Source organism: Micromonospora chaiyaphumensis, from assembly GCF_900091435.1.
Classification (GTDB): domain Bacteria; phylum Actinomycetota; class Actinomycetes; order Mycobacteriales; family Micromonosporaceae; genus Micromonospora; species Micromonospora chaiyaphumensis.
Genome location: NZ_FMCS01000006.1, coordinates 373676 through 428870 on the forward strand (window position 1 = coordinate 373676; position 55195 = coordinate 428870).

The window sequence follows — 55195 nt, forward strand, 5'->3', positions numbered from 1 at the left end:
GGCGTCGTCGCGCCCGAGCATCCAGTAGGCCCCCGCGCCGCCGAGCAGCAGCACCGCCAGCACGACCAGGACCACGAGCAGCGGCCCCCGGCCGCGCTTCGGCGGCGCCGGCTCGGCGTACGGCTGCTGGTGGCCGTAGCCGGGATCGGCGGGGTAGCCCTGGTAGGGAGGGGCGGCCGGCGGTGGGCCGGCGTTCCAGGCGGGACCCGGCTCGTAGCGCTGGGTCGACTGGTCGTAGCGCTGGGCGGGCGGCTCGTAGTGGGGGGCCGCCGGCTCGTAGTGCCGGGTCGGCGCCTCGCCCCAGCCGCCCTGCTGGCCGCCGTACCCCGGGTCGTAGCGGGGATCGGCCGGCGGAGCGTAGCCGTCGTCGGGGCGCCGTCCACCCCACGGCTCGGGGGAGCCGCCGCCCGGTGGTCCGAAGTTCGACATGAACGCCCTCCTGCGTACGCCAGTGCTGAGAGGCCGGCCACCAACAGGGGACGCCGACGCCGTGGTCACCGTAGCGTGGTCCACCGATGAGCTCACGCCCCACGAGTGCGACGCCCGCCGTCGACCACGCCGCCGCCCCGGCCCGTCCCGCCCTGATCTGGACCGCGCTGGTCCTGGTCTACGTGCTCTGGGGCTCGACCTACCTGGGCATCCGGGTCGCGGTCGAGTCCCTGCCGCCGCTCACCTCCGCGGCGATGCGCTTCGCCGCAGCCGCGGCGGTGCTCGCCCTCGTGCTGCGGCTGCGCCGGGGCCCGGGTGCGCTGCGCGTCGACCGGCGGCAGCTCGGCTCGGCCGCGCTGGTCGGGGTGCTGCTGCTGGCCGGCGGCAACGGTCTCGTGGTGCTCGCGGAGTCCGGCCCGGAGGGAACCGCGCTGCCCTCCGGCATCGCCGCGCTGCTGGTGGCCACGGTCCCGCTCCTGGTGGTGCTGCTGCGGACGGTCGGCGGCGACCGGCCCCGGCCGTGGACCTTCGCCGGGGTGGCCGTCGGCTTCGTCGGTCTCGTGCTGCTCGTGCTGCCGAGCGGCGGGTCGGGGAGCGTGCCGCTGGTCGGCGCGCTGACCGTCGTGGCGGGCGCCGTCAGCTGGTCGGTCGGCTCGTACCTGTCGGGCCGGATCCGGATGCCGGCCGACCCGTTCGTGGCCACCGTCTACGAGATGATCGCCGGCGCGGCGGCGCTCGCCGTGGTCGCCGCCGTCCGGGGCGAGATGGACGGCTTCTCCCCCGCCGAGGTGACCGGCCGTTCCTGGGCCGCGCTGGCCTACCTCATGGTGGCCGGCTCGCTGGTCGCCTTCACGGCGTACGTCTGGCTGCTGGCCCACGCGCCGATCTCCCTGGTCTCCACCTACGCGTACGTGAACCCGGCGGTCGCCGTGGCGCTCGGCGCGCTGTTCGTCGCCGAACCGGTCACCGCGCAGGTGCTGCTCGGCGGCGCGGTGATCGTGGCCGGCGTCGCCGTGGTGGTCAGCACCGAACGCCCGCGCCGGTCAGCGGCACGACCCGTCGACGGGGCCGCCCCGGAGCCGGCCCGCCGGTAACGTCCCGGCCCGTGTCGGTGGGGCTGGTGACGGGTGTCGCGCTCCTCGGCGCGCTGGCCGGCGGGGCGGCCGTCCCGTTCGCCGGGGTCTCCACCCGCTCGCCGTGTCCGGCCGCCCGGTCCGGCGGGTCGACGGGTCCGGTCGTTCCCACGCCTGACCCTGGCTGGTCGGGTCCCGCGCCGCACGGTGCCGGAGCGGGCCGCCGGGCTCACCGGCTCGGCGCGGTGGCACCGGCCGGGGCGCTGGTTTTCGGCGGGCTCGCCGCCGCGCGGGCTGGGGACCCGGCATTGCCGGCGTTCCTGGCCGTGGCGGCGGTGGGGCTGGCGCTCGCCCTCGCCGACCTCGCCTGCCTGCGGCTGCCCGACCCGCTGGTGGCCGCCGCGGCGGCAGCCGGCGGTCTCGGTCTCGTCGGAGCCGCGCTGATCACCGGCACGCCGGGCCGGCTGCTCGCCGCGCTCGCCGGCGCGACCGTCTCCTTCGCCGGGTACGTGCTGCTCGCCCTGCTACCCGGCGCCCGGCTCGGCTTCGGCGACGTCAAGCTCGCCGCCGCGCTCGGCCTGCCGCTCGGCTGGCTGGGCTGGCCGACCCTGGGTCTCGGGCTGCTCCTCCCGCACCTGCTGAACGGCGTGGTCGTCCTCGCTCTGCTCGCCGCCCGCCGGGTCCGCCGCGACACGCCGCTCCCGTTCGGCCCGGCGCTCCTCACCGGCGCCTGGCTGGCGGTCCTGCTCGCCTGACGCGGAACCTCCGATCAGATCAGGCGGAGCTGGCGATCCTTCGGGCGGCGGGGTTCGGTGTCGCCGAAGCGCTCGAACAGGCCCGGGTCGATCACCTCGAGGAACGGGGACGGACGGCACTCGCGCTCCGACCCGTGCCGAGTACGCCGGGCCGCGTGGCTCACGTAGAGCCGGTCCTGGGCCCGGGTCAGCCCGACGAAGAAGAGCCGCCGCTCCTCGGCCACCGCGTCGTCGTCCGGCTCCTGGCCGGGCCAGCGCAGCGGCAGCAGCCCGTCCTCGGCGCCGACCAGGAAGACCACGGGGAACTCCAGCCCCTTCGCCGCGTGCAGGGTGAGCAGGGTGACCGCCTCGGCGCGCGGGTCGAGGGCGTCCACCTCCGCCCCGGTCGCGAGCTGGGCGAGGAACTGCCCGAGGTCGTCGCCGCAGCGCCGGGCCAGCGGGGTGAGCAGGTCGACGGCGGTGCGGACGTCCTCGGGGCGTACCGCGCCGGAGCCGTCGAGGGTCGGCACCGCGAAGCGTTCCGCCAGGATCTGGCCGGCCAGCCGTACCCGGGCGGTCAGCGAACCGTCGAGCCCGGCGTGCCGCAGCTCGCGGGCGATGGCCGTCACCCCCGGCCGGTCGCGCAGCCGGTCGTGTGAGCGCTTCTGCACCGGGATGTTCGCCCGGGCCAGCGCGTCCACGAGGGGCGCGGCCTGCGAGTCGGTGCGGTAGAGCACCGCGATGTCGGAGAACGACAGCGAGGTGGTCCGGCCGTCGATCCGGCCCGAGTCCAGCGAGCGGTGGGAGAGGCCGCCGACCAGGTCGTCGATGGTGCGTACCAGGAAATCGGCCTCGTCCGCGACGGAGGTCGCGGCGTAGCGACCGACCAGCGGCGCCTCCGGGTCGAGCCGGGCCGGGTCGAGGCGGCGGCCGCGGACCAGCGACGACGGCGCGATGGCCTGCACGGCGGCGGCCAGGATCGGTGCCGACGAGCGGTAGTTGCGGTTGAGCCGGACCAGCCGGGCGTCGGTGAAGTCCTGGGAGAAGCGCAGGAAGTAGCCGACGTCCGCGCCCCGGAACGAGTAGATCGCCTGGTCGGGGTCGCCGATCGCGCAGAGGTTGCCGTCGGGCGGGCTGAGCAGCCGCAGCAGCTCGTACTGGACGGCGTCGACGTCCTGGTACTCGTCGACGAAGATCCACTTCCAGCGCTCGCGGTACTCCCGGACCAGCTTCTTGTCGCCCCGCAGCAGCGCCACCGGCAGGGTGAGCAGCTCGTCCAGGTCGACCAGGTCCCGCTTGCGCAGCAGCGTCGCGTACCGATCGTCGTCCTCGCCGGCCTCCGCGCGGGCGGCGGCCCGGTCGGCGTCGTCGGCGATCCGGAAGTCCCCCGGCAGCCCCGCGGCCGGCGCGTTCTCCCGCAGGATGGTCAGGCCCAGCGAGTGGAACGTGCCGACGGTGACGTCCTCGGCCACCGGGCCGAGCAGCCCGTCCAGCCGGTGCCGAAGCTCCTCCGCCGCCCGCCGGGTGAAGGTGATGGCCAGGCACTGCTCCGGGAAGACGTTCAGCTCCGCGCAGAGGTACGCGATCCGGTGGGTCAGCGTCCGCGTCTTGCCGGTGCCGGGGCCGGCCACGATGAGCAGCGGGCCGCCGGGCGCCGAGGCCGCCACCCGCTGCATGGCGTCGAGCCGGTCCAGCAGCCCGGTGCCGACCTCCTCCATCCCGGCGAGCATCGGCTCGAAGGGCTCGTGCGGGGAGGGCGGGGGCGCGATCGGTGGTGGGGGCGGCGGGGTCGGCTTGCGCTTCGGCTCCGCCTTGGCCGCCGCCGGGCGCCGGGCCCTGGGCTTCGGCGCCGGCTCCGCGGGCTTCCGCTGCAGGGGCACGGGTACGTCGAAGAGCGTGTCCTGGCCGGTGCCCCCACCCGGCGAGCCCAGCTCGGCCGGATCGAAGAGGGTGATCACGCCGTACTCGCCGTCGTAGCCGGGGACCCGCCGCACCTCGCCGCGGCGCAGCCGGCCGATGCCCTCGGCGAGCAGCTCACCGCCGACCCGGCCGATCTCGTCCAGCGGGGTACGGAGGAGGATGTCCAGCTCCGGCCCGAGCGCGGCGATCAGCTCGTGGAGCTTGCCCTCCACCTTCTTCGAGCGGGCGCCCACCCGGTTCAGCTCACCGAGGATCTCGGCCAGCGGCACCAGGTGGGTCACCTCCCGGGCGTGCGCCGGGCGGTGCCCCTCGGGCCGGTCGGCCAACTCCTCGACGCGGCTCAGCACGCCCACCGTCAGCGGCTTCCCGCACTCCGGGCAGCGCCCGCCGGCCTCCCGCGTGCACTCCGGGGACCAGTTCACCCCGCAGAGCCGGTGCCCGTCGGCGTGGTACTTGCCCTCTTCCGGGAAGAACTCGATGGTCCCGGCCAGCCCGTCGCCCGTGCGCAGCGCCTCCCGGATCGCGAAGTAGTCGCGGGCCGAGTCGAGGACGGTCGCCTCCCGGGCCAGGGCCGGCGGCGAGTGCGCGTCCGAGTTCGACACCAGCTGGTAGCGGTCCAGGCTGCCGACCCGCCAGTTCATCGCCGGATCGGAGGAGAGACCGGTCTCCACGGCGAAGATGTGCTCGGCAAGGTCGGCGTAGCAGTCGGCGATGGCGTCGAAGCCGGACTTCGAGCCGAGCGCCGAGAACCAGGGCGTCCAGATGTGCGCCGGCACCAGGTAGCCGTCGGGGCTGGCCTCCAGGGTGATCTCCAGCAGGTCGCGGGAGTCCAGCCCGAGGATCGGCCGGCCGTCGGAACCCAGGTTGCCGATCCGCCCCAGCGCGGTGTTGAACCGGGCCACCGCGTCCAGGTCCGGCAGGTAGATGAGGTGGTGCACCTTCCGGGTCCGGTCGTCCCGCTTGTAGATCGTGGAGACCTCCACGCTGAGCATGAACCGGACCGGGTCCGCCTCCGCCTCGCTCGCCAGCCGGGGCGGCAGCCGCCGGGCGATGTCCCGCTCCGCCTCGGGGCTCAGCCGGTAGAGCCCGGGCTCGGCCGGCTGCAGGGTCTCGCGCAGGTGGTCGTACCAGGAGGGGTGGGTGAAGTCGCCGGTGCCGAGCACGCCGATGCCCTTGCGTCGGGCCCACCAGCCGAGGTTCGGCAGGGTCAGGTCACGGCTGCACGCGCGCGAGTACTTCGAGTGGATGTGCAGATCCGCGACGAACGGCGGGAGGCCACCGGAGGGTACGGCGCTGAACGGAGGCACGCCGCATCCTGTCACGCCCGGTCCCCCGGCCGCCCGCCGCCACGCGTACGCGTGACCTGAGCAATGCGGTGCTGGACCGGGCGGCCGGAAAGCGCTATGGGGCGCGCAGCTCGACCAGGCTCACCTGCGGCGGTGCGCCCACCCGGACCGGCGGGCCCCAGAAGCCGGCCCCGTTGGTCACGTAGACCTTCGTGCCGTCCACCTCGCCCAGGCCGGAGACCACCGGCTGCTGGAGCTTGACCAGCAGGTTGAACGGCACCATCTGGCCGCCGTGGGTGTGCCCGGAGAGCTGGAGGTCCACACCGAACTTCGCCGCCTCGTGCGCGGCCACCGGCTGGTGGGCCAGCAGCACCACGGGGCGGGCCGGATCGCGGTCGCCGAGGGCGGCGGCGTAGTCGGCGGGCGCTGCCAGCCCGGTGCCCGCGGCCGTGACGTCGTTGACCCCGGCCAGGTCGAGCACGCCGCCGCCGGCCCGGATCTCCTGGCGCTCGTTCTGGAGCACCCGCAGGCCCAGCCGGTCCACCTCGCGCACCCACTCCTCGACCCCGGAGTAGTACTCGTGGTTGCCGGTGACGAAGAAGCTGCCGTAGCGGGAGCGCAGGTCGCGCAGCGGTTCCGCGGCCCGGCCCAGCTCGGCCACCGAGCCGTCGACCAGGTCACCGACCACCGCCACCAGGTCGGCGTCGAGCCGGTTGATCATCGCGACGATCCGCTCGGTGTGCGACCGGCCGCGCAGCGGCCCGAGGTGGATGTCCGAGACGGTGGCGATGCGCAGCCGGTCCATGCCGCGGGGCAGCTTGGCCAGGGGGATCTGCACCCGGTCCAGCCGGGGCGGTCCCATCGCCGTGCGGACGCCGTACCCGGTGGCGCCCGCGGCGGTGAGCCCGGCGAAGATGGCGGCCCCCCGGGCGAGCAGCAACCGGCGGGACGGGTCGTGATCCGGCCTGCCGCCAGCCGGCCCGTCGCCGTTCGGCGGCGTGCCTGCCGCTGCCTCGTCGCCCGGCGGCTCGGCGGACCCCGCCTCGGCCGGCGCGGCGGGTGGCTCCGCGAGCGCGACGGGCGACGTGGCGGCGGGGCCGGCCGCCGCCGGTTCGGGGACGTGGCCGGCCGGGACGGTGGCCGTCCGGCCGGTGCCGCCCGCCGGCACCGTCGACGGGTCGGCGTCCGCAGCGGTCGCGGCCCGCCCCCGGCGGCGCAGCACCAGCTTGGCCACGGCCATGGGCACTTCCAGCACCACCAGCAGCACCAACAGGTAGAACATCAGGGCCAGCCAGAGGTAGCCCGGCCAGGCCAGCCAGTTCGAGCCGCTGCGGGTGCCCACCATGGTCGCCGGCACCAGCAGCGCCAGCAGCAGCGCGACCATCCCACCGGCCCGGCGCAGCCGGCCCGGGCGGGTGGTGTCCCGCACCAGCCGCTTCCACAGGTAGAGGTGGATCAGGGCGGTGACGAGCACAGCGAAGCCCACGAACGTCGCCTGCGCCAACACGGGTGCCTCCCTCAGCCGCCCGCGAAGGGCGGCAGCACGTCGACCGTCGCCCCGGCCGGCAGCGGTGCCTGACGATCATGGCAGGCCACACCGTCGACCAGGAAGCTCGCCGCCTTCAGCACCACGGCCAGCCGCTCGCCGTGCCGCCCGGTCAGCTCGTCGAGGAGTTCCTCGAGCGACCCACCGGCGGGCACGGTCTCCTCGGCACGGCCGGCCGCGGCCCGCGCGCCGGCGAAATACCGGACGGTGAGCTGCACCGGTCAGCCTCCGATCGCCGACATGGGGCGGGCGGGTTGCAGGAAGGTCGGATCGTCGATGCCGTGCCCGGCCCGCTTGCCCCACATCGCGGCACGCCAGCGCCGGGCCAGCTCCTCGTCGTCGGCCCCGGCGCGCAGCGCGGCGCGCAGGTCGGACTCCTCGGTGGCGAAGAGGCAGTTGCGGACCTGACCGTCGGCGGTGAGCCGGGTGCGGTCGCAGTCGCCGCAGAACGGGCGGGTCACGCTGGCGATCACGCCGACGCGGGCCGGGCCGCCGTCGACCAGCCAGGTCTCGGCCGGCGCCGCGCCCCGCTCGCCGGGGTCGGCGGTCAACGTGAACTCGGCGCGCAGGGCGGCGAGGATCTCGTCGGCGACGACCATGGTCGACCGGTCCCAGCCGTGCTGCGCGTCCAGCGGCATCTGCTCGATGAACCGCAGCTCGTAGCCGTGCGCCAGGGCGAACCGGAGCAGCGCGGGCGCCTCGTCGTCGTTGACCCCGCGCATCAGCACGGCGTTGAGCTTCACCGGGGCCAACCCGGCCGCCGCGGCACCGGCCATCCCGGCCAGCACGTCGGCGTGCCGGTCCCGCCGGGTCAGCGCGGCGAACCGGGCCGGGTCCAGGGTGTCCAGCGAGACGTTCACCCGGTCCAGCCCGGCGGCGCGCAGGGTGGGCGCGAGGCGGTCGAGGCCGATGCCGTTGGTGGTCAGCGAGATGCGCGGGCGGGGCTCCAGCGCGGCCACCGCCCCCACGATGCGGGCCAGGCCGGGCCGGATCAGCGGCTCGCCGCCGGTGAAGCGGACCTCGGTGACGCCGAGCCGGTGCACCGCCACCCGGATCAGCCGGACGATCTCGTCGTCGTCGAGCAGCTGCGGCCCGGCCAGCCAGGGCAGCCCTTCGGCCGGCATGCAGTAGGTGCAGCGCAGGTTGCACTTGTCGGTCAGCGAGACCCGCAGGTCCCGGGCGACGCGGCCGTACCGGTCGACGAGGACCCCGTCGGTCGTCGTCGGGGCGGCGGTCACCCGTCGACCGTAGCGCGTCCGGTGCCGCTGAGCGCGGCGCGGGCGACGGAGTCCACCGCCGCCCGGTACGCGGCCCCGAACAGCGCGGTGTGCACCAGCAGCAGGTGGAGCTGGTGCAGCGGCACCCGCTCCCGCCAGCCGTCGGCCAGCGGCCACGCCTCCCGGTAGGCGGCCGTGATCCGGTCGAGGTGCGGCGGGCCGCCGAAGAGGGCGAGCTGGGCCAGGTCGGTCTCTCGGTGACCGCCGTGCGCGGCCGGGTCCACGAGCCAGACCCGGTCGTCGTGGCCCCAGAGCAGGTTGCCGGGCCAGAGGTCGCCGTGGAGCCGGGCCGGCGGCTCGTCGCCGCCGAACTCGGCGAGCCGGTCGATCAGCTCCTCGACCGGGCCGGCCTCCGCGCCGGTGAGCGCGCCGTTGTCGACCGACATCCGCAGGTAGGGCAGCAGCCGCCGCTGCGCGAACCACTCCGGCCACGGGCCCGGGTCGGGGGTGTTGTCCTGCGGCAGCGCGCCGATGAAGCCGGGCCACTCGGCGCCGAAGGCGGGGGCGCCGGCCCGGTGCAGCCCGGCCAGCTCCCGCCCGAACAGCTCGGCGGCCTCCGGCGTCGGCTCGCCGGGCTCGATCCAGTCGAGCGCCAGCAGCTCCGGCAGCGCCACCACCACCTCCGGTACGGCGACCGTGCCGGCCTCACGCAGCCAGCGCAGCCCGGCCGCCTCGGCGGCGAAGAAGCCCTCGGGCGCCCCGTGTTCCGCGCGCTCCGGCCAGGTCTTGGCGAAGACCGAGTGCCCGTCGTCCAGGGTGAGCCGGGACGCGGCGCAGATGTCCCCGCCGGAGACCGGCGTCTCCCGGATCCGCTGGTGGGTCAGGAAGGTCGGCAGGTGCTCCGGGTGTGCCCGCAGGTACGCCAGGTCCATGAGCGCAACGTAGCCGGTCCGCGGGGTCGGTGCGGGCCGTGACCGCCTCTGCGGTGTGCCGCTCCTCGCCGACCTGGCCCGATACTCTCCGTATCTGTGGACAACCCGCGTGTCGTCCACAGGGCCTGTCGCGCCGGCACCGGTGCGCCGCACGCTCCCGGCATGAACTCCACCGAGCGTCCCCGCCTCGCCGTCCGCTCGCCCGCCGACCTCGTCGCCGCCGTGCCGTACCTGCTCGGTTTCCATCCCGCCGACAGCGTCGTGGTGGTGGCGATGCGGGGCCGGCGGGTGGTCTTCGCCGCCCGGGGTGATCTGCCCGAGCCGGGCAGCGACCCGGGCGCGGCCGCCAGGCACCTGGCCGAGGTGGTGGCCCGGCAGGGCACCGACGCCGCCACCGTGCTCGGCTACGGCCCGGCCGCCCGCGTCACCGGCACCGTCGAGGCGGTCGGCGACGCGCTGGACCGGGCCGGGCTGCTCGTCCTCGACGCGCTCCGGGTGACCGACGGGCGCTGGTGGTCCTACCTCTGCGCCGAGCCGGCCTGCTGCCCGCCCGAGGGCACTCGCTACGACCCGGCGGCCAGCCAGGTCAGCGCGGCGGCCGTCTTCGCCGGTCAGGTCGCCCTGCCCGACCGGGCCGCGCTGGCCGCGCAGGTGGGCCCGATCGGCGGGCCGGTCCGGCTGGCCATGCACCGGGCCACCACGCGGGCCCGCCACCGCCTGAACGAGCTCGCCGGGTCGACGACCGGGCCTGCCGGATCGGCGGCCGGGCTCGGCGGGGAGGCAGCCCGGCTTCCCGGGGAGGCCGGGCGGGCCGGGAAGGCGGCCGGGCCCGCTGAGGAGGCGGGCGGGCGGACCGGAGAAGCCGGCAGGACCGGGCCGATGGATGCCCGCGCGGTCCGGTCCGCGGGGGTGGCGGCGGTGCGGACCGCGTTCCGGCGGCACCGGCGTGGTGAGCGACTCGGTGACGACGAGGTGGCCTGGCTGACCGTGCTCCTCACCCACCTTCCGGTCCGCGACCACGCCTGGTCCCGCACCGACGGCCGGGACGCGGACATCAGCCTGTGGACCGACGTGCTGCGCCGGGCCGAGCCGGAGCTGATCGCCGCTCCGGGCAGCCTGCTGGCCTTCGCCGCCTGGCGGGCCGGACACGGCGCGCTGGCCGCCGTCGCCCTGGAACGGGTGCTCGCCGCCCACCCCGGCTACTCGCTCGCCCTGCTCCTCGACGACGCGCTCCGCCGTGGCCTCGCCCCCTCCGAGCTGGACGGCTGGCCCGCGACCGCGGGCCGAGCGGTGCTCCGCCGCCGCCGGCGCCGACCCCGCCCGTGACCGGGGCATGCGCCGGCCCCGCCGGTGGCCGTGTCAGTCGGCGCGCGAGAGCCGTCGTTCGGCGCGCGCCAAACCCCCGGCGGCCGTGTCACCCCGGCACGCGCGGCGTCCCGGCGGTGACCGGGACGGCGGGCACACGCTGCGCCCCGGTGTAGACGTTCATGGTTCCGCCGCGCAGGAAGCCGACCAGCGTCATCCCGGCCTCCTCGGCCAGGTCGGCGGCGAGCGTGCTGGGCGCCGACACCGCGGCGAGCAGCGGCACCCCGGCCATCCACGCCTTCTGGGTCAGCTCGAAGCTGGCCCGCCCGGAGACCAGCAGCACATGCCCGGCCAGCGGTAGCCGCCGTTCCCGGACGGCCCAGCCGACCACCTTGTCCACCGCGTTGTGCCGGCCGACGTCCTCGCGCAGCACCACGAGGTCGCCGTCCGCGGTGAACAGCCCGGCCGCGTGCAGGCCCCCGGTGCGGTCGAAGGCGCGCTGGGCCGCGCGCAGCCGGTCGGGCAGCGCGGCGAGCAACTCGGCGGTCACCGCCAGCGGGTCCTCGCGCACGGCGAACTGCGAGCGGGTCCGGACGGAGTCGATGCTCGCCTTGCCGCAGACCCCGCACGAGCTGGTGGTGTAGAAGTTCCGGGCCGGGTCGGTGACGGGCTCCGGCACGCCGGGGGCCAGCACCACGTCGACCACGTTGTAGGTGTTGGGGGTCTCCGCCCCGGCGCAGAGCTGCGCTGTGCGCACATCGTCGGTCGACCGGATCAGCCCCTCCGTGAGCAGGAAGCCGATCGCGAGGTCCAGGTCGTCGCCCGGGGTGCGCATGGTCACGGCGAGGGGCCTGCGCCGCCCGGGCCCCGCCGGGCCGACCCGGATCTCCAGCGGCTCCTCCACCGCCAGGGTGTCCTGCCGGCGGATCCGCTCCCGCCCGTCGGCCGCCGCGTCGAGATCGATCCGGAGCACGCCACGCCGGTCAGTCGCCCGTCCCATGCCGCCATCCTGCCCCGCGCCGCGGGACCCCCGCACGGCGACGCCACCGACATCTGCCCCGGCACCCCGGACGCCCGCACCGCGACGCCGTTGCTCGGCGCCCCCGGACCCTCGCACGGCGATGCCACCGCCCGCGCCCCCGGACGCCCGCACGGCGACGCCCCCGCGGTTACCGTGGCCCGGTGACGGCGTACGCGGCGGTGGTGCTCTCGGGCGGCGCGGCCCGCCGGATGGGCGGGGTGGACAAGCCGGCCCGGCCGGTCGGCGGCCGACCGATGCTGCACCGGGTGCTGGCGGCGGTGGCCGACGCGGGCGAGCGGGTCGTGGTCGGCCCGGCGGGCCCGGTGCCCGAGGGGGTGCGGGTGACCCGCGAGGAGCCGCCCGGCGGCGGCCCGGTGGCCGGGACGGCGGCGGGCCTGGCCCTGCTCGACCCCGGCACCACCACTGTCGCCCTGCTCGCGGCCGACCTGCCGCTGCTCACCCCGGCGGCGGTGGCCGAGCTGCGGGGCGCCCTCGACGGCTCGACCGCCGGGGTGGCCTGCTACGTCGACGGCGAGGGCCGCCGGCAGCAGCTCTGCGCGGTCTGGCGGGCGACCGCGCTCCGGGCCGCCCTCGACCGGCTCGCGGCCGAGCGCGGCGGCACCGTCGACGGGGCGCCGGTGCGCGGGCTGCTGGCCGGCACGACCGTCCGGGAGGTGTCCTGGTCGGGGTCCGGGCCGCCGCCCTGGTTCGACTGCGACACTGACGAGGACGTACGCCGGGCCGAGGAGTGGACGCGATGACGGTGATGGACGACTGGGTCACGGCGGCCTGTGCCGAGCTGGGACTGGACCCGGCCGAGGTGCCGGTGCCGACCGTGCTCGATCTGGCGAAGGACGTGGCGCACCAGGTGCTGCGGCCGGGGGCGCCGGTCACCGCGTACCTGCTGGGGCTGGCCGTGGGGCGCGGCGCGGACCCGGCCACGGCCGCCGCCCGGCTCGGCGCGTTGGCCGGCACGTGGCCGGTGGAGCTGGACGGGACCGCTCCCGCGGAGTAGCCCCTCCGGCCTGCTGTCCGATGCCGGTCGGGGTGATTGGACCCCCGTCGTCCGTGGGTAGGGTGGCGAGGACGGACGGAGGCGATCATGACGGCAGACCACCCCTCGGCGCCGGCTGGTGAGCCCGCCGGCGCGACGCCGGAGCAGCACGAGTCGATCCTGCTGGACGAGCCGACCACGGCCGACCTGCGGGCCAAGGTGACCGAGGCCTGGCGGGAGTTCGCCCGCGCGCTGGCCGACCGGCTGCGCGGGCTGCCCACCGGCGCGCACCTGGAGGTCACCCTCGACCCGACCGCCTCCGGCACCGGGGACGCCGTCTACTCGGTGAGCGTGGACGCCGGCGAGGAGGGCCGCCTCTCGGCGCGGGCGGTCGGCAACGCGACGCTGCCGCAGGGCTATCGGCTGGACCGGGCCGCGGTGGCCGACATGATCGCGCTCGGCTGGTCCCCGCCCGGCGTGGTGGCCGGCTCCGGTGAGCAGTTCGGCCTGGACTGCGTGGCCGACGAGGCCACCCGGTTGTCGGCCGTGCTGTCCCGGACCCTGCGCGACGTCTACGGCGCCCCGCACCCCGCCTTCCTGGTCTATCTGGTGCACGACGCCGAGGGTGAGCCGCTGCCGGAGGAACCGCTCGGCACCGCGCGCAGCGAGTTCGGCCCGGACCGCGACGTCGAGGCCGACCTCGACGAGGCGCTGGCCGCCGCCGCGACCGCCCAGAACCCGGAGAACGACGTGCTGGCCCTGGAGGAGCGGGTGCGCACGGTCGTCTCCACCATGCTGAAGTCCAAGGCCGACCAGGTGCAGGTCGACTCGGACGGCGACATCAACATCCGTGCCGGGTCGGCCATGGTCTTCGTCCGGGTGCGGGACAATCCGCCGCTGGTCGACGTCTTCTCCCCGGTGCTCACCGAGGTGGAGCCGACCGAGCGTCTCTACGTGAAGCTCTCCGAGCTGACCAACCGGATGCCGATCGGCCGGCTCTACTGCGCCGACGACACGGTGTGGGCCTCGATCCCGGTGTTCGGCCGCAACTTCCAGGCCACCCACCTGATGCTCGCCGTGCAGGTGATGACCGGGCTGGCCGACGAGCTGGACGACCGGCTGCACGGGGAGTTCGGGGGCAAGCGCTTCTTCGGCGAGGGGGACAAGCCGGCCCGGTCGCAGGAGCACCGCACCGGCATGTACCTCTGACGCCGGCGGGCCCGGCTGGACGGGTCAGCGGACGTCGAGGAGGGTCTTGCCGACCGTGGCCCGGGCCTGGATGGCGGCGTGGGCGTCGGCGGCCCGGTCCAGCGGGAACCGCTGCCCGATGAGTGGCCGGAGCCGGCCGGCCGCCCCCTCGGCGAGGGCCTGTTCGGTGAGGGCGCGCAGCTCGTCGGGCGTGCCGCCCGGGCGGACCAGGCGCACTCCCCGGGCGGCGGCCTCCGCCTCGGGCACGTCCGCCCAGGTGCCGCCGGCCAGCCCGAAGCTGACCATCCGCCCGCCGCGGTCGAGCAGGTCGAAGGCTGCCCGGGCCACCGCACCTCCCACTCCGTCGAAGACCACGTCCACCCCGCCGACGGCGGCCCGGACCCGGTCGGGCCAGCCCGGCTCCCGGTAGTCGACCGCCGCGTCGAGGCCGCGCTCGCGCAGCAGGGCGACCTTGCGGGGGCCGCCGGCCGCCGCGACCACCCGGGCGCCGGCCGCCGTGGCGAGCTGGGTGAGCAGGCCGCCCACCCCGCCGGCCGCCGCCTCGACCAGCACCCGCTCGCCGGGCCGCAGCCCGGTCGCACGGGCCAGCATGAGCGCGGTCCGGCCGTCGGCGAGCAGCGCCACGGCCGCGTCCAGCGCCAGCCCGTCCGGTACGAGGATCGGCGCGCCCTGGTCCACGGCCACGCGCTCGGCGTACCCGCCGGTGCCGCCGGTGGTGCTGACCACCCGCCGGCCGATCCGCGCGGGGTCGACGTCGGGGCCGACGCCGGTGATCGTCCCGCCGACGCCGTTGCCCGGGATCACCGGCAGGGTCGCGGCGAAGGGGCCGAACCCGGTCGCCCGGAACATCGTCTCGACGAAGGTGATGTTGGCGTGCGCCACCTCGACGAGCACCTGTCCCGGACCGGGCACCGGATCCGGCGCCGGCCCGGGGACCAGCACCTCCGGCCCGCCGAACTCCCGTAGCCACACCGCCCGCACGTCGCCTCCCCGCTGTCGTCGCCGCATCGTCCGGGTCCAGTTGACGACCTGAAGTGCGGTTCAGGTCAAGCCGAGGAGGGCCCGACGCCGGGGGACTCGACCAGCCGGGAGAGGACGATGGTGCTGCGGGACGAGGTGACGAAGGACTCGGCCCGCAGCCGTTCCAGCGCCTCCTCCAGGTGCGCGATGTCGGCGGCCCGCAGGTGCACCAGCGCGTCCGCCTCGCCGGAGACCGTGTACGCGCCGACCACCTCGGGATGCCGCCGGGCGGCGGCGCCGATCTGGGCCGGCGTGGTCCGGCCGGCGCAGAACAGCTCGACGAACGCCTCGGTGGTCCACCCGACGGCGGCCGGGTCGACGACCGCGGTGAAGCCCCGGATGACCCCCGCCGAGCGGAGCCGGTCGACCCGGCGCTTGACCGCCGGGGCGGAGAGTGACACCCGCGTGCCGATGTCCGCGTACGAGGCGCGGGCATCCGCCACGAGCAACGCAATGATTCGCTGGTCGACCGCGTCTATCTGCAACGTTCCGCCTCTGGGAAGCAATGGTTGTGGCTGTTACCAAAGTTGTACCGTACCTACTCTTGGTGACCGTGAACCAGCAGCGAGTCCCGCGAAAGCGGACATATCTCATGTGCTCGCCCGAGCACTTCGCGGTCGAGTACGCGATCAACCCGTGGATGGACGTGACCGCCCCGGTCGACGCGGAGCTGGCGGTCAAGCAGTGGGACCGCCTGCGCGAGACCCTGGTCGGCCTCGGCCACGAGGTGCACCTGCTCACCCCGGGTCGTGGGCTGCCCGACATGGTCTTCGCCGCCAACGGCGCGTTCGTGGTGGACGGCACGGTCTACGGCGCCCAGTTCAAGCACGAGCAGCGGGCCGCCGAGGCCGCCGCGCACCGGGCGTTCTACGAGGAGCACGGCTGGCGGTTCATCGCGCCGAGCGAGACGAACGAGGGCGAGGGCGACTTCGCCTACCTGCCGGAGGCGCACGGCGGGCTGGTCCTCGCCGGCCACGGCTTCCGCACCGAGCTGGCCGCGCACGCCGAGGCGCAGGAGGCGCTCAACCGGCCGGTGATCTCGCTGCGCCTGGTCGACCCGCGCTTCTACCACCTGGACGTGGCGCTCGCCTCGATCGACGACGAGAACATCGTCTACTACCCGGGCGCCTTCTCGGCGGCCAGCCAGAAGGTGCTCGCCCAGCTCTTCCCGGACGCCGTGGTCGCGGACGACGAGGACGCCCTGGCCTTCGGGCTGAACCTGGTCAGCGACGGGCTCAACGTGGTCCTGAACAGCGAGGCGACCCGGCTGGCCGGCAAGCTCAAGTCGGCCGGCTACCACCCGGTCCCGGTCGAGCTGGCCGAGCTGAAGAAGGGCGGCGGCAGCGTGAAGTGCTGCATCGCCGAGCTGCGCCACTGACGCACGGAGAACGGGCGGTCTCCCCGAGGGGAGGCCGCCCGTTTCGCGTATCCGGGACGGGTCAGCCGAGCGTGGCGAGCTCGTTGATCACGACGTTGGCGAGCATGCGGCCGTCGAGCTGGACCTGGCGCAGGTACCACTTCTGCTGCGGGGTGCGCGACTGGTTGAACTGCCAGGCGCCGCGCGGGCTGTCGATCTGCCCGATCTTGCCGAGCGCCAGGTTGACCTGCTGCGGGGTCGGGTTCTCCCCGACCAGCCGGATCGCCTTGTCGAGCACCTGCGCGGCGTCGTAGGAGGCCATCGCGTAGGTGGTGGGGGAGACGTTGTACGTCTTGCGGTACGCGGAGGCGAACACCCGGTTGGCGGTGTTGTTCAGGTCGGCCGAGTAGTTCAGCGCGGTATGGATGCCGTTCTTCTCGATCAGCGCCCGCTCCTCGCCCTTCTCGCCGTCGTCGAGCTGGCTGAGCACGGTGCCCTCGGTGAGGAAGCCCGGCGCGTAGATCGGGCCCCGGTATCCCTCGGCGTAGAGCTGCTTGACGAACTGCACCGCCTGCGCCCCGGTGTAGTGGCAGAAGACCGCGTCGGGCCGGGGCCGCCGGTCCAGGGCCTTGCGGATCGAGCCGGTGTAGGCCCCCTTGCCGGGGTTGGGGAAGTCGGTGGTGAAGATCGGGTCTTCGGTCAGCCGGCGGCCGCCCTGCTCGTAGCCCTTCCGGAGGCCGTCGAAGACGTCCCGGCTGCTCTGGCCCTGGGTGCCGAAGATCGCGATCCGGCTGGACTCGTCCAGCGTCTGCCGCAGGTACTCCCCGAGCGCCTCGCCCGGCTCGTTGAGCACGTACGAGGTGCGCCAGATGTAGACCACGCTCTGCAGGCTGATGGGGGAGGCGTTCGAGCCGATCAGCGGCATCCGCGCCTGCTCCACGGCGTCCCGGATGCCCAGCATCACGGCGGAGCTGACCACACCCGTGAGCGCCAGCACGCCCTCCTTGACCAGCCGGTCGACGGCGGCCTGGCCGGTCTTGGCGGTGTCGCCCTCCTCGGCCGGCACCACCGTCACCGGGTGACCGCCGAGCTGCCCCTCGTTGAGGGTGAGGAAGGTCTGGAACCCGTTGGTGATCTCGTCCCCGATGACCTTGTTCGGGCCGCTGCCCGGGACGATCAGACCGATCTTGATCGGGCTGCCGGGCTTGGCCTCGTCCGCGGTGTCGGTCCCGGAGCCACAGGCCGCCGCCAGCCCGGTGGTACCCAGTGCGGCCAGCAGTTGTAGCGCCCGCCTGCGGTTCATCTGCGACACCGATTTCCTTCCCGATGGAGCGGCCAGGGTGCAACGCCCCCTCGGCGTTCTACCTGCTCGGCGACGCTGCGTCAATGCCCGGAAGATCATCGTGCAGCGACCGCAACGCGGCGACCACCCGTGGCCAGGCCGCCGAGTCCGGCGCAATGAGCCCGAAATGCTCACATTCGGGCAGCTCAATCAGCGTTGCGGGGCTGCCCGCGGCCCGGGCTGCCGACACCCATGAGCGGCTGATGGCGAGCGGAACCTGCTGGTCGAGAGCACCATGTATGACTACTGTGCGTGTTTGGATCGGCACCAATGACGATGGATCCGTGGCCGCGTACCGGTCCGGGACGTCGGACGGGCCGCCGCCGAGCAGCGCGGCCACCGCACCGCCGTCCAGGTCCAGCCGGTACGCCTCGGCGAGATCCGCGACCGGCGCCAGCGCCAGCACGCCGCCGACCGCGGCCGGGGCGTGCGCGGCCACGTACAGCGCCAGGTGCCCACCCGCCGAGTGACCGACGACGATCGGTGGGGCGGACGCCACCAGGCCGGGCAGCGCGGCCGCGGCCAGCCCGGGGAGCGCCGTCACCCCGGCCAGCACGTCGGTGAGGGTGTGCGGCCAGCCCCCGCCCGGCTGGCCGGTGCGCCGGTACTCGACCTGGGCGACCGGGTGACCGAGCGCCGCCAGCGCCGCGGCCATCGGCCCGGTGTGGGTGCGGTCGTACTCGGCCCGCCAGAAACCGCCGTGCACCACGACCACCAGCCGCCGGGGCGGCCCGTCGCCGGCCGGCCGGCGCAGGTCGGCACACTGGTCCGGGTGGTCGCCGTAGGCGACGGTGGCGTCCGGCGGCGGGGCCGGCCGGGTCAGCACGGCGCGCGGGTCTGCGGGCATGACGGCGACGGTAGCGCGCCCCGGCCGGGTGGTACCCGGCCCGGCAGCCGGTCCGGGCGCGTGCGGGAGGTGGGGGTGGGTAAAGATGGGTCCCATGACCGAAGCGCGCTTCGCCGGACAGGACGACGAACAGGGCAACGATGGCATCCCCGGCACCGTGGTGGTGGTCGGGCCGGACGGCCGGCCGGTCGGCACGGTGCAGACCGACGAGGGCCAGGGTGAGGATCCGACCCGCCTGGTCGAGCAGCCCGCCAAGGTGATGCGGATCGGCAGCATGATCAAGCAGCTGCTGGAGGAGGTCAAGGCCGCGCCCCTGGACGACGCCAGCCGGCACCGGATGCGCGAGATCCACGAGCGCTCGATCGTCGAGCTGAAGGAGGGCCTCGCCCCCGAGCTGCGCGAGGAGCTGGAGCGGATCTCGCTGCCCTTCACCGAGGACCAGGCGCCCAGCGAGGGCGAGCTGCGGATCGCCCACGCCCAGCTGGTCGGCTGGCTGGAGGGGCTGTTCCACGGCATCCAGGCCGCGCTGGTGGCCCAGCAGATGGCCGCCCGTGTGCAGCTCGAGCAGATGCGCTCCGGCCGGCAGGCGCTGCCCAGCGGCCCGGGCGGGATGGTGCCGGGCATGCCCGGCATGCCGCAGGGCAACGAGGGCCACGCGCCCGGCCAGTACCTCTGACCGGCCGGGGCGCGAGGGCGCCCCGGCCGCTCAGGCCACCCCGAAGACCTGCTCCAGATACGCGGCCACGCCGTCCTCGGTGTTCGCCCCGGTCACCTCGTCGGCGATCGCCAGGACGGCCGGGTGCGCGTTGGCGACCGCCACCGCCCGGCCGGCCCACGTCAGCATCGGCACGTCGTTCGGCATGTCGCCGAAGGCCAGCACGTCCCGCTCGTCGATGCCGAGCCGCGCCGCCCACCAGGCCAGGCCGGCCGCCTTGGTCACACCGGCGGCGGAGATCTCCACCAGGCCGCTGTAGGACGAGTGGGTCGCCTCGGCCAGCCCCTGGAGGGCGCCGGCCACCACCCGGACGAACACGTCCGGGTCCTGCTCCCCGGCCCGGGCCAGCAGCTTCACCGCCGGGACGGCGAGCAGTTCCTCCGGCGACTCGATGGCCCGGATCGCGTCGGCGTCGGCGTCCCAACGCAGCGGGTAGTGCGCCTCGTGCCGCATCTGCCGGCTGTCCACGATCTCCACCGCGAAGCTCACCCCGGGCACCTCGGCCCGGAGCCGCCGGGCAACCTCGGCCAGCAACTCGGGGGCGAGGGGGTCGGCGCGGAGCACCTCGTCGGTGACCGGGTCGTACACCACCGCGCCGTTCGCGCAGATCGCCGGCAGCGGCTCGGCGAGCTGGTCGTACACGAGCTGGAGCCAGCGGATGGGACGGCCGGTGACCAGCACGACCGGCGTGCCCGCCGCGGCGATCCGGGCCAGCACCGCCGCGGTGCGCGGGCTGAGCGTCCGGTCGTCCCGGAGCAGCGTGCCGTCGATGTCGGTCGCGACGAGTCGAGGTGCCTCTCCCATCACCGGGAGAGTAGTCGGTCCAGGTAGACCGCGACGCCGTCGTCGTCGTTGCGCAGGGTGATCTCGTCCGCCGCGGCCCGCACCTGCGGGTGCGCGTTGGCCACCGCCACGCGGCCCCAGCCGGCCCACTCGAACATCGGCAGGTCGTTCGGCTGGTCGCCGAAGACCAGCACCTCGGCCGGGTCGACGCCGAGCCGCTCGGCGACCACGCTGAGCCCGGTCGACTTGTCCACCCCGGGCGGGCAGATCTCGACGAAGCCGAGGCCGGCCTGGGTGAGCGTGGCCAGCTCGGCCGGGACGATCCGGCGAGCCACCGCCAGGAGTTCGTCCACGTGGTGGTCGGCGGTCCGCGCGAAGGCCTTGAGCACATCGCAGGAGAGACACTCCGCGCGGCTGCGCGCCTCGAACCGGTCCGGGTAGGGCCAGCTCGGGTGGTAGTCGCCCCAGAGCGGCGCGTCCGGCTCGTCGGACGCCTCCACCATCACGGTGAGCGGGCCGACGGCGGCCTCCAGATCGGCGAGGATCCGGGCCAGCACGGTGCCGGACAGGCGCTCGTCGCGCAGCACCAGCGGCCCCGCCGGGTCGCTCTGGTCGACCACCCGGCCCCCGCCGGCCATCACCAGGAAGTCGGCGGCGCGGATGTCGTTGCGGGTCAGCTCGGTCAGGCGGGGCCCCCGGCCGGTGGCGCCGACCACCGGGATCCCCGCGGCCCGCACCCGGTCGAGCACCTCGTGGGTGTAGGCGGAGACGGTCTCGTCGCTGCGGACGAGCGTGCCGTCGAGGTCGGTGGCGATCAGCTTGGGCAGTCCCGGGCGGATCATGGTTCCTCCTTCGCCCGCCGCCGTCGCGTCGGCCGTCCAGGTCCTCGGTGCCGCGGCCGCCGGACGGCGGGCAGCAACCGTATCTCGCGGAACGGGTCGCAACCATGGCTTTTCGGCGAATCGGACACCAACCCGCGGCGGCCGTCCGGTGTCCCTCGCGGCCCGTCCCGCCGGGCGGTGGACGGGCGGTCCGGGACGGCGGAAAGAGGAGGTCAGCGGGGCGGCTCGGGCCGGGCGAAGGGTGTGGTGGGCTGCACACTCAGGTCGGCGGGGGCCGGTGGCAGCTCGTCCTCGGCCGCCCGGCGCCGGCTCCGGCCGGACCAGCCGTCCGACGGCCCGGCGGCCGGCTCCGCCGCGGGGTCCTCCGCCCGGTCGGCGGGCTCGGCAACCGCCCGGCCGGACAGGTGCAGCGCGGCCGCCAGCAGCACGACGGCGAGGAAGGCGGTGACCAGGCCGCGCCCGTGCTCCACCTGCAACCGCTGCTCGGTCGGGAAGAAGAAGGCACGCCGGCCCAGCTCCTCGAGCGAGAAGGCGGCCGCCGCCAGCAGGGCGAGCAGGGCCGCCGCGAGGCCGAGACCGGCGACGCGGGCGTGCTGCCGGACCGGTGCCGCACCGCGCAGCGCCAGCGCCACGGCGACCGCCAGGCCGAGCAGGCCCACCAGGTACGCCACACCGAAGCCGCCGACCTCCGCCACCCCGCTCGGCAACCGGACCGTGGTGCTCCCGTCCGGGCCGTCGTTCGGCACGGTCATCACCAGCCACTCGCCGATCAGCGAGGCGACCGCGGCCACCGCCCCGAGACCGGCGAGCACCGGCGGGAGCCGATGATCCCGGCCCAGGCCGGCGAGCGAGCGCCCGACCCGGCCGGGCGGGCCCGGTTCGGCGTCGCCCCACTCCACGAGGCTCGTGCCGTCGGACCGGTTGTCCTGCCTGGGGATGGGGAGATCCTGGGACATCGGTCACCTTCCCGTACGCGGGCCTGGGTCGAATCATGGCACAGCCGGCACCCGGTGACAGGGGTCGCAAGCGCGCAGGCCGGTGCGCGCGCCGCCGCTTTCGGTTAGCGTCGGTGCCATGCCTATCCGTACCGCTTCCGCTCGTTGGCAGGGCAACCTCACCGAGGGGTCCGGCACCGTCCGCACCGGCAAGGGCGGCCTCACCGGCAACTACTCCTTCAAGTCCCGCTTCGAGGAGGGCGAGGGCACCAACCCCGAGGAGCTGATCGGCGCCGCGCACTCCGCCTGCTTCTCGATGGCCCTCTCCAAGCAGCTCGCCGACGCGGGTGCCACCGACACCTCGGTGGAGACGACCGCCAAGGTCCACTTCGACAAGACCGACGCGGGCATGACCGTGACCCGAATCGACCTGGAGACCGTCGGCCAGGTCCCGGGCCTGGACGAGGCCGAGTTCACCAAGCTGGCCGAGGCGGCCAAGGAGAACTGCCCCATCTCGCGGCTGCTCTCCCCCGGCGCGCAGATCACGCTCAACGCCCGCCTGGCCTGACCACGTCCGACACGGCAAGGGTGCCCCCGCCGGGCGCCCTTGCCGTGCCGCGTGCCGATCGTGAAGGGGTGACCCGGCGGCGTGGCCGTGCAGATGAGCCGGGAGCGGTTCGAGGAACTCGTCGGCGAGGCGCTCGACGAGGTGCCCGAGGAGCTGCTCGGGCTGATGAGCAACGTGGTCATCCTGGTCGAGGACGACCCGCCGCCGGGCGAGGACCTGCTCGGGCTCTACGAGGGACACGCGCTCACCGAGCGCGGCTGGGACTACGCCGGCGTGCTGCCGGACCGCATCCTCATCTACCGGAACCCCATCCTGGGCATCTGCGACACCGAGGACGACGTCGTGGACGAGGTGGCGGTGACCGTGGTGCACGAGATCGCCCACCACTTCGGCATCGACGACGAGCGCCTGCACGCCCTCGGCTGGGGCTGACCGGGTCCGCGGCGCGCCCCGCTCGGCTGATCCCCGCTGTTGCGCTGGTCCCCTAACCTCCGGTGCAGGCACATCCCGATGCAGGAGGAAACCCATGCGCAGCGCGCTGTTCTCCGCGGAGAACCTTGAGAAGGAGTCCCAGCAGCCGGGCATGCGGCTGCAGAACTCCAAGATGCTGAAGATCGAGCTGAACGGCGAGGCGATGGCCCGGGTGGGGTCCATGGTCGCCTACCAGGGGCAGGTGCAGTTCCAGGCCCTCGGCTCCGGCGGCATCGGCAAGTTCATCAAGCAGCGGCTCACCGGTGAGGGTGTGCCGCTGATGAAGCTCACCGGGCGCGGCGACGTGTTCCTCGCCGAGCTGGCCAAGGACGTGCACATCATCGACCTGGAGCCCGGCGACGCCCTGTCGATCAACGGCTCCAGCGTGCTGGCCTTCGACTCGACGCTCCAGTACGACATCAAGATGGTCGGCGGCGCCGGCATGGCGTCCTCGTCCGGCCTGTTCAACTGCGTCTTCACCGGCCACGGCCGGATCGCCATCACCACCAAGGGCACCCCGGTCGTGCTCAACGTCGACCAGCCCACCTACGTCGACCCGCAGGCCGCGGTCTGCTGGTCGGCCAACCTCCAGACCGGCTACCACCGGGCCGAGCAGCTCGGCCTGGGCACGCTGCTCGGCCGCAGCACCGGCGAGGCGTTCACCATGAGCTTCGCGGGCCAGGGCTTCGTCGTGGTCCAGCCCTCCGAGGAGCCTCCGGTGCAGGGCAGCGGCGCCCAGCAGCAGCAGGGTGGCCTGCTCGGCGGCCTGCTCCAGTGACCGACCGGTGGCGGGGCGCCCGGATCGGGCGCCCCGCCACCGTCAGTTCAGCTCGCCGGCGCGCAGCCGGGCCAGCCAGGCCGCCGCGTCCGCGTAGTCGGTGTCGGACAGGCCGGCCGGAGCGGGGACCGGCCGGTCACCCGCCGCCGGGCTCCAACGGTGCCGGGGGTACGACCCGAGGAAGCGCACGTCCGCGCACACCCGGCGCAGCCCCTGCAACGCCTCGCCGAGACGTACGTCGGCGACGTGCCCCGTGCAGTCCAGGAAGAAGACGTAGCGGCCCAGCGCCTCACCGGTGGGGCGGGACTCGATCCGGGTCAGGTTCACCCCGCGGGTGGCCAGCTCCATGAGCACCGACAGCAGCGCGCCGACCCGGTCGTGCGCGATGTAGACGGCCAGCGAGGTCACGTCGTCGCCGGTCGGCGGCGGCGGCGGGCCGGGGCGGGAGACCAGGGCGAACCGGGTCACGGCGTCCGGGTGGTCGGCGATCTTGTCGGCGAGCACGGTCAGCCGGTGCCGGGTGGCGCCGATCGGGGCGCAGATGGCGGCGTCGTACTCGCCGCTCGCCGCGCCCGCCGCCGCGGCGCCGTTGGAGAGCACGTCGACCACCGTGGCGTCGGGCAGGTGGTCGCGGAGCCAGCCCCGGCACTGGGTGGACGCCTGCGGGTGCGCCGCCACACTGTGCACCTCGGCCAGCGTGACCCCGAAGCGGGCGGCGAGCACGAACTCGACCGGCAGGATCACCTCGCGGGTGATCACCAGGGGTTCGCCCTCGGCCAGCTCGTCCAGGGTCACCCCGACCGCGCCGCCGATCGAGTTCTCCAGCGGCACCAGCGCGGAGTCCGCCTCGCCCGCCCGTACGGCGTCCAGCGCCTCGCCCACGCTGCGGGCCGGCGTCCGGTCACCCCGCTCGGCCGCGGGGACGGTGCGCAGCGCCTGCTCGGCGAAGGTGCCCTCGGGACCGAGGTAGACGAAGCGGGTCGGCGGTGTTCCCGGCATGTCGACCAGACTACGCACCCGGGGTGCCGTCGCAGGCCAGGGTCCGGATGCCGGACGGGCCGGCGGCGCGTACCTCCACGCCGCAGACGTCGGTGCCGGCGGTGACGAGTTCCAGCTCGGCGGGCCGGCCCCGGGTGACCACCTGGAGCTCCTCGTGCCCGCGCACGGCCAGGACGGTGTACTGCCAGCCCTCCGCGCAGAGCGGCCCGGTCCGCACGGTGACCCGGACGTCGCGGGGCAGCACCCGGGCGGGGCCGCGCAGGAGGGCCACCACGCGGTCGCCGGACGGGCCGGACCGGCAGGGGACGGCGGTCGGGTCCGGTGCCGGCGCCGTGCGGGCCGGGGCGGTCGGGGTGACCGGTGCGGCCGGCGTCGCGCTGGGGGTGGCGGAGGCCGTCGGGGCGGTGGTGACCGACGCGGTCGGGGCGCTCAGCTCGGGCGGGGCGCCGCAGCCGGCGAGGGCGAGCAGGGCGGACAGCGCCACCGGAAGGTGCCGGCGGGCGGGGCGGGGTGGGGTGCAGGGCACGATGCGATCCTCGGCATCGATAGGCGTCGTCATGGCCGGTGGGCCGAGCCCATCGTAGGAGGATCGCCCGGTCGAGTGAAGGTCACGTGTGGACGCGGTGCCCGGCCCGCTCCAGTGCGCCCGTCGCCTCGGCCAGCCGCACGGCGGGCACCAGCAGGTGGTCGGTGTCGTACGTGGAGAAGGCCACCACGTTGACGCGGGCCCGGGCGAGCGGGCCGACCAGGGCGGCGAGGGTGCCGGTGACCGCCGCGTCCAGCGGGCCGACCAGCCGGAGGCAGCGCCACTCGGTTTCCACGTCCGCCCCGTCGGGTGCCCGATCGGCGGGACAGATCACCGAGACGCCGTCGGCCGTCCAGCTCACCGTCACCACGTCGTGGCCGCCCAGCGCGCCCCAGACGGCCGGGGGCAGCACGGTGCCGGCCGGCAGGCGGCACACCGCGTACGCGCCCGGCAACAGAGCGACATCGAGCATGAGGGCACCCTACGGCCTTCGCACGGCTGTGCCCCAGCACCGCCCGGTGCGGCGATCGCCACACGTCGTCGCAGGTCAGACTGCCGAGAAGAAGGTGAGTGAGCCGGCCACCGCGCCGTCGGTGAGCACCGGTGTGGAGATGGCGTCGACCGTCGTGCCGGCGTCGGAACCGGGCCCCTGGACCCGGAGCAGCCCGCGGGCCAGCCGGCCGGAGTGCAGCGCGAGCAGCGGCGGGATCTTGTCGGTCTCCTGCTCGGTCAGCTCGCTGGGGCTGGCGGTGAAGTCGACCAGGCGCAGGCCGCCCTCCAGCAGCGGCCGGCCGATCACGTCCTCCGGGGCGCCGAGGCAGAGCAGGTCGCAGCCGGACGAGGAGATCGCCACCACGGTGGTGTCGGCGTCGATCAGCAGGCACGGCTCCGCGGCCCGGGAGACCATGCCGGACCACTGCCCGACGTTGTCGGACTCCTGCTCGGTCGGTGTCCCCGCGCCGGGCACGAACACTTCCGAGAGCGAGAGTTCGACGTGGGCCACCGCGCCTCCTATGTACACCGACGGTCTGTCCACGCTAGCCGGTCGTCGCGACGACCGCCCGACCGCGCTGCGTCTCCGGTGGCCGGCCGCTCGGGGATCCGGGCTCGGCGGGGACCGGGGGACAGGTGTCGGTGCGACGGGTGCCCGGTGCCGGGCGGCCGGCGACGGCGCGGGCCGACGGAACCACCGGGGGCGGACCCGCGGGCCGCGTGGCGTCGCCGGAGACGTTACCGGCGGGCGGCCCGCTTGTCAGCGGCCGTTCGGCCCTCGTCGTACCACCGGTAGTCGGCCGTTGGACGGTACGTGCCGTTGAGCCACGTCGACGGGGCCTGGGCGACCCGGGACAGCTTCTCGGCGGTGGCCGGACTGATCCGGTTGCCACCGGCCACGAGCAGGCGGTCCAGCTCCCGGTGCGTGGCCATGAGGCAGTCCTTGGGCAGGCCGTAGACGCTGATGACCCCGGAGCCCACGAAGGTCAGCACCGGGCTCACCGGGATCGGTAGGCCGACGGCGTCGGAGAGGGCCTTGCCGGCCCGCTTGGCGTCGCGGCGGGCCTCGGCCACATAGGGCGGACGCTTGCCGTTGATCTGCACGACGTCGCCCGCGACGAGCACCCGGGCCCGGCCGTGGTCGGCCACGGTGACCGCGAAGAGCCCGCTCGGCCCGATGGCGAGGAACCCGGCCCGCTCGTCCTGGGTGCGGTCGAGCAGGATGTCCGTCGGGTCGGTGCGGGGCCACTCGATGACGTGCCAGGCGGGGCCGAGGTGGTCGAGTTGACCGAGGGCCCGGGCCCCGGCCGCCTCCAACCGGCGGGCCTCCCGCTCGGCCCGCCGGCGGCGGGCCCACTCCAGCGGAGTCGGTCGGGCCGGCTCGAGCACCGAGGTGGACTCGACCCGGGGGTGCGGCACCGAGACGGGCGGCAGTGCCCGGGTCGGTACGGCTCGGCGAGCGGGAAAGACAGTCATCGCGACCTCCGGCAAAAGGTCTCTCGAAGTTATGTCTCCACTACCCTACGTTGCGCACCCCGGTGCTCGGCAAGTTGGAGCGCCGGAATGAGTGCGGATGAATGCCATATTCATTCACACTTCTTTTCCCGGATGGTGCGGAAGCCTGTCCTAGGCTGCGTAGGTGACCCACTATGTGGACAGCGAGGTCGGTCGGCTCGGCACGGTGCTGCTGCACCGCCCGGGGCCGGAACTCGCCCGCCTCACCCCACGCAACAACGACTCCCTGCTGTTCGACGCTATCCCATGGGTGGGCCGCGCGCAGGAGGAGCATGACGCCTTCGCGAGCGCCCTGCGGTCCCGCGGCGTCGAGGTGCTCTACCTGGCCACCCTGCTGGCCGAGACCCTCGCCGTGCCGGACGCGCGCGCCGAGCTGACCGACCTGGTGCTCCGCTCGCCCCGGCTCGGCGACACCCTGCGCCGCCGCGTCGCCGACCACCTGACGTATCTCGACCCGGCCGCGCTGGCCGACGTGTTCGTCGCCGGGCTGGCCCACGAGGAGCTGCGGGTCGGCCCGGACCGCCCCGGTGGTCTGGTCTGGACACTGATGGACCGGCACGACTTCGTCATCGACCCGCTGCCCAACCTGCTCTTCACCCGCGACTCGTCGCTGTGGATCGGGGACCGGGTCGGGGTGACCAGCCTGGCCATGCCGGCCCGCCGGCGGGAGACCACGCTGACCGACGCGATCTACCGCTACCACCCGCGCTTCGTCGGCACCGAGTTCGTCTACCACCCGGAGCTGGAGCACCTGGAGGGCGGCGACGTGCTGCTGCTCGCGCCGGGGGTGCTCGCCGTGGGCGTGGGCGAGCGCACCACGCCGGCCGGCGCGGAGCGGCTGGCCCGGCAGGTCTTCGCCGCCGGGCTGGCGCACACCATGCTGGTGGTGCCGATCGCCCAGGAGCGGGCCACCATGCACCTGGACACGGTCTGCACGATGGTCGACGTTGACGCCGTGCTCATGTATCCGAACATCGCCAGCGAGCTCTCCGCGTACACGGTCATCGCCGGCGCGGACGGCGAGGATCCGCGGGTCGACGGCCCGGCGCCGTTCCTGCGGGCCGCCGCCGACGCCATGGACCTCGACCAGCTCCGGGTGATCGACACCGGCTTGGACCCGGTCACCGCCGAGCGGGAGCAGTGGGACGACGGCAACAACACCCTGGCGCTCGCACCCCGGCTCTGCGTGGGCTACGAGCGGAACGTGGAGACCAACGCCCAGCTCGAACGGGCCGGCATCGAGGTGATCGCCATCGCCGGGTCCGAGCTGGGCTCCGGCCGGGGCGGGCCCCGCTGTATGTCCTGCCCGCTGGTCCGCGAACCGCTGAGCCTCAGCGCAGGGTGAGCTGGCGGCCGAGCAGGCCCTGGCGGGCGCGGCGCCCGGCGGCGTCCAGCGGGCCCTGCTCCTCCAGGGCCTCGGCGTACCGCTTGGCGAACTCGGTCACCGACTCCTCCCAGTCGGCGGCCGGGACGTCCTCCGGCAGGTCCCAGACCGGCACGAGGCGGCCGTGCGCCCGGAACATGCCGGCGAACCGGGTGTCGTCGCCGAGGGTCAGCGTGCCGGCCGCGCTCAGGCGGGACAGCGCGTCCAGCGCCACGTCCTCGTCCTCCGGCAGCACCCAGCGCACGTGCGCCTTCTCCGGCACCTGGCACCAGTACGCGGCCCGCGCCGCGGCCAGCTTCACGGTCGGGTAGATCGCCGCGTTGGCCCGCTCCAGCGACGCCTGCACGCCCGGGTCGTCGGCGGCGCCCGGGTCGAGCCAGAACTCGAAGCCGTCGTGCATGGTGATCTCCAGCGGGCCGTCCACCAGGATGTCCTGGAGGCGGGGGCCCGGCCCGGGCAGCGGGGGCACGCTCACCTGGCCGCCCGGCTCGGTGCGCAGCGCGCAGAGCAGCGCGTCGGCCAGGTCCCGCGAGACGTCGCCGGACTGCTGGTGCCGCTGGAGACCGATGAACACCCGCCCGTCCGGCTTGGTCATCGCCGGGGCGGCCATGGGCAGCACGGTGGCCAGGACGACCGGCCGGTCGCCGTGCTCCTCGACCAGTTCGGGGGTCAGCCGCAGCGGCGCGGAGGCGGCCGGGACCAGCTCGCGCAGGGCGATCCACTCCGGCTCGTCGGCCAGGCCCTCGAACGGTCGGGGCACGAAGATGTCGCGCACCTTCTCCCGCTTCGGGGTGGCTTCGGCGGCCCGCTGGCTCTTTCGACGCTTGCTCACGGCGAGACAGCCTAGATGCCGGACGGGTCGGGCGTGGGCAGGACCCGCCTCCCCGGCCGGCTCAACCGGCCACGACCAGGTCCGGCCGGGTGGACCCGGCCGGGTCGAACTCGGCCCAGACGCTCTGGCCCAGGCCGTCGCGCTCGACCCCCCAGCGGCTGGCGAGCCCGGAGACGATGTGCAGGCCGCGCCCGTCGATGGCGTCCGGGGTGGCGACCCGCATCAGCGGGCCGGAGGCCGAACCGCCGTCGGTCACCCGGAGCTGGACGGTCTGCCCGCCGGCCGCCGCCCGCAGCCGCCAGGCCACCCGCACGACGCCCCCGGGCAGCGGGTCGGCGTGCCGCACGGCGTTGCCGACCAGCTCGGCGAGGACCGCCACCAGGTCGGCCAGGAGGGTCGGGGGCACGATGTCGGCCAGCTCGTCGGCGAGCCGGTGCCGGGCCAGGCGCGCGCCGGTGGCGTGGTGGGGCACCACCACGCACCACGATCGCTCGGCCGAACCCGTCCCCACCGCCGTTCCTTCCACCCCCGTGCGGGCCGGGTTCACCCCCGTGGCAGCCGCACCTCAGCGACGGTACCCCCACCGGCTCTCGGTCGGAGGGATACCCAGCCATTCTGCTGTTCAACGATCTGCCGGACGAGATAGAGCCCCAACCCGGCACCGGGGTAGCGGCGGCGGTCACCGGACTCCCCCTGCCAGAACCGGTCGAACGCCCGCTCGACGTGCTCGGGCCGGATGCCGATGCCCCGGTCGGCGACCCGGAAGGAGACCGTGCGCTCGTCCGCCTCGGCGCAGACCTCGATGGGGGTGTCCGGCAGCGAGTACTTGCCGGCGTTGGTGCCCAGCTCGGTGAGCACGGTGGCCAGGCTGTGCCGGTCGCCGAGCGCCTTGGGGAGGTCGGCCGGCAGGTCGAGGACCACCCGGTGCCGGACGTCCGCCGGCAGGTCGGGCACCGCCGCCCGGAGCGCGTCGGCCAGGTCGAACGGTGCGGCCGGTTCGCCGCCGGGGCGGTTCTCGGTGGCGGCGGTGAGCAGCCGGTCGACCAGCCGGGCCAGCTCGTTCGCGCGCTGCCCGATGATCCGGGCGGCCTGCCGCCGGTCGTCGTCGCTGAGCGACTCCCAGTGGTCGGTGAGGGTGTCCGCGTACCCCTTGATCACGGTGACCGGGGTGCGCAGCTCGTGACTGGTCACGGCGACGAAGAGGTCCCGGTCGTTGTCGCGCCGCTGCTGGTCCGTGATGTCGCGGAAGGTGACCACCCGCAACGCGCCCGGCCCGGGCAGCTCGCCCGAGGTGATCCGCAGCCAGCGGCCGTCCGCCAGCCGGTGGTCGAGGACCTGCCCGGACGGGGGGAGCGGGAACGGCAGCGGCCGGTTCAGCGCCTCACCGGCCGGCCGGCCGATCACCTGCGCGGCGGCCGGGTTCCAGAGCCGGACGTGGTGCTCGCGGTCCACCACGGCCAGGCCGTCGGCGAGCGCCGCCACCACCGGGCCGTCGCCGTGGACCGGCAGGCCGGTCTGGTCGCCGTACATGTGGGCGATGCAGGCGGCCACGTAGCCGACCACGGCGCGCTGGGAGGCGTCCAGCGGCTCGCCCTCCGGGTAGAAGGCGTGCAGGCTGCCCACCGTCAGGCCGCCGATCTCGGCGCGGCCCACGATCATCCGGCGCAGCCCGCGTGCGGTGAGTTCGTCGGCGGCCGCGCCGGGGATCGCGTCGACCCGGACCTCGCGCACCGGCGGGCCGGAGAGCAGGCAGACCGTGGCCGGGTCGGTGGCCGGCAGCGGGTGGCCGGTGGCGAACTCGGCGCTGCCGGTCGCCGCGATCACCCGGCCGCCGGTGGGGGCGAACTCCACGAACACCAGGCCGGCCGCGCCGATGGCGGGCTCCACCTCGCGGAGCAGCCGGGTGAGCACGGGCAGGCCGGACTCGCCCGAGTTGATCATCTTGATGACGCTGGTGTGGCCGGCGATGAGGGCGGGGAAGTCGGTTCGCTCCGGCATGTCCCGAGTGTGCCCCGCCGCCCGGTGCGTGGACACCCCCGGCCGGGCGACCGCACACCGGTCGGACCGGCCGGCCTCACCGGCCCAACCGGGCCAACGTGCGGGCGGGTCGGTCGGTGATCACCCCGTCGACCCCGGCGGCCAGCACCAGCTCCAAGTCGGCCGGCTCGTTCACCGTCCAGACGTAGACCTGGTTGCCGGCGGCCCGCAGCGCGGGGACGAGCTGCGGGCGGGCCCGGACCAGGCCGATCCCCGGGCCGGCGATCCGGGTGCCGAACGGCAGCCGGCCCAGCCGCAGCCAGCGCGGCAGCACCTCCAGCAGCAGCACCGTGGGCAGCGCCGGCGCGAGGTCCCGGATCCGGCGTACGGCCAGCGGCGAGAACGACATCACGGTCACCCGGACGGGGTCGTCCGGCCCGGGCTCGGCCAGGCCGTACCGGCGCAGCACGGTGACCAGGCGGCGCTCGACGTCCCGGCCGTAGCGGGACGGGTGCTTGGTCTCGATCAGCAGCCGGACCGGCCGGCCGGCGGCCAGCACCGCGTCGAGCAGCCGCTCCAGCGTGAGGAGCCGGGTGTGCGACTCGTCGAGCGGTTCGTCCCCCTCGACCGCGACCCCGCCGGGGTGCCACGAGCCGAAGTCGAGCTCCTCCAGCTCGGCGAGGGTGCGCGCGCTGACCAGCCCGTGACCGTTGCTGGTCCGGTCCAGCCGACGGTCGTGCACACAGACCAGGTGCCCGTCCCGGGTGAGCCGGACGTCGCACTCCAGCCCGTCCGCCCCCTCGTCGAGGGCGCGCAGGTAGGCGGCGAGCGTGTGCTCCGGCAGGTCGTACGACGCGCCGCGGTGCGCGAAGACCAGGGGGGTGGTCATGGCCGCGCCGCGCCTCAGGCGACCCGGCCCGGCTGCCCGTCGTCGGTGACCACCGGGCGGCCGGCGGCGGCCCACTCGCCCATCCCGCCCTCGACGTTGCGCACCTGGTCCCAGCCGTTGCGCATGAGGTAGGCGACCACCTGCGCGGACCGCCCGCCCGAGCGGCAGATCACGGCCACCTCGCGGTCGTCCGGCACGTCGGCGATCCGGGCGGGCAACTCGGTCATCGGCAGGTGGTGGGCGGCCGGCGCGTGGCCGGCGGCCCACTCGTCGTCCTCCCGGACGTCGAGCAGGTAGACGTCGTCGGGCACGGCCGACGCGGGCACGCTGGGAACCTGGGGTCCGAACACGGCTACCAAGCCTAGACGGCCGCCGCCGTCATAGCCGGGTGACCCAGCCGGGATGGGCCGCGGCCCACTCCGGCATGCGCGTGCCCCGCAGCGCGTCGAAGAGCCCGCCACCGCCGTTGTCCAGCACCACGTAGGAGACCTGGTCGATGGTCTGCGGGGAGGAGGGCACCTGGACCCCGTGCAGGGCGTCCGCGGGCAGCCCGCGGAGCGCGAAGAGCAGGTCCTCCAGGGGTACGCCGTTGCTGTCCAGGGTCAGCGCCCCGCCGACCGCCCGGAGCACCCGGTCCAGCTTCACGGGGTCGCTGCGCAGGTGGGTCTGGCCGGCCTTGTCCAGCACCGCGCGCAGCATCTGCTGCTGGTGCCGCTGCCGGTCGTAGTCGCCGCCCGGCAGGTCGTAGCGCTGCCGCACGTAGTCCAGCGTCCGGGCGCCGTCCATCTGCTGGCAGCCGGTGTCGAACTGGGTCTTCGTGTGGATCGACCGGACCGGCGTGTCCACGCACATCCGGATGCCGCCGAGCAGGTCGATGACCTGTTTGAAACCGGAGAAGTCGATCAGCGCGGCACCGTCGAAGCGCAGCCCGGTGAGCCGGGTCAGGGTGGCGCTGAGCAGCCGGGCCCCGGCAGCGCCACCGCCGCCGTGCTCGTACGCCGCGTTGACCTTGTCCTGGCCGCCGCCGAAGCCGGGCGCCGCCGGGATGGCGACCAGCAGGTCGCGCGGGACGGAGATCAGGTACGCCTGCCGCAGCCCGGCGGGCACGTGCACGATGAGGATGCTGTCGGAGCGCTGGTCCTCGGGGTTCGCGCCCGGCCGGTGGTCGGAGCCGATCAGCAGGTAGTTCAGCGGACCGGAGAGGTCGGTGCGCTTCTGCCGGGCCGACGCGTCGAGCAGTTGTTCCTTGGTGACCGTGCGGTCGTACCGGTTGGTGAGCCAGTGCAGCCCGGCCACGCCCAGGGTGGCGAGCAGGATCAGGGCGAGACCGGCGCCGAGCAGGAATCGGGACCAGCGGGCGGGTCGACCCCGCCCGCGCGCGTTCCGTGCTGGCCTGGACGTGACGTTCCCCCCGTGGTCGCGACATGAGACCCGCTCACGTCAGGCTACGGGGGGAAGCTCCCGGCGGTGCCGCTTTCGCGGCGGCTACCGGCCGGTCACCAGGTCATTTGCGGGTGGACAGGACGGTCGGGTTCGAGACCACAAAGTCCGCGAGCTTGTCGTTCTTGACCGCCTGGAACATCTGCATGGTCGTGTCGTTGAACTTCTCCCGGCCGTTGCCGGCGGTGCTGTAGGTGCCGCCGTTCGTCCGGAGGGTGACCAGGTCGTTCCCGCTGACGCCCTTGAGCGTGAAGATGAAGTTCGCGATCGGCACGCCGCCGGTGTCCAGGATGAAGGCCTTGCCGGCCGCCTTGATCAGCGCGTTCAGCTTGATCGGATTGGTCAGCATGCCCTTGTCGGTGGCCTTCTTGGCCATCGCCTTGATCAGCTGCTGCTGGTTCTGCTGGCGGTCGTAGTCGCTGTTCGGCAGGCCGTAGCGCTGGCGGGCGAAGTCGAGGGCCTCCCAGCCCTCCATCTCCTTGCAGCCCTTCTTGTGCACCACGGGGGTCATCGGCTTGCCGGTCTTCTTGGCGTCGGCGTTCCACATGGGCTTGCCGTCGACCATCATCATGTGGTGCGACTTGACCTCGTGGCTCACGCAGATGCGCACCGTGCCGAGGGCGTCGATCACGTTCTTGAAGCCGCCGAAGTTGATGATCGCGGCGCCGTCGAAGCTGATCCCGGTCATCGACTTGATGGTCTTGGCCATCAGCTGGGCGCCGCCCTCCCAGCCGCCACCGTTCTGCGCCCCGTGGAAGAACGCGGCGTTGATCTTGTCGGTGCCGCCCCGGTAGCCGCTCTTCTCGAACGACGGGATCTGCGCCTCCGTGTCCCGGGGAATGGAGATCAGGTAGGCCTGGTCGTGGGTGGCCGGGATGTGCAGGATGATGATCGTGTCCGACCGGACGTCGTCGGCGGCCCAACGCTGCCGGGCGTCCACGCCGAGCAGCAGCATGTCGATCGGGCCTTCGAGGCTGTTGCCGCCCTCGGCCTCGGTCTTGCCCGCCTCGCCGAGCAGGTTGCCCTGGTCGATGCTGCTGGTGGCCTGGCCGATGACCGCCTTGCTGCCGACGATCGCGACGCCGCTGGTCATCATGAGCACGGCGCCGAAGATCACGGTGAGCTTGGCCCAGAGCGGGTCCTTGCGCTTGGTGCGCTTCTTCCCGCCGCCGGGCCCGCGGCCGCCGTGGCCGGGCTGCGTGGGGATGATCGGGGGAACCCGCCCGGGTGATCCGGGCTCCAGTGACTGAGGGCGACGGCTGGTCTGGACCGGCATGCGTGCTCCAGCTCGGTGATCGGGGGCGGGACCACTGTACGTATCTGTTCCCGTTCTCGCGACCTCGTGCGAGGGCTATTCCCGTCAATCTCGGCCAATGGCGCAGGGTTGTGCCCGAACGGCCAATTGAAAAGATCCGGTCGGCGGTTGGCCCACCGTGGGACGAGCCTTGACCGCCGACCGGAATACGTTGCCGCGCCGGGCCGGCGTCAGCCGCCGCTCCCGTCGCTGTCCGTCTTCTGGTTGGCCTTCACCCAGTCGGCCATCGTGTCCGCGGCGATGGCCTTGTACATGGCCAGCGCCTTCTCCCGGTCGGAGACCACCACCGACTGGCCGTCGATGGTCTGGCCGCCGAGGTTCGGGCTGGTGACGAAGGTCAGGTTCTCCCCGCGCAGGCTCCGGAACTGCAGTGCCATGTCGGTCAACGAGAATCCCTGGTCGACCGTGACGGCGGCGGTGACCGCCTTGAGGAAATCGTTGAGCTTCTTGGGGTTGGTCAATGTCCCCGTGCTGGCCGCCTTGTCCATCAGCGCCTTGAGGAACTCCTGCTGGTGACGCATCCGGGCGAAGTCGCCGTCGGGGAACTGCTTGCGCTGCCGGACCCAGTCCAGGGCCTCGGCGCCGTTCATGTGGTTCACGCCCTTGGTGAACGTCCGGTACGGCTTGTGGATGGAGGTGATCGTCCGCTCCACCTTGAGGTCCACCCCGCCGAGGGCGTCGGTGACCTCCTTGAAGCCGGCGAAGTCGATGGCCATGACGTGGTCGATCCGGACGTCGCTGAAGCACTCCACCGTCTTCACGGCGAGCGGCAGGCCGCCGAACGCGAAGGCCGCGTTGATCTTGTTGCGCGAGCCCGAGTCGCAGGACGCGCCCGCGCTCTCCGGGATCGGCACGTAGAGGTCGCGCGGGATGGAGACCAGGTAGGCCTGCTTGTGGTCGGCCGGGATGTGCATGACGATCAGCGTGTCCGCCCGCCACTTGCCGGCGGCGTCGACCTCGGCGTCCGGGTCCCGCGAGTCGCTGCCGACCAGCAGGATGTTCAACGCGCCGTCGACCTGCTTGGCCGGCCGGCCCCCGGTGATCTGGGAGAAGGGGTCGGTCCGGGCCAGGTCGCCGTTGAGGTTGCGGGCGTAGAGCCAGGCGCCCGCGCCGCCGAGCAGCGCGAGCACCAGCACCGCGACACCGGCCACCAGGCCGATGCGTCCCCAGCGCGGTCGCGGGCCCCGCCGGCCCGGGCCGCCGGAGCCGCCGCCCGGCCCGTCCGGTCCGGTCGGTCCGCCCGGACCGCCGGGACCGCCCGGGCGCGGCTCGTCGGCCGAGGGGTACCAGCGCGAATCGGTCGCGCGGACACGCCCGGTGGTGCCCCGGCCGGAGCCGGGCACCTGGGCGCGGCCCGCGCTCCGGCTCAGGGGTGCGGGGAACGGGACGCCGGCAGACGGGGTCGCTGACATGTAACCGAGGGTAGGTCGGGCGAGCCACCGTCGCCCTGAGGCGCAGCCGGGTGTCAGCCTCCTCCCAGGGGGAGTCAGTACCCTAGCCGGCCGCGGAAGTACTCGATCGTGCGTCGGAGGCCGTCTTCGGGCGTGACGGTGGGTTCGTATCCCAGCAGCTCACGGGCGAGGGTGAGATCGGGCCGCCGCTTCTCCGGATCGTCCGCCGCGCGGGTGATGTAGCTCACCTCGGAGCTGCTTCCGGTGAGTGACACGATCGTCTCGGCCAGTTGCCGCATCGACATCTCGTGCTCGGTGCCGCAGTTGATCGGGCCGGTCTCGGTCGAGTCGAGCAGCAGCAGGATGCCGCGCACCAGGTCGTCGACGTAGCAGATCGACCGGGTCTGGTTGCCGGTGCCGTGCACGGTGATCGGCTCGCCGCGCAGCGCCTGGGAGACGAAGGTCGGGATGGCCCGGCCGTCGTCCGGCCGCATCCGCGGGCCGTACGTGTTGAAGATCCGGACGATCGCGGTGTCGGTGCCCCGGCTGCGGTGGTAGGCCATGGTGGCCGCCTCCGAGAAGCGCTTGGCCTCGTCGTAGACGCTCCGGATGCCGATGGGGTTGACGTTGCCCCAGTACGTCTCGCGCTGCGGGTGCTCCTTCGGGTCCCCGTACGCCTCGGAGGTGGAGGCCATCAGGAACCGGGCGCCGTCGGCGGTGGCCCGCTCCAGCAGGTGCAGGGTGGCCACCGAGCCGACCCGCAAAATCTCCACCGGCAGCTTCTCGAAGTCGGTGGGGCTCGCCGGGGAGGCCATGTGCAGGATCGCGTCGAACCGCTCGGCCATCGCCGGGTGGTCCGTGGGCAGCCCCTCGGAGATGTCCGCCTCGACCAGCGTGAAGGTCGGCCTCTCGAGGAGGTGCGCGATGTTGTCCTTGGAGCCGGTGACGAAGTTGTCCAGCACCACGACCGTGCAGCCGCGCTCGATGAGCCGGTCGACCAGGTGGGACGGGACGAACCCGGCGCCGCCGGTGACGAGGATGCGATGTCCGGAGCCGAAGCGGGGAGCGACCTTCATGCCGGCCAGCCTACTCAAGCCGGTGGGCCGGAGCCGCCTGCGGCTCCGGCCCACCGGGTGGGGGGTGTCGGTCAGTGCGCGCCCGCGCCGGTGAGCGAGCGCACCTCCAGCTCGGCGTACTTGTCCTCGTCGTGCTCCTTCGACACCAGGGTGCCGATCCAGCCGCAGAGGAAGCCGATCGGGATCGAGATGATGCCCGGGTTCGACAGCGGGAACCAGTGCCAGTCGTGGTCGGGGAACATGGCCGTCGGCGCCCCGGAGACCACCGGGGAGAAGAAGACCAGCACCACGGCGGCGAGCAGGCCGCCGTAGATGGCCCACACCGCTCCGGAGGTGTTGAACCGCTTCCAGAACAGGCTGTAGAGGATCGCCGGCAGGTTGCCGGAGGCGGCGACGGCGAAGGCCAGCGCCACCAGGAACGCCACGTTCAGGCTCTGCGCGAAGATCGACAGCACGATGGAGATCGCGCCGATCACCAGGGCGGAGATCCGGGCGACGTTCACCTCCTGCCGCTCGGACGCCTGGCCGTTCTTCACCACGTTGGCGTAGAAGTCGTGCGCCAGGCTGGACGACGACGCCAGGGTGAGCCCGGCGACCACCGCCAGGATCGTGGCGAAGGCGACCGCCGCGATGATCGCGAGCAGCGTCGCCCCGCCCAGGTCCCCGCCGAGGAAGTCGATGCCGAGCGCCTCGGCGAGCTGCGGAGCGGCCGTGTTGCCGGCCTTGTCCTGCGCGGTGATCGCCTGGCCACCGACCAGCGCCGCCGCACCGAAGCCGAGGGCGAGGGTGAGCAGGTAGAAGGTGCCGATGATGCCGATCGCCCAGAGCACGCTCTTCCGGGCCGCCCTCGCGGTCGGCACGGTGTAGAAGCGGATCAGGATGTGCGGCAGGCCGGCGGTGCCGAGCACCAGCGCGATGCCCAGCGAGAGCAGGTCCATCTTGCTGTAGAAGGTCTTCAGCGCGTCGCCCGGTGTCTCCACGCCGTAGCGCAACCCGGGTTCGAGGAAGGCCGCGCCCTTGCCGGACTGCTCGGCGGCGTCACCGAGCAGCGACGACAGGTTGAACTTGTAGTGCGCCAGCACCAGCAGGGTCATGACGATCGCGCCGGTCATCAGCAGGAACGCCTTGACGATCTGGACGTACGTCGTGCCCTTCATCCCGCCGACCGTGACGTAGATGATCATCAGGGCGCCGACCAGGATGATCGTGGCCACCTTGGCGGTGTCCGCGTCCATGCCGAGGAAGGTCGTGCCCGGCTTGATGCCGAGCAGCAGGGCGACCAGCGCGCCCGCGCCGACCATCTGGGCCAGCAGGTAGAAGATCGACACCGTGATGGTGGAGACCGCGGCCGCGGTCCGGACCGGGCGCTGGCGCATCCGGAACGCCAGCACGTCGGCCATCGTGTACCGGCCGGAGTTGCGCAGCAGTTCGGCGACGAGCAGCAGGGCCACCAGCCAGGCGACCAGGAAGCCGATCGAGTAGAGGAAGCCGTCGTAGCCGTACAGGGCGATGAGGCCGGCGATGCCCAGGAAGGACGCCGCCGACATGTAGTCGCCGCCGATGGCCATGCCGTTCTGGAAACCGGAGAAGGACCGGCCGCCGGCGTAGAAGTCGGTGGCGGTCTTGGTCTGCCGGCTGGCCCAGACCGTGATGGCCAGCGTGATGGCCACGAAGACCAGGAAGAGCGTGATGGTGAGGTTGCGGGCGGTGGTGTCGCCCGCCTCAGCCGCGAGGACCGTGCTCATGGGTCACCTCCCCCATCTCGGCGCGGATCCGGTCGGCGACCGGGTCGATCTTCCGGTCGGCGAACCGCGAGTAGAGCCAGGCGATGACGAACGTGGAGACGAACTGGAGCAGGCCGAAGACCAGGGCGACGTTGATGTTGCCGACCAGCTTCGTCCCCATGAAGCCCCGCGCGTACGCGGAGAGGATGACGTAGAGCGCGTACCACAGGAAGAACGCGACGGTCATCGGGAAGACGAAGCCGCGCAGCGCGCGCCGCAACCCGGCGAACTCGTCCGACCGCTGGACGGCGAGGTACCGTTCCGCCGCCGACTCGGCGGGTGCGGACGCGGGTGTGTCCGTGGACATCTGTGGATCACCACCTTCGCAGGCGTGGGGAGTTTTCGCGCACGGTAGAGAGCGCGCTCCCCGCCGGGGAAGGCTCGGATCGGCCGTGGTCGACGGTTGCGCCGAACGGCACTCCGGCTGCGCCGAGTGACCCAGGTCACTCCGCTCACCGGTCGGTGGTCAGTCGGTCAGCCCGCGGTAACGGCCCCGGTAGTGCAGCAGCGGCGTGGTCTCCTCGGCCAGGTCGACCGTCTCGACGGTGGCCTCGACCAGCAGGCCCCAGCCGTACTCCCGGGCGGTGTCGAGCCGGCAGCCGGCCCACCCGCCGGCGTCGGCGGGCACCGGCCCGTAGGGGGTCTCGGTCCAGGAGTCGAGGGCGAAGAGCCCGCCCGGGGACGGGAAGAGGCCGGCGAACCGGTCGGCGAGCTGGCGGTGCTGCGGGCCGAGCGGTGCGACCGCGAACCGGCCCGCCTCCTCGACCGCCGCCCACAGGTCCGACTCCGGGTCGACGAGCCCGAGCAGCCGGTCCGGCTCCCCCTCGGCCACCAGGGTGGACGAGACGGTCAGCCCGGCCGGGCCGGGCGCGGTCCAGAGCGTCACCGGGGCAGCCAGCCGGCCCCGCAGGCGGCGGACCGGGGAGCGCTGCCCGGCCGGCACGGCGAACGGGTCGGTGTGGTGGATCTCGGCGCCCGGCTCATGATTCACGTGAAACATTGTGCCGCCCCGCCCCCGCGCCCACCCCAGGAAGCGGTCGTGCAGGTCGCGGCCACCGGAAAGCTGCTCGCCGGCCTCCGCCATCAGCCGACCCAGGTAGAGCAGCAGCGCGGTCCGGTCGGTCCGGTACTCCGCCAGCAGCGTGAGCCGTGCCGGCTGGCAGGGCCAGTGCGCCCCGCACGCCCGACACCGCCACAGGGGCCGCATCGGTACGTGCGCCGGGCGCGGCCTCTTCCAGATCTTGGACGAATTGAGCCCCTCTGGGGGCCGTTTCCGTCCAAGATCCCTGCGGTCGTTCCCCATCAGCGCCTCCCCGGATGAGGGTCGCCCCGGCCGGGGGATGGCCGGGGCGACCTGCCGCAGGACCGGCCGCCGGGTCGTCGCCTCCACCGGCCGGGCCGCGTATCTCCACCCTGGACTCGGCGGGATCGGCGCGGGAGGATGCCAGGGCTTACTACGCAGCGCAGTCACGTACTTACCGGGGACGTAAGGGATGGACATCGAGATGTGGATCCGGGCGCTCAAGGCCGCCCGGTCGGGTGCGGACGTCTCCCAGGAAGGGCTGGCCGCGCTGATCAAGTGGAGCCCGTCGACGGTGGCCGCAATCGAGACCGGGCGGCGCCGGCCGACCATGGAGTTCGCTGTCGCCGCCGACCAGGCCCTCGGCACGGGCGGCCTCCTCGCCAGCCTGATCAAAAAGGACGAGGAAAGGAGTGGGCCAACGTCGTTCGAGCCCTGGCCCGGCTACGAGCAACGTGCCAACCGGTTGTGCAACTTCGAGCCATGCCTGGTCCCTGGCCTACTGCAGACCGAGGAGTACGCGCGAGCGGTCTTCTCGGCGGGCGGCCTGTACAACAGTGATCGAGTCGAGGAGCTCGTGAGCTTCCGGATGAGCCGGCAGAGGTTGTTCCACCGGGATGATGCACCCGAGTGCGTCTTTGTCATCGATGAAAGCGCCTTGCAGCGCCGAGTCGGCGGCCCGGCCGTGATGGACCGCCAGCTTGGCCACCTGCTGGAATCAGCCGAGCTGCCGCAGGTGCGGCTGCACATCCTTCCGTTGGAGGTCGGTGCGCACCCCTCAATGGGAGGCGGATTCGCGCTCGCACAGCTACCTGGCGACGATCGTCTGCTCTGCCTCGACAACGCCGCTCGCGGCCAGATCGCGGACTATCCGGAATGGATAAGCTGGGTGCAGCGGAAGTGGGAGCGTCTCCTCGCCGAGTCGCTCGGTGCGAGCGCCTCCATCGAAGTGATCAACAAGCTGAGGGTGACGTCATGACCAGTGTCCTGCCCCGCTGGCGCAAGTCGACCCGTTCTGACAATGACGGCAACTGTGTCGAGGTGGCGGGCGATCTGCCCGGGGTGGTGCTGGTGCGGGACAGCAAGGATCCGTCCGGCCCGACTCTCACGTTCACTCCCGACGCCTGGCGCGCCTTCGTGAGCGCGGGCGCCCCGATCCTGGCGACTTTCCGTTCGAGGTGAACGGCAGGTCGCCAAGAGCTACCGCCGGCGCTCCGGAGGCAGGGAGCGGCGGGCGGCGGCCAGCACCTCCGGGTCGGCGCAGCCCGCGGCGTACCCGGCGATCCGGCGCCGGATGTCCCGGCGGAGCAGCCAGACGCCGATCCGCTCGGCGACCGGGCGCAGGAACGCCGGGCGGCACCGGAAGTTGTACCGCCAGGTGGCCAGGGTCGTTCCCGGCTCGGGGCCCGGCGCGAACCGCCAGCCGCCGCCGAACCGCTCGAAGAACCAGGGTCCCCGGACCATCTTCATGCCCACGTTCGTGGGCGGCGCCCAGGAGACGTACTCGCTGACCATGACCAGGCCGTGCCGGGACCGGGTGAAGGTGCGGACGCCCCGGCCGGGCCGGATCGCCCCGTCCACGAAGTGCTGCTCCCGGACGAACGGGTCCCAGCGGTAGCGGACCGGTGCCACGGTCTGCGACACCGCGAAGGCCAGCTCCGGGGGGACCGGAACGGTGGCCACCGCCTCCACGACGGGCATCAGCGCCTCGGGGTGACGGCGGCCAGCAGTTCCGGCTGGCGGCGGTCCAGCGCGTCCCCGGCCAGGTACGCGCCGAGCAGCGCGGCACCCAGCCCGTACGCCAGGCCGACCGGCAGGGCCAGCCAGAGCCAGACGTCGCCGAGCAGCGCGGCCGCCACCACCAGCGGCACGGCGGCCGCCGCCGAGGCCACCATGGACACCAGGGCGTACAGGCTCCTCGCCATCCCGGCGCCGGTGTTCATGGCGAACGGGTTGCTGGTCTCCGGCAGCGAGTAGGCGCCGAGCACCGAGACGGTGGCGTTGATGGCCAGCCCGCAGCCGTACGCGGCGAGCAGGCCACCGGCCATCACGCCCAGCCAGCCGGGCCGCCCGAGCACGACGGCCAGCACCACGGCGACCGCGCCGAGGATCGGCACCACGTAGAGCGAGAACGCGACCATCCGCGCCTGCAGCTCGACCCGCCCCGGCACGCCGGCCACCACGTTGGCCGCGTACGCGCTGCCGTCGAAACCGAACTGGTTGGCCAGCGTCACCGAGGCGAGCACCCCGACGAAGACCATCGAGAGGCTGACCAGCACCGGGGACGAGTTGGCCGTGGCCTCGCCGAACGCGGCGCCGCCGTCGGTGGCCAGCCGGGAGCCGCCCAGGTTGACCATCACCGGCACGAAGATGCCGACCACCGCCACGGTGATCAGGTTGGCCCGCCGCCGGGCGTCCCGCCACCAGTAGCGGCACTCCCGCGCCACCAGCGCGCCGAACCGGTCCCGCCGAGCCCAGCCGACAGCCCGGGGAAAGAGCTGCCCGACCGCCGCGCCGGCCACCGTGCCGCGCCGGTCCCGGGACGGCCCGGAACTCACCGCGCCCACCATCGCCGACTCCAGCGACCGCGACCACCACAGCAGGAGTACGCCGATCGCCGCCACGGTGATCAGCAGCTTCAGCCCGCCCGCGGCGGCGTGCCCCTCGGCCACCTCGACGCCGGCGGTCCAGGGTGCCCCGAACGGCGTCCAGCCGACCACCCGGGCCACCCCGGTCAGCCGGTCCCAGTCGGCCTGCTGGACCGCCCCGAGCACCAGCAGCTGCAGCGGGCCGAGCAGGGCGGCGACCACCGCCAGCAGCACGGCGGCCAGGTCGCGTACCCGGCGGGAGCGGAGCATGGTGGCGAAGGCGCTGGTCACCGCGCGGGCGGCGGCCACGCAGAGCAGCACGCCGAGGAGCACCCCGAGCAGCCCGACCAGCGCGGCGGGCCAGCCGCCCAGCGCGCCGGCGGTGACCACCAGCCCGGTGACCGCGAGCAGGGTCGACAGCACCGGGACGCTGACCAGGGCCGCCGCGAACAGGCCGGTGACCAGGGTGCGGCGGGACAGCGGGAGCAGCGCGAAGCGGGCCGGGTCCAGGGTCTCGTCCACGCCGAAGAAGACCAGCGGCAGCAGCACCCAGCCGAGGGTGAGCAGGCCGCCGCCGAAGGCGGCGGTCATCAGCGCGTAGCGGGACTCGCCGGCCAGGCCGGGCGCGGCGAGTCCGAAGAAGCCGCCGACGGCGAACCAGAGCCCGAACAGCACGCCGCCCACGAACAGCGCGATCCGCCACCCCTGCCCGCGGAAGTTGTTGCCCAGCACCCGCAGCTTGAGCCGGACGAAGTGCCGGGGCGAGACGGCCCGGGCCGGCCGCTCCGCGGCGGTCAGCGTCGCCGGGACAGCCACGACAGCTCCTCGCCCGTCGCGGTCCGCCCGCCGACCACCTCGACGAAGACCTCCTCCAGCGACCGCTCGCCGCGGACCTCGGCGAGCGTGCCGACCCGCTTGATCCGGCCGTCGGCCAGGATCGCCACGTGCGAGCAGAGCCGCTCGACGACCTCCATGACGTGGCTGGAGAAGATCACCGTGCCGCCGCCCACGACGTAGCGGTGCAGGATGTCCCGGATCAGGGCCGCGGAGACCGGGTCGACCGCCTCGAACGGCTCGTCCAGCACGAGCAGCCGGGGGCCGTGCAGCAGCGCGCAGGCCAGACCGATCTTCTTCTTCATGCCGGCCGAGTAGTCGACCACCAGGGTGCGGCCGGCGTCGGAGAGCGCCAGCACGTCGAGCAGTTCCGCCGCGCGCTGGTCGACCACCGCCGGGTCCATGCCCCGCAGCAGGCCGTGGTAGGCCAGCAACTCGGCGCCGCTGAGGCGGTCGAAGAGGCGTACCCCGTCGGGCATCACGCCGAGCAGCCCCTTGGCGCCAACCGGATCGGCCCAGACGTCGTGCCCGAGCACCCGGGCCTGGCCGGCGTCGGGCCGCAGCAGGCCGACCGCCATGGAGAGGGTGGTGGTCTTGCCGGCCCCGTTCGGGCCCAGCAGCCCGTAGAACGAGCCGGTCGGCACGTCGAGGTCGACGCCGGCGACCGCGACCTTGGTGTCGAACCGCTTGGCCAGGCCACGGAGGGACAGCGCCGGGTGCTGATCGGTCATGCCCCCGACCGTAGCCCGCCCCGGCCAGTGGAAGATCCGGCCGGAGGAGGATCTTCCCGTCCCCCCTCAGCCGTACGGCCGTCCCGCTAGAGGCGCAGGGACTCCGGGGTGTGCAGGCGGAGCATCGTGACGCCGACGTCCCGGGGCAGCCGCCGCCGGGTGGCCATCGACACCGCCACCATCACGGTGAACGCCAGCGGCACCGTCCACGCGGCCGGCTGGGTGGTGAGCGTGGCCGGCCAGCCGGACAGCGGCGGGCCGAGCACGGTGAGCAGCACCGCGCCGATCGCGGCGCCGCCACCGACCAGCACCCCGGCGGCGGCGCCCAGGTCGGTCAGGCCGCGCCACCAGATGCCCAGCACCAGCAGCGGGCAGAAGCTCGACGCGGCCACGGCGAAGGCCAGCCCGACCACCTGGGAGACGTCCAGCCCGGAGACGTTCAACGCGAGCACCGCCGGCACCCCACCGGCGATCACCGTGGCCAGCCGGAAGCCGCGCACCGAGCCGCGGCCGAGGACGTCGGTGGAGATCACCCCGGCGACGCTGGTCAGCAGGCCGGAGGAGGTGGAGAGGAAGGCCGCGAACGCGCCCGCGGCGACCAGCGCGGCGAGCAGCCGGCCGGTGGTGCCGTCGCCCAGCGCCGCCCCGGGCAGGAGCACCACGACGGCGTCGGTCTGCCCGGTGACCAGTAACTGCGGCGTGTAGATCCGGCCCAGCACGCCGTAGATCGTGGGCAGCAGGTAGAAGACGCCGACCAGGGCCAGCACCACCAGGGTGGTGCGCCGGGCGGCGGCCCCGTCGGGGTTGGTGTAGAAGCGCACCAGCACGTGCGGTAGCCCCATGGTGCCGAGGAAGGTGGCCAGGATCAGCGAGTACGTGCCGAACAGCCCCCGGTCGTCGTCGCCGGCCGTGTCGGGCAGCAGCCAGTCGGTGGCGGCGGTGGCCGCGCCGGATACCTCGGGCACCGGGTCGCCGGCCGCGAAGTCGAGACGGTCGCCGGGGCGTACCTCCCGGGTGTCGCCGTCGGGCAGCGTGAGCGTCGCGCGGTGCTCGACCACGACGGTGGTCGCGGTCCGGAACGCCGGCCCGTCGGGCGGGGTCACCGCCGGGCGGGCGTCGGCCTGCCACTGCAACGCCAGGAAGATCGCGGGTACGGCGAGCGCGGTGAGCTTCAACCAGTACTGGAAGGCCTGCACGAAGGTGATGGCCCGCATCCCGCCGAGCGCCACGTTCGCGGTCACCACCACGGCCACCAGCAGCGCACCAACCGGATAGGGCGAGCCGGCCACCGTGGCCAGGGTCAGCCCGGCCCCCTGGAGTTGCGGCACCAGGTAGAGCCAGCCGATGAAGATCACGAAGACGGTGGCCAGCTTCCGCAGGCGCCGCGAGCCGAGCCGCACCTCGCAGAAGTCGGGCAGCGTGAACGCACCGGAACGGCGCAGCGGAGCCGCCACGAAGAGCAGCAGCGCCAGGTAGCCGGCGGCGAAGCCGACCGGGTACCAGAGCACGTCGACGCCGTACTTGAGGATCAGCCCGGCCACGCCGAGGAAGCTCGCCGCCGACAGGTACTCCCCGCCGATCGCGGCGGCGTTCCAGGTGGGGCTGACGGCCCGGGAGGCGACCAGGAAGTCGGAGGTGGTCCGGGCCAGCCGCAGCCCGTAGAAGCCGATCCCGACGGTGACCAGGGTGACCGCCACGATCGCGGGGACCACGTAGTCGTTGCCCATCAGCGCTCCGGCCGCTGGACCAGGTCGGTGAAGTCCTGCTCGTTGCGTTCCGCCAGCCGCACGTAGGCCCAGCCGACCCCGATGAGGAACGGGAAGGCGGCCACCCCGAGCAGCAGCCAGGGCAGGTTGACGCCGAGCACGGTGACCCGGCCGACCGAGGGCGCGATGGCGAAGAGCCAGGGCAGGCCGCCCAGCCCGATCAGCACCAGCACGCTGAGCCGCAGGGCCAGCGAGAGCTGGGCCCGCATGAGGCCCTGGACCAGCGTCTCGCCGACCCGGGTCTGCTGGGTCAGCTCCGAGCGGGTGCGCTCGGCGCGGGTGCGCGGGCGGGTGACCTCGGCCAGCACGACGCGGGTCCGCCGGGGCGGCTGCGGTGCGCGCGGGGCGGGGACCGGAGCCGCCCGCTCGGGCCGCCCCGGGACGTCCTGCTCCTCCGCTCCGGTCATCCCCGGCAGTCTCGCCTGATCAGCGGGAATGTCAAGGGTGCCGGGGACGGCCCTGTGCACAACTTGTGGATAAGGCCTCACTCCTGTGGACAACCCGGTGGATGACGGCCGCCTCGTTGTGGACGACGGGCTGGTCCACTCCGCCTCAGCGAGGTGGCGGTATCCGCGGGTGCCGGACACCGCCACCTCGGCGACCTGGCGTCGGTCAATGCCGCGCCGACGCCCCGCTCAGGTCAGGCCGACCCGCACCGGATCGGCGGTCGCCGAGCCGAGCCAGGTGTGCGGGTTGCCGAACCAGCACCAGCCCAACTTCGGCGCGCCCTGGCTGATCCAGAGCGCCGGCACCCGCTTGTCCCCGCAGCGGGAGCCGACCAGCGAGAAGCACCGGTTGCTGGCCAGCGCCGGCGGGTGCAGCGTGACGAAGGCGAGACCCTCGTCGATGGTGATCGGCAGCCGGCCCCGCTCGGTCATCTGCGCCAGCGCGGTCGACGGCGGCAGGTTGCGGTACTCCTCGCCCCGGTCCACGTCGAAGAGCAGGTACGCGGGCCCGGCCGGCACCTCCAGCTCCTTGATCGGGTCGAACGCCGGCAGGTCGTCGGCCGGGAAGTTCCGGTCGAGGATGCCGGGCTTCCGCTTGCCGGCGAGCGTGGTGAGCGCGATCCGCTCCTGGACGGGCACCAGCTCGCGGGTGGTCACCAGGAGGAAGGGCACCCGCCCGTCGGTGGGCGCGGCCAGGTCGGCCGCCCCGGCGACGGCCGCCGTGCGCAGCGGGGTGAGCAGGTCGCGGAAGGCGTCCTCGGTCAGCCCGGCCAGCGCCGGATAGCCGAGCTGGAGGAGGCGGTCGAGTTGCCGGTCGAATTCCGTCGCGGCGTCGTAGCGGCTGTCGGGCATGCGGCCTCCATCTGTCGTACGGCGTCCCGTACAGCGTACGACAAGGGTCACGTATTCCCGGCCGCGGAGAAATTTTCAGCGGTTCCAGTCCTGCTTGGCCGCGCGGACCAGCTTGTCCTTCAGCTCGCGGGTGTGCCGGCGGCTCACCGGCAGCTCCGCCCCGTCGATCACCACCACGTAGCCGGAATTGACCAGCCGCAGCTCGGCGATCAGCTTGAGCTGCACCAGATAGGACCGGTGGACCCGGACGAACCCCGCGTCGGCCCAGCGCTCGGCGAGAGTGGCCAGCGAGACCCGGACCAGGTGCGAGCCGTCCGCCGTGTGCAGGCGGGCGTAGTCGCCCTGCGCCTCCACCCAGCGCACCGCCGAGCGCGGCAGCATCCGCGTGGTCCCGGCCAGCTCGATCGGGATGGTCGGGTCCTCCTCCGCCCGGGCCAGCGCCGCCGGGTGGGAGGGGACCACCCGCGAACCGATCACCCGGCGCAGGGACTCGGCCAGCCGGTCGGCGCGGACCGGCTTGCGCACGTAGTCCGTGGCGCCCAGGTCGAAGGCGTCCACCGCGCCGTCGTCGTAGGCGGTGACGAACACGATGGCCGGCGGCCGGGCGAACCGGCGCAGCACCCGGGCCAGCTCCATGCCGTCCAGCCCGGGCATCCGGATGTCCAGGAAGACCACGTCCACGTCGCCGTCGCGCAGCACCCGCAGCGCCTCGGTCGCGTCGCCGGCCGTGTGCAGCCGGGCCACCCGGGGGTCGGCCCGCAGGTGGTACGCCAACTCGTCCAGGGCCGGCGGCTCGTCGTCGACCGCCAGCACGCGGAGAAACCCGGTCGCGTTCATGAGGTCGCCCGCACCCCGGGGTGGAACTTCGGCACCCGCATGCTGACCTTCGTACCCGAGCCCAGGCCCGTCTCGACCACCAGGCCGAACCGGTCCCCGAAGGCCGACCGGAGCCGCTCGTCGACGTTCGATAGGCCGACGTGCTGGCCCGGGTCGTCGGCCGGGTCGCTGCCGGCGCCGGCCAGCTCGGCGATGCCGGCGGTCAGCGTCGTCGGATCCATCCCCACCCCGTCGTCCTCCACCGTGATGTGGCACTCGGCGCCCGCGTCCCGGGCCTCGATGCTCACCATGCCGGTGCCCGGCTTGCGGGACAACCCGTGCCGGACCGCGTTCTCCACCAGCGGCTGGAGGCAGAGGAACGGCAGGGTCACCGGCAGCACCTCCGGTGCGATCTGGAGGCGCACCTGGAGCCGCTCGCCGAACCGGGCCCGCTCGATCGTCAGGTAGCGGTCGATCGAGCGCAGCTCCTCCGCGAGCGTGGTGAACTCACCGTGCGCCCGGAACGAGTAGCGGGTGAACTCGGCGAACTCCAGGATCAGCTCGCGGGCCCGCTCCGGGTCGGTCCGGACGAACGAGCCGATCGCGGTCAGGGCGTTGTAGATGAAGTGCGGGCTGATCTGGGCGCGCAGCGCGCGTACCTCGGCCCGGGCCAGGCGCTCCCGGGAGGAGTCCAGCTCGGCCAGGGCGAGCTGGTCGCCGGCCCAGTGCGCGGTCTCCAGGGTCGCCTGCACGAGGCCCGGGGCGGGGCGCTCGCCGGCCACCGCCACCAGCGCCCCGACCACCCGGCCGTCGGCGCTCAGCGGGGCCACCACCGCGCCCCGGACCGGGCAGTCCACCAGGTCGCAGTGCAGCTCCGACTCGCGCAGCACCGTCGAGCGGCCGGTGCCGACCGCCCGCCGGGCCGCCGCGAGCAACTGGTCGCCGTGGTGCGCGCCGTGCCCGTCGAGGGCGAGCAGCGCCTCCCGGTCCGTGAGGGCCAGCCCGGCCGCGCCCACGAGGGCCCGCAGATGGCGTACGGCCTTCGCCGCCCCCGCCGCGCTCAGGCCGCCCCGTAGCGGCTCGGCGGCCAGCCCGGCGGTGTGCAGCACCTCGTAGGTGGCCCGCTGGGTGGCCGTGGCGATGCCCCGCCGGGCGCGCAGCCGCAGCACCGCCCACAGCGCCGCGGCCAGCGCGGTGACCAGCGAGACGACGCCGAACACGGCCGAGAGGTTGCCACCCACGCCCGCGATCCTGACGGGTGGCGGCCCGGAGCGCTAGTACGCGCCCTTGCGGGCGAGCACCACCCCGACGGTCCGCCACAGGATGCTCAGGTCGTAGGCCAGCGACCAGTTGTCGACGTAGTAGAGGTCGAGCCGGACCGCCTCGTCCCAGGAGAGGTCGGAGCGGCCGGAGACCTGCCAGAGCCCGGTCATGCCCGGGCGGACCAGCAGCCGGCGCCGGACGTCGCCCAGGAAGTCACCGTCGTCGGCGGGAAGCGGGCGCGGGCCGACCAGCGACATCTCGCCCCACAGCACGTTGATCAGCTGGGGCAGCTCGTCCAGCGAGGAGGCGCGCAGGAAGCGACCCACCGGGAAGACCCGGGGGTCCTGCTTCATCTTGAACAGCATGCCGTCGGTCTCGTTCTGGTCGACCAGGCCGGCCAGCCGCTCCTCGGCGTCGACGTACATGGTCCGGAACTTCCAGACCCGGAAGGTGCGCCCCTCGTGCCCCACCCGCGGCTGCCGGAAGAAGACCGGCCCCCGGTCGGAGATCCGGATGGCGATCGCGATCGCGGCGAAGAGCGGGGTCAGCAGCAGCAGGCCCAGCCCGGCGGCGACCCGGTCCATCAGGTTCTTGGCGAGCAGCGCCGGCCCGGACAGGGTCGGCTCCTCGACGTGCAGCAGCGGCAGGCCCTCGATGGGGCGGATGTGCACCCGCGGGCCGGCGATGTCGGTGAGCTGCGGCGCGACCACCAGGTCGACGCCGGAGCCCTCCAGCTGCCAGGCCATCCGGCGCAGCTCGCCCGGCTCGGCGCTCGCCGAGCCGCAGACCGCGATGGTGTCCCCGCCGACCTCCCGCACGAGGGCAAGCACGTCCCGGCCGGCGTAGACCGGCACCGGGGTCTCGATGCCGCGGGCGGCGGCGTACCCGTCGGTGAGGTGGATGGCCACCGGGACCAGGCCGGCCCCCGGGTTGCGGGTGACCGCCGTGTAGACCTCCAGGCACTCCGGCAGGGTGCCGACCAGCACCATCCGGTGCCCGGCCTGGCCGATCCGGCGGCGGACGGCGTGCAGCGCCATCCGGGCCACCATGCGGCCCAGCAGGATCAGCAGCATCGCGCCCAGCAGGGCGAAGCCGACCGTCCACCGGGAGAGTTGCGTCACGGTGGCGAAGGCGACGAAGGAGACCGTTGCGGCGACCGCGACGCCGGCACGGATCACCCGCTTGAATTCGTCCGGGCCGAGGCCCAGGTAACGGCGGTCATACGCCCGGTTGCCCCACAGGCTGACCACCCAGCCGAGCGGCAGCAGGCAGAAGGCGACGGTGTAGAACCAGGTCGGGTCTTCCTTGACGCCGTAGAAGCCGGATGCCGCCTGGTCGAAGATCTGGATGGCCAGGAAGCTGGCCAGCGCCGCCGCGCCGAAGTCGAGCAGCAGGAGGACCGCGATGTAGGGGCGGTGCCAGCGGGACACCCGACGCCGGGCGCGGGCCCACGCCGACCGGGGCACGCCGTTGTGCGACGGCGGAGTCGGCGGCTGGATCTCGAAGCTGTCGACGTGCCGCACGCTCTCGCTCCGGCCTGTGTTGGTTACCGGGCGCTGGAGGCTTGTCGTCACCTCAACCAGTGTCCTCCCGCATGACACGTGCCCTCACTCGCCGTGAGGGCCCGGGTCGCCCACCGTCCCAGTCTCCCACGCGGGCGCGGCCCGGACGGGCTCCGGAAGGAGAAGCCGCCCGATGATGCTCGCGGGGATCTGGCCGGCTTCGAGTCGGTTGTGAAGCCGGGGACCGAGCCACTATACCGATGGATCGCGCCCCCGGTAGAGGTGCGGAGTGGGACCTTCGGTGATCCGGGGACGATTCCTCTCCGTAATCGCGGAGTGTGGTTACTCACCGTACGAGGCGGGACAACCGTCGGTCAGCCAGCGGCTTGCCGCCGGTCTGACAGGTGGGACAGTACTGAAGGCTGGAATCGGCGAACGAGACCTCTCGCACGAGGTCGCCACAGACCGGACAGGGCAGGCCCTTCCGGGCGTGCACCTTGAGCCCGGAGCGCTTCTCGCCCTTCAGTTCGGCGGCCCGCTGCCCCATCGAGCGCCGCACCGCGTCGCCGAGCACCGCGCGCGTCGCCGCGTGCAGCGTGGCGAGCTGGTCGTCGGTCAGCCGGTCGGTGATCGCGAACGGGGACAGCTTCGCCGCGTGCAGGATCTCGTCCGAGTAGGCGTTGCCGATGCCGGCCAGCACCGACTGGTCGGTCAGCACGCCCTTGACCTGCCCCCGCCGGCTGCGCAGTTGGGCGCCGAACGTGGCCAGGTCGGCCTCGAGGGCGTCCGGACCCAGCTTGCCCACCCCCGGCACCAGCGCCGGGTCCGTCACCAGGTACGCGGCCAGCTTCTTCTGCGTGCCCGCCTCGGTCAGGTTGAAGCCGGAGCCGTCGTCGAGGCGTACCCGCACGGCGATCGGGCCCTTGCCGGGGCGCAGCGGGGCGGCCGACGGGAACGCCTCCCGGTAGTGCAGCCAGCCCGCCCGGGCCAGGTGGACCACCAGGTGCAGGCCCTCGCCGAACCGGACGTCGAGGAACTTCCCGTGCCGGCCCGCGCCGGTCACCGCCCGGCCCGCGACCGCACTCGGCGGCGGATCGTACGTCTTCAGCGCGCTGATCGCGGCCACCTCGAACCGCTCGACCCGCCGGCCGACCGCCCGCTCGCGCAGGTAGCCGGCGAGCGCTTCCACCTCCGGTAGTTCAGGCACGACACAACGGTAGCCTTCTTTCCCGTGAGAATCGTGGTGGCGCACAACCGGTACCGGGAAGCCCAGCCCTCCGGCGAGAACACCATCGTCGACGCGGAGATCGCCCAGCTGACCGCGGCCGGGGTGGAGGTGCTGCCGTTCCTGCGCAGCTCCGACGAGATCTCCGCGATGTCGAAGCCGGCCAAGGCGCTGCTGCCGATCTCGCCGATCTGGGCCCCGAAGGCCCAGCACGACCTGGACCGCCTGCTCGCCGAGCACCGCCCGGACGTGCTGCACCTGCACAACCCGTACCCGTTGCTCTCGCCCTGGGTGGTGCGGACCGCACACAAGCGCGGGGTGCCGGTGGTGCAGACGGTGCACAACTACCGCCAGGTCTGCTCGTCCGGGCTCTACTTCCGCGACGGCGTGATCTGCCAGGACTGCCGGGGCCGGGCCCTGGGCGTGCCGGCGATCGTGCACCGCTGCTACCGGGGCTCCCGGGCGCAGAGCGCCCTCATGGCCACCACCCTCGCCGTGCACCGCCCGACCTGGAAGTCGGTGGACCGGTACATCGCGCTCACCACCGCGGTCGCCGACCACCTGCGCGACTACGGCATCCCGGACGACCGGATCGTGGTCAAGCCGAACGCGGTGCCCGACCCGGGGACCCCGGCGCCGCCCGGGGACGGGTTCCTGTTCATGGGCCGGCTCAGCCCGGAGAAGGGGCTCGACCTGCTGCTGACGGCGTGGCGGCGGCACTCGGTGGGGTCGCTGGGCCCGCTGCGCATCGCCGGCGACGGCGAGTTGCGCGTGCTGGCCGAGGCGGCCGCCGCCGAGCGGCCCGATGTCGTCTACCTGGGCCAGCTCGACCGGGCCGGGGTACGCGCCGTGCTGGCCGACACCGCCGTGGTGCTGGCCACCTCCACCTGGCACGACGTGCTGCCCACCGTGATCATCGAGGCGCTGGCCAGCGGCCGGCCCGTGCTCGGCACGGCGCTGGGCGGCATCCCTTACCTGGTCGGCGCGGACGCTCCCCGGGAGCCGGCCGGCACCGGCCCCGCCGAGGTGGCCACCGCGGCGCCCGGCGACGGGCACGTCTCCCTGCCCACCGGGGTGCAGCGCGGCGAGGCCGGCTGGGTGGTCGCGCCCGATCCCGACGCGCTGGCCGCCGCGCTCCCGGTGGCCCGGGCCGGAGCGGCGACCCTCGCCCCGGCCGCCCGCACCCGCTACGAGCGCACCTTCCACCCCGACGTGGTGACGAAGCGCCTCATCGACATCTACGCCGACGTGGCCGCCGCCGCGCGCCGCTGACCCCGGTGCCGGGCCGCGGCCTCAGCGGAGGGAGGCGCGGGCGGAGAAGGCGATGCTGGCCAGGAGGAAGCCGCCGTTGACGATCGTGAAGGCGACGATCACCCAGAGGGTCAGGGCGGGTGCCACGGTCAGCACGAGGCCGGCCAGGAAGATCACGGCGCCGTAGTCGCGGACCAGCTTCGCCAGGCGGACCGGGAGCGAGGTCGAGGTGACCATGCTGGCCGCGTTCGGGCCGGCCTGCATCACCGAGGTCACCAGGTTGACCATCCAGGTGCCGGCGAACACCGCGATCAGCCACACGGGCGTCGAGGGGTGCTGCGCCACGGCGGTCGCCCCGAGCGCGGTGACCAGGGCGATCTGGGCGGCCACGTCGCAGAGCACGTCGACCCGGGCACCGGCCGGGTTGTTCTGCCTGGTGACCCGGGCGAGCTGACCGTCCGCGCAGTCCAGCGCGTACGCGATCTGCCAGCCGACCAGGGCGACCAGCCCCACGGCCCAGGCGGGGACCGACCCCGCCGCGACATCGTCGGCGAGCGCCACCACGGTGACCGAGGCGGCCAGGCCGAGCACCAGGTTGGTGAGGGTCAGCGCGGTCGGGCGCAGCCCCAGCCGCTGGGCGACCAGCGCGAAGAACGCGCCGATCCACTGGCTGATCGACTCGCTGAACAGGCCGCCGCCCCGGTTGACCCGGTGGAAGTCGGCGACGGAGGGGCGGGACGGCTCAGTCGACGTGGTCGCGGATTGCACCGGCGTAGTCTGCCAGCCGCTCCCGCGTCTCGGTAGGCGACATCGCCAGGTGTTCGAGGATGGTGTAGCGGTCCGGCCGGGTGGCCGGGGCGAACTGCACCGCCTCCACGAACTGCTCGTCGGTCAGGCCCACGTCGGCGGGGAGCCGGGGCAGGCCGTGCCGGGCCAGGCAGGCCGACATCTCGGTGAGCCGGCGCTCGTCCCCCCGGAGGAAGGTGCAGAACAGGGCGCCTAGACCGGCCAGCTCGCCGTGCGAGGCGGTGCCCGGGTAGAGCGAGTCGACGGCGTGCATGATCTCGTGGCAGCCGCCGCTGGCCGGGCGGCTGGTGCCGCAGACGGCCATGGCCAGGCCGGTGGAGATCAGCGCCTCGGCCAGCACCGTGACGAAGCCGTCGTCGGTCATGTCGCCCCGGTGGGCGAGCACCGCCTCGGCGCCCATCCGGGCCAGCGAGGCGGCCAGCCCGTCGACCGGCTCCCCGCGGACCTGCCGGGCCAGCTCCCAGTCGGCCAGCGCGCTGATGTTGCTCACCACGTCGCCGATGCCGGCCCGGTTGTGACGCTCCGGCCCCGCCTCGACGAAGTCCAGGTCCACGATCACGGCGATCGGGATGTGCACCCCGTAGGAACCCTTGATGCCCTCGGTGACCAGGCTGGCCACCGGCGAGGCGATGCCGTCGTTGGCCAGTGCCGTCGCCACGGTCACCATGGGCAGGCCGCGCCGGGTGGCCGCGTACTTCGCCACGTCGATGGTCTTGCCGCCGCCGATGCCCACCACCGCGTCGTACGACCGGTTGCGCAGCTTCGCGCCCAGGTCGTCGGCGGCGTCCAGGGAGCCTCCGGCCACCGTGAACAGGTCCGCCGACCGCAGCGACGGGCGCAGCAGCTCGGCGATCTGCTCGCCCTGCCCCG

At 74.0% G+C, this 55195-nt stretch carries 58 protein-coding genes (2 of these 58 cut by a window edge); 15 read left to right on the forward strand and 43 right to left on the reverse strand.

What is annotated here, in order from left to right; translation table 11 throughout:
- Positions 1-429 carry the 5' portion of an LppU/SCO3897 family protein gene (locus tag GA0070214_RS18740; protein WP_091265091.1) on the reverse strand. The gene continues 351 nt to the left of window position 1, outside the view, so the window shows 429 of its 780 coding nt (coding positions 1-429); its start codon is at positions 427-429; its stop codon lies beyond the left edge, outside the window.
- Positions 430-515: 86 nt separating this feature from the next.
- On the opposite strand from GA0070214_RS18740, the gene GA0070214_RS18745 reads away from it, so the two are divergent.
- Together GA0070214_RS18745 and GA0070214_RS18750 are read left to right on the forward strand one after the other, a co-directional pair.
- A complete protein-coding gene (locus tag GA0070214_RS18745) occupies positions 516-1523 on the forward strand; it encodes an EamA family transporter (RefSeq protein WP_091265093.1) in 1008 nt (335 codons plus the stop codon).
- An 11-nt stretch (positions 1524-1534) separates the two neighbouring features.
- On the forward strand, positions 1535-2257 hold the full coding sequence (locus GA0070214_RS18750; RefSeq protein ID WP_091265097.1) for a prepilin peptidase: 723 nt from the start codon (positions 1535-1537) through the stop codon (positions 2255-2257).
- A 14-nt stretch (positions 2258-2271) separates the two neighbouring features.
- On the opposite strand, the gene GA0070214_RS18755 is transcribed toward GA0070214_RS18750, so the two are convergent.
- The 5 genes from GA0070214_RS18755 to GA0070214_RS18775 form a co-directional block, all read right to left on the reverse strand.
- Complete coding sequence (locus tag GA0070214_RS18755; RefSeq protein WP_091265103.1) at positions 2272-5463, reverse strand: UvrD-helicase domain-containing protein; 3192 nt, start codon at positions 5461-5463, stop codon at positions 2272-2274.
- A 94-nt stretch (positions 5464-5557) separates the two neighbouring features.
- On the reverse strand, positions 5558-6949 hold the full coding sequence (locus GA0070214_RS18760; protein WP_091265106.1) for a metallophosphoesterase: 1392 nt from the start codon (positions 6947-6949) through the stop codon (positions 5558-5560).
- 11 nt (positions 6950-6960) lie between these two features.
- On the reverse strand, positions 6961-7206 hold the full coding sequence (locus GA0070214_RS18765; RefSeq protein ID WP_091265110.1) for a MoaD/ThiS family protein: 246 nt from the start codon (positions 7204-7206) through the stop codon (positions 6961-6963).
- A gap of 3 nt (positions 7207-7209) precedes the next feature.
- Complete coding sequence (gene moaA / locus GA0070214_RS18770) at positions 7210-8226, reverse strand: GTP 3',8-cyclase MoaA (protein ID WP_091265113.1); 1017 nt, start codon at positions 8224-8226, stop codon at positions 7210-7212.
- Positions 8223-9137 carry a fructosamine kinase family protein gene (locus tag GA0070214_RS18775; protein WP_091265118.1) on the reverse strand — a complete coding sequence of 305 codons (915 nt, stop codon included), beginning with the start codon at positions 9135-9137 and terminating at the stop codon, positions 8223-8225. The genes moaA and GA0070214_RS18775 overlap by 4 nt, the downstream gene beginning before the upstream one ends.
- 162 nt (positions 9138-9299) lie before the next feature.
- Between GA0070214_RS18775 and GA0070214_RS18780 the strand changes: the two genes are divergently transcribed.
- On the forward strand, positions 9300-10463 hold the full coding sequence (locus tag GA0070214_RS18780) for a DUF4192 domain-containing protein (RefSeq protein ID WP_091265122.1): 1164 nt from the start codon (positions 9300-9302) through the stop codon (positions 10461-10463).
- Between the two features lie 88 nt (positions 10464-10551).
- Here the strand turns inward: GA0070214_RS18780 and fdhD are convergent, their stop codons facing one another.
- Positions 10552-11442 (reverse strand): formate dehydrogenase accessory sulfurtransferase FdhD, encoded by an 891-nt coding sequence (gene fdhD, locus GA0070214_RS18785; RefSeq protein ID WP_091265126.1) that lies wholly within the window; start codon positions 11440-11442, stop codon positions 10552-10554.
- A 182-nt stretch (positions 11443-11624) separates the two neighbouring features.
- On the opposite strand from fdhD, the gene mobA reads away from it, so the two are divergent.
- The 3 genes from mobA (at position 11625) to GA0070214_RS18800 (ending at position 13666) form a co-directional block, all read left to right on the forward strand.
- Complete coding sequence (mobA, locus tag GA0070214_RS18790) at positions 11625-12224, forward strand: molybdenum cofactor guanylyltransferase (RefSeq protein ID WP_091265130.1); 600 nt, start codon at positions 11625-11627, stop codon at positions 12222-12224.
- Positions 12221-12478: a DUF6457 domain-containing protein gene (locus tag GA0070214_RS18795; protein WP_091265586.1), complete on the forward strand. Its 258-nt coding sequence runs from the start codon at positions 12221-12223 to the stop codon at positions 12476-12478. Before mobA ends, GA0070214_RS18795 begins: the two co-directional genes overlap by 4 nt.
- Positions 12479-12565: 87 nt before the next feature.
- Positions 12566-13666, forward strand: coding sequence for a T3SS (YopN, CesT) and YbjN peptide-binding chaperone 1 (locus GA0070214_RS18800; RefSeq protein WP_091265133.1), 1101 nt, complete (start codon positions 12566-12568; stop codon positions 13664-13666).
- A 24-nt stretch (positions 13667-13690) separates the two neighbouring features.
- Here GA0070214_RS18800 and GA0070214_RS18805 read toward each other — a convergent pair whose 3' ends face one another.
- Together GA0070214_RS18805 and GA0070214_RS18810 are read right to left on the reverse strand one after the other, a co-directional pair.
- Positions 13691-14647, reverse strand: coding sequence for a zinc-binding dehydrogenase (locus GA0070214_RS18805; RefSeq protein WP_091265136.1), 957 nt, complete (start codon positions 14645-14647; stop codon positions 13691-13693).
- 65 nt (positions 14648-14712) lie between these two features.
- A complete protein-coding gene (locus GA0070214_RS18810) occupies positions 14713-15171 on the reverse strand; it encodes an Lrp/AsnC family transcriptional regulator (RefSeq protein WP_091265141.1) in 459 nt (152 codons plus the stop codon).
- A 59-nt stretch (positions 15172-15230) separates the two neighbouring features.
- Between GA0070214_RS18810 and ddaH the strand changes: the two genes are divergently transcribed.
- A complete protein-coding gene (gene ddaH, locus GA0070214_RS18815; protein ID WP_341845074.1) occupies positions 15231-16064 on the forward strand; it encodes a dimethylargininase in 834 nt (277 codons plus the stop codon).
- A 61-nt stretch (positions 16065-16125) separates the two neighbouring features.
- Here the strand turns inward: ddaH and GA0070214_RS18820 are convergent, their stop codons facing one another.
- Positions 16126-17355: an ABC transporter substrate-binding protein gene (locus tag GA0070214_RS18820; RefSeq protein WP_091265147.1), complete on the reverse strand. Its 1230-nt coding sequence runs from the start codon at positions 17353-17355 to the stop codon at positions 16126-16128.
- A gap of 49 nt (positions 17356-17404) precedes the next feature.
- Positions 17405-18232: an alpha/beta hydrolase family protein gene (locus tag GA0070214_RS18825; RefSeq protein ID WP_091265151.1), complete on the reverse strand. Its 828-nt coding sequence runs from the start codon at positions 18230-18232 to the stop codon at positions 17405-17407.
- Positions 18233-18317: 85 nt separating this feature from the next.
- On the opposite strand from GA0070214_RS18825, the gene GA0070214_RS18830 reads away from it, so the two are divergent.
- Positions 18318-18908, forward strand: a complete 591-nt coding sequence (locus GA0070214_RS18830; RefSeq protein ID WP_091265155.1) for a bacterial proteasome activator family protein — start codon at positions 18318-18320, stop codon at positions 18906-18908.
- A gap of 30 nt (positions 18909-18938) precedes the next feature.
- Here GA0070214_RS18830 and GA0070214_RS18835 read toward each other — a convergent pair whose 3' ends face one another.
- The 3 genes from GA0070214_RS18835 to GA0070214_RS18845 all read right to left on the reverse strand — a co-directional run bounded on the left by GA0070214_RS18835 (position 18939) and on the right by GA0070214_RS18845 (position 21528).
- Complete coding sequence (locus tag GA0070214_RS18835; RefSeq protein WP_091265157.1) at positions 18939-19751, reverse strand: HAD family hydrolase; 813 nt, start codon at positions 19749-19751, stop codon at positions 18939-18941.
- Positions 19751-20572, reverse strand: coding sequence for an HAD family hydrolase (locus tag GA0070214_RS18840; RefSeq protein WP_091265159.1), 822 nt, complete (start codon positions 20570-20572; stop codon positions 19751-19753). Before GA0070214_RS18840 ends, GA0070214_RS18835 begins: the two co-directional genes overlap by 1 nt.
- 212 nt (positions 20573-20784) lie before the next feature.
- Complete coding sequence (locus GA0070214_RS18845; RefSeq protein ID WP_091265165.1) at positions 20785-21528, reverse strand: hypothetical protein; 744 nt, start codon at positions 21526-21528, stop codon at positions 20785-20787.
- A 118-nt stretch (positions 21529-21646) separates the two neighbouring features.
- On the opposite strand from GA0070214_RS18845, the gene GA0070214_RS18850 reads away from it, so the two are divergent.
- From GA0070214_RS18850 to GA0070214_RS18860, 3 genes are all read left to right on the forward strand, one after another.
- A complete protein-coding gene (locus tag GA0070214_RS18850; protein WP_091265168.1) occupies positions 21647-22075 on the forward strand; it encodes an OsmC family protein in 429 nt (142 codons plus the stop codon).
- Between the two features lie 87 nt (positions 22076-22162).
- Positions 22163-22507: a metallopeptidase family protein gene (locus GA0070214_RS18855; RefSeq protein WP_208602825.1), complete on the forward strand. Its 345-nt coding sequence runs from the start codon at positions 22163-22165 to the stop codon at positions 22505-22507.
- A gap of 94 nt (positions 22508-22601) precedes the next feature.
- Entirely contained in the window at positions 22602-23324 is a 723-nt protein-coding gene (locus tag GA0070214_RS18860; protein WP_091265171.1) for an AIM24 family protein, read from the forward strand.
- Between the two features lie 42 nt (positions 23325-23366).
- Here GA0070214_RS18860 and pheA read toward each other — a convergent pair whose 3' ends face one another.
- From pheA to GA0070214_RS18885, 5 genes are all read right to left on the reverse strand, one after another.
- Positions 23367-24323, reverse strand: a complete 957-nt coding sequence (pheA, locus tag GA0070214_RS18865) for a prephenate dehydratase (protein ID WP_091265592.1) — start codon at positions 24321-24323, stop codon at positions 23367-23369.
- A 10-nt stretch (positions 24324-24333) separates the two neighbouring features.
- Entirely contained in the window at positions 24334-24849 is a 516-nt protein-coding gene (locus tag GA0070214_RS18870) for a hypothetical protein (RefSeq protein WP_208602817.1), read from the reverse strand.
- Positions 24850-24931: 82 nt separating this feature from the next.
- Positions 24932-25321 (reverse strand): ACT domain-containing protein, encoded by a 390-nt coding sequence (locus tag GA0070214_RS18875; protein WP_091265178.1) that lies wholly within the window; start codon positions 25319-25321, stop codon positions 24932-24934.
- Positions 25322-25396: 75 nt separating this feature from the next.
- On the reverse strand, positions 25397-25852 hold the full coding sequence (locus tag GA0070214_RS18880) for a hypothetical protein (RefSeq protein WP_091265181.1): 456 nt from the start codon (positions 25850-25852) through the stop codon (positions 25397-25399).
- A gap of 227 nt (positions 25853-26079) precedes the next feature.
- Positions 26080-26817, reverse strand: a complete 738-nt coding sequence (locus GA0070214_RS18885; RefSeq protein ID WP_091265185.1) for a hypothetical protein — start codon at positions 26815-26817, stop codon at positions 26080-26082.
- 163 nt (positions 26818-26980) lie between these two features.
- On the opposite strand from GA0070214_RS18885, the gene GA0070214_RS18890 reads away from it, so the two are divergent.
- The gene (locus tag GA0070214_RS18890; protein WP_091265193.1) at positions 26981-28201 is read left to right on the forward strand and encodes an arginine deiminase; all 1221 of its coding nucleotides are present in this window, start codon (positions 26981-26983) and stop codon (positions 28199-28201) included.
- Here the strand turns inward: GA0070214_RS18890 and GA0070214_RS18895 are convergent.
- The 12 genes from GA0070214_RS18895 to GA0070214_RS18950 form a co-directional block, all read right to left on the reverse strand.
- Positions 28188-29072: a DUF5926 family protein gene (locus GA0070214_RS18895; protein ID WP_091265197.1), complete on the reverse strand. Its 885-nt coding sequence runs from the start codon at positions 29070-29072 to the stop codon at positions 28188-28190. The two genes, GA0070214_RS18890 and GA0070214_RS18895, sit on opposite strands and share 14 nt — an antisense overlap.
- A gap of 61 nt (positions 29073-29133) precedes the next feature.
- Positions 29134-29550: an ATP-binding protein gene (locus GA0070214_RS18900; protein WP_208602826.1), complete on the reverse strand. Its 417-nt coding sequence runs from the start codon at positions 29548-29550 to the stop codon at positions 29134-29136.
- Positions 29551-29615: 65 nt separating this feature from the next.
- Positions 29616-31070 carry a sensor histidine kinase gene (locus GA0070214_RS18905; RefSeq protein WP_091265205.1) on the reverse strand — a complete coding sequence of 485 codons (1455 nt, stop codon included), beginning with the start codon at positions 31068-31070 and terminating at the stop codon, positions 29616-29618.
- A 76-nt stretch (positions 31071-31146) separates the two neighbouring features.
- Positions 31147-31938, reverse strand: coding sequence for a glycerophosphodiester phosphodiesterase (locus tag GA0070214_RS18910; protein ID WP_091265209.1), 792 nt, complete (start codon positions 31936-31938; stop codon positions 31147-31149).
- 14 nt (positions 31939-31952) lie between these two features.
- On the reverse strand, positions 31953-32288 hold the full coding sequence (locus GA0070214_RS18915; RefSeq protein WP_091265213.1) for a rhodanese-like domain-containing protein: 336 nt from the start codon (positions 32286-32288) through the stop codon (positions 31953-31955).
- Between the two features lie 28 nt (positions 32289-32316).
- A complete protein-coding gene (locus GA0070214_RS18920; protein WP_446686021.1) occupies positions 32317-33234 on the reverse strand; it encodes an LCP family protein in 918 nt (305 codons plus the stop codon).
- Between the two features lie 208 nt (positions 33235-33442).
- Complete coding sequence (locus tag GA0070214_RS18925) at positions 33443-34654, reverse strand: LCP family protein (RefSeq protein ID WP_091265222.1); 1212 nt, start codon at positions 34652-34654, stop codon at positions 33443-33445.
- 209 nt (positions 34655-34863) lie between these two features.
- A complete protein-coding gene (locus GA0070214_RS18930) occupies positions 34864-36105 on the reverse strand; it encodes an LCP family protein (protein WP_091265226.1) in 1242 nt (413 codons plus the stop codon).
- Positions 36106-36179: 74 nt separating this feature from the next.
- Positions 36180-37160: an NAD-dependent epimerase/dehydratase family protein gene (locus tag GA0070214_RS18935; RefSeq protein ID WP_091265229.1), complete on the reverse strand. Its 981-nt coding sequence runs from the start codon at positions 37158-37160 to the stop codon at positions 36180-36182.
- 71 nt (positions 37161-37231) lie between these two features.
- Positions 37232-38905: a solute symporter family protein gene (locus tag GA0070214_RS18940; protein WP_091265233.1), complete on the reverse strand. Its 1674-nt coding sequence runs from the start codon at positions 38903-38905 to the stop codon at positions 37232-37234.
- A complete protein-coding gene (locus tag GA0070214_RS18945; protein WP_091265236.1) occupies positions 38883-39251 on the reverse strand; it encodes a DUF485 domain-containing protein in 369 nt (122 codons plus the stop codon). The genes GA0070214_RS18940 and GA0070214_RS18945 overlap by 23 nt, the downstream gene beginning before the upstream one ends.
- Before the next feature lie 159 nt (positions 39252-39410).
- Positions 39411-40028: a flavin reductase family protein gene (locus tag GA0070214_RS18950; protein ID WP_377463002.1), complete on the reverse strand. Its 618-nt coding sequence runs from the start codon at positions 40026-40028 to the stop codon at positions 39411-39413.
- A gap of 409 nt (positions 40029-40437) precedes the next feature.
- On the opposite strand from GA0070214_RS18950, the gene GA0070214_RS18955 reads away from it, so the two are divergent.
- Complete coding sequence (locus GA0070214_RS18955; RefSeq protein ID WP_091265243.1) at positions 40438-41223, forward strand: helix-turn-helix domain-containing protein; 786 nt, start codon at positions 40438-40440, stop codon at positions 41221-41223.
- Entirely contained in the window at positions 41220-41426 is a 207-nt protein-coding gene (locus tag GA0070214_RS18960) for a DUF397 domain-containing protein (protein WP_091265246.1), read from the forward strand. Before GA0070214_RS18955 ends, GA0070214_RS18960 begins: the two co-directional genes overlap by 4 nt.
- Positions 41427-41444: 18 nt before the next feature.
- Here the strand turns inward: GA0070214_RS18960 and GA0070214_RS18965 are convergent, their stop codons facing one another.
- From GA0070214_RS18965 to GA0070214_RS19010, 10 genes are all read right to left on the reverse strand, one after another.
- Positions 41445-41945, reverse strand: coding sequence for an SRPBCC family protein (locus GA0070214_RS18965; protein WP_091265249.1), 501 nt, complete (start codon positions 41943-41945; stop codon positions 41445-41447).
- The gene (locus tag GA0070214_RS18970; protein WP_091265253.1) at positions 41945-43648 is read right to left on the reverse strand and encodes an ABC transporter permease; all 1704 of its coding nucleotides are present in this window, start codon (positions 43646-43648) and stop codon (positions 41945-41947) included. The genes GA0070214_RS18965 and GA0070214_RS18970 overlap by 1 nt, the downstream gene beginning before the upstream one ends.
- Positions 43627-44397: an ABC transporter ATP-binding protein gene (locus GA0070214_RS18975; protein ID WP_091265257.1), complete on the reverse strand. Its 771-nt coding sequence runs from the start codon at positions 44395-44397 to the stop codon at positions 43627-43629. The genes GA0070214_RS18970 and GA0070214_RS18975 overlap by 22 nt, the downstream gene beginning before the upstream one ends.
- A gap of 86 nt (positions 44398-44483) precedes the next feature.
- Entirely contained in the window at positions 44484-46124 is a 1641-nt protein-coding gene (locus tag GA0070214_RS18980) for a sodium/solute symporter (protein ID WP_091265261.1), read from the reverse strand.
- On the reverse strand, positions 46124-46570 hold the full coding sequence (locus tag GA0070214_RS18985) for a DUF485 domain-containing protein (RefSeq protein WP_091265265.1): 447 nt from the start codon (positions 46568-46570) through the stop codon (positions 46124-46126). Before GA0070214_RS18985 ends, GA0070214_RS18980 begins: the two co-directional genes overlap by 1 nt.
- A gap of 228 nt (positions 46571-46798) precedes the next feature.
- Positions 46799-47461: a DUF5701 family protein gene (locus tag GA0070214_RS18990; RefSeq protein WP_091265268.1), complete on the reverse strand. Its 663-nt coding sequence runs from the start codon at positions 47459-47461 to the stop codon at positions 46799-46801.
- 75 nt (positions 47462-47536) lie between these two features.
- Positions 47537-48298, reverse strand: a complete 762-nt coding sequence (locus tag GA0070214_RS18995; protein ID WP_091265272.1) for a LytR/AlgR family response regulator transcription factor — start codon at positions 48296-48298, stop codon at positions 47537-47539.
- On the reverse strand, positions 48295-49518 hold the full coding sequence (locus GA0070214_RS19000) for a sensor histidine kinase (RefSeq protein ID WP_091265275.1): 1224 nt from the start codon (positions 49516-49518) through the stop codon (positions 48295-48297). Before GA0070214_RS19000 ends, GA0070214_RS18995 begins: the two co-directional genes overlap by 4 nt.
- Before the next feature lie 33 nt (positions 49519-49551).
- Positions 49552-51063 carry a sugar transferase gene (locus tag GA0070214_RS19005; protein WP_091265278.1) on the reverse strand — a complete coding sequence of 504 codons (1512 nt, stop codon included), beginning with the start codon at positions 51061-51063 and terminating at the stop codon, positions 49552-49554.
- Between the two features lie 325 nt (positions 51064-51388).
- Positions 51389-52249 carry an Fpg/Nei family DNA glycosylase gene (locus GA0070214_RS19010; protein WP_091265281.1) on the reverse strand — a complete coding sequence of 287 codons (861 nt, stop codon included), beginning with the start codon at positions 52247-52249 and terminating at the stop codon, positions 51389-51391.
- A 24-nt stretch (positions 52250-52273) separates the two neighbouring features.
- Between GA0070214_RS19010 and GA0070214_RS19015 the strand changes: the two genes are divergently transcribed.
- A complete protein-coding gene (locus tag GA0070214_RS19015; protein ID WP_091265285.1) occupies positions 52274-53539 on the forward strand; it encodes a glycosyltransferase family 4 protein in 1266 nt (421 codons plus the stop codon).
- A 21-nt stretch (positions 53540-53560) separates the two neighbouring features.
- On the opposite strand, the gene GA0070214_RS19020 is transcribed toward GA0070214_RS19015, so the two are convergent.
- Entirely contained in the window at positions 53561-54286 is a 726-nt protein-coding gene (locus GA0070214_RS19020) for a CDP-alcohol phosphatidyltransferase family protein (RefSeq protein ID WP_091265290.1), read from the reverse strand.
- Positions 54261-55195, reverse strand: the 3' portion of a protein-coding gene (locus GA0070214_RS19025; RefSeq protein ID WP_091265294.1) for an iron-containing alcohol dehydrogenase family protein. Its footprint extends 133 nt past the window's final position; 935 of the gene's 1068 nt are visible here — the last part of the coding sequence; its start codon lies off the right edge, out of view; its stop codon occupies positions 54261-54263. The genes GA0070214_RS19020 and GA0070214_RS19025 overlap by 26 nt, the downstream gene beginning before the upstream one ends.

Coding starts and splice junctions, on each gene's coding strand:
- GA0070214_RS18745 (WP_091265093.1), top strand. CDS start 516: ATGAGCTCACGCCCCACGAGTGCGACGCCCGCCGTCGACCACGCCGCC.
- GA0070214_RS18775 (WP_091265118.1), bottom strand. CDS start 9,137: ATGGACCTGGCGTACCTGCGGGCACACCCGGAGCACCTGCCGACCTTC.
- GA0070214_RS18780 (WP_091265122.1), top strand. CDS start 9,300: ATGAACTCCACCGAGCGTCCCCGCCTCGCCGTCCGCTCGCCCGCCGAC.
- fdhD (WP_091265126.1), bottom strand. CDS start 11,442: ATGGGACGGGCGACTGACCGGCGTGGCGTGCTCCGGATCGATCTCGAC.
- GA0070214_RS18795 (WP_091265586.1), top strand. CDS start 12,221: ATGACGGTGATGGACGACTGGGTCACGGCGGCCTGTGCCGAGCTGGGA.
- GA0070214_RS18800 (WP_091265133.1), top strand. CDS start 12,566: ATGACGGCAGACCACCCCTCGGCGCCGGCTGGTGAGCCCGCCGGCGCG.
- GA0070214_RS18825 (WP_091265151.1), bottom strand. CDS start 18,232: ATGCCCGCAGACCCGCGCGCCGTGCTGACCCGGCCGGCCCCGCCGCCG.
- GA0070214_RS18830 (WP_091265155.1), top strand. CDS start 18,318: ATGGGTCCCATGACCGAAGCGCGCTTCGCCGGACAGGACGACGAACAG.
- GA0070214_RS18835 (WP_091265157.1), bottom strand. CDS start 19,751: ATGGGAGAGGCACCTCGACTCGTCGCGACCGACATCGACGGCACGCTG.
- GA0070214_RS18840 (WP_091265159.1), bottom strand. CDS start 20,572: ATGATCCGCCCGGGACTGCCCAAGCTGATCGCCACCGACCTCGACGGC.
- GA0070214_RS18845 (WP_091265165.1), bottom strand. CDS start 21,528: ATGTCCCAGGATCTCCCCATCCCCAGGCAGGACAACCGGTCCGACGGC.
- GA0070214_RS18850 (WP_091265168.1), top strand. CDS start 21,647: ATGCCTATCCGTACCGCTTCCGCTCGTTGGCAGGGCAACCTCACCGAG.
- GA0070214_RS18860 (WP_091265171.1), top strand. CDS start 22,602: ATGCGCAGCGCGCTGTTCTCCGCGGAGAACCTTGAGAAGGAGTCCCAG.
- pheA (WP_091265592.1), bottom strand. CDS start 24,323: ATGCCGGGAACACCGCCGACCCGCTTCGTCTACCTCGGTCCCGAGGGC.
- GA0070214_RS18875 (WP_091265178.1), bottom strand. CDS start 25,321: ATGCTCGATGTCGCTCTGTTGCCGGGCGCGTACGCGGTGTGCCGCCTG.
- GA0070214_RS18885 (WP_091265185.1), bottom strand. CDS start 26,817: ATGACTGTCTTTCCCGCTCGCCGAGCCGTACCGACCCGGGCACTGCCG.
- GA0070214_RS18905 (WP_091265205.1), bottom strand. CDS start 31,070: ATGCCGGAGCGAACCGACTTCCCCGCCCTCATCGCCGGCCACACCAGC.
- GA0070214_RS18910 (WP_091265209.1), bottom strand. CDS start 31,938: ATGACCACCCCCCTGGTCTTCGCGCACCGCGGCGCGTCGTACGACCTG.
- GA0070214_RS18925 (WP_091265222.1), bottom strand. CDS start 34,654: ATGCCGGTCCAGACCAGCCGTCGCCCTCAGTCACTGGAGCCCGGATCA.
- GA0070214_RS18930 (WP_091265226.1), bottom strand. CDS start 36,105: ATGTCAGCGACCCCGTCTGCCGGCGTCCCGTTCCCCGCACCCCTGAGC.
- GA0070214_RS18935 (WP_091265229.1), bottom strand. CDS start 37,160: ATGAAGGTCGCTCCCCGCTTCGGCTCCGGACATCGCATCCTCGTCACC.
- GA0070214_RS18940 (WP_091265233.1), bottom strand. CDS start 38,905: ATGAGCACGGTCCTCGCGGCTGAGGCGGGCGACACCACCGCCCGCAAC.
- GA0070214_RS18945 (WP_091265236.1), bottom strand. CDS start 39,251: ATGTCCACGGACACACCCGCGTCCGCACCCGCCGAGTCGGCGGCGGAA.
- GA0070214_RS18950 (WP_377463002.1), bottom strand. CDS start 40,028: ATGGCGGAGGCCGGCGAGCAGCTTTCCGGTGGCCGCGACCTGCACGAC.
- GA0070214_RS18955 (WP_091265243.1), top strand. CDS start 40,438: ATGGACATCGAGATGTGGATCCGGGCGCTCAAGGCCGCCCGGTCGGGT.
- GA0070214_RS18960 (WP_091265246.1), top strand. CDS start 41,220: ATGACCAGTGTCCTGCCCCGCTGGCGCAAGTCGACCCGTTCTGACAAT.
- GA0070214_RS18965 (WP_091265249.1), bottom strand. CDS start 41,945: ATGCCCGTCGTGGAGGCGGTGGCCACCGTTCCGGTCCCCCCGGAGCTG.
- GA0070214_RS18975 (WP_091265257.1), bottom strand. CDS start 44,397: ATGACCGATCAGCACCCGGCGCTGTCCCTCCGTGGCCTGGCCAAGCGG.
- GA0070214_RS18980 (WP_091265261.1), bottom strand. CDS start 46,124: ATGGGCAACGACTACGTGGTCCCCGCGATCGTGGCGGTCACCCTGGTC.
- GA0070214_RS18985 (WP_091265265.1), bottom strand. CDS start 46,570: ATGACCGGAGCGGAGGAGCAGGACGTCCCGGGGCGGCCCGAGCGGGCG.
- GA0070214_RS18990 (WP_091265268.1), bottom strand. CDS start 47,461: ATGCCCGACAGCCGCTACGACGCCGCGACGGAATTCGACCGGCAACTC.
- GA0070214_RS18995 (WP_091265272.1), bottom strand. CDS start 48,298: ATGAACGCGACCGGGTTTCTCCGCGTGCTGGCGGTCGACGACGAGCCG.